A 57,049-nucleotide genomic window follows, 5' to 3' on the forward strand; every position below is an offset into this window, starting at 1 on the left:
TATCATCAATGAAATCAAGTTCATTTAAAAAATTTTCATTTTGACGAAAAATGTCGTGGTTTGGATTTTTCATATTTATTCCAAAAAGGGCATAAAAAGCGATAACCCCGTCATCGACACCTTCATACTCCAACTCACAAAAATCCGGAGATTTTACAACAAAGCCATTTTTCAACCTGAGAAATTCTTTATAATCTTCAGGTAAACTGATTTTGAATTTTCTCTCCAAAACCTTAATTTCATCTTTATTTGCAGGTTTACCATATGAAATAGGCATAAGCTCTCCTTGCTAAGGTCATGACCTAGTGATCTTAGATACTCCACCTCTATTATGGAAAAATCGATGGTAGTAATTAAAGCCGGAACTTAATGGTTTCCGGCATATTCCATTCATTTATCTAAATAAAAAAACATGTGCCCTAGCCATAAAAATAATCATAGAATGCATTAAAACTTTCATTACCGATAAGAGGCACAATTCTATTCCGCAACTCATCAATAAAGTCATCTTTCACTTCGTCATTATCATCTGCTATATCAAAGATATCGTATTGACCATATACCAAATCAATAAGCTCAGCTAATGAAAATATAAATCCAGAGAGACTGCCAGCTATTTTAAATGGTTCAATTACATCATAACTAGCATAGACAGAGGTATTCCCTTCATCGATAACCGCAATTATAGGTTTACCTCCACCTAAATCATCACCAAAAACAAGATAATTGTTTGGTAAGTATTCATAACCACTTTGAGCCTTCGAGAGCTCACTGACAGAATGAATTTTAATTGGCGTGAAGCCTGTTTCAATCTTTAACTTTTCAGGATTATAATTTTTATATAAGTAATCAACATCTGTTGAACGAGGTAAGCTGGACGGGAAAGCATTATCCAAGTCATTGATTGTATTAAAATTCCCTGACAGCGAAAATTTTTTGCAAACAGCAACAAGTTTTTTTAAAGACTCTTCAATTTCACTCATAACAATACCTCACATTCAGCATATTCATTGATATTATTGACAGCTCTTCAAATTCTTACGGGTAAGATTACGGTCTATCAATCGTCCTTTACCTGGAGTCTCATAGCTGCCACGGTGACCTTGTAGACCATGTAAATGCTCATCATAGCCGCTTGGATGATTAGCATTCTGGAGAAATACAATATTCCTTGGATCACCTTGCCATTTCCCTCCCAGAACACCATTACCTTTCACACTATTGATATGATGGCCTGTATAACCCATTTCGGACATAACCGACGATAATTGGCGATTATTTTTTGTGCTTAATATTACTTCGCGTTCAGCGGCCGTCCAGTCTCGGCTTCCACCACCAGCCGCAACTAGTTCCCTTTCTTCTCCCCATGCTCGGCTTATTGCTGTCGCCCTAGCTCCCGGTTGCGCGCTAAGGGTGGGATCTGGTTTATAACGAACTAAACCTTGCGCAGAGAGTCCCCACGGATCAATCCACCCCAACGGATTTGGCGCATACTGATAAAGGTTCCACCCACCATTCAACCCAATCGGGTCCTGCACAATAAACCGCCCGACCTGCGGGTCGTAGTAGCGGAACAGGTTATAGTGCAATCCCGTTTCACCGTCAGCGTACTGCCCGGCATAGCGAAGCGGCTGGTGTGGCATCGCCGTACGGTTCACAACCCGTGAGAACCCTTCGCTCTGGTGGCGTACCTCGCCAAAGCTGTCGAACTGGCCGCTCCAGCGCACCGCGCCGCACTCGTCTGTGACCTCCAGCGGCGCGCCGTTCAGGTCGGTGTTGAACCAGTAAATCTCACCGCTGCTCTGGTCACGGAGATGATCCACCCGCGCCAGCGGGCTCCAGGCTTCATTCGGGTCGTAAATATACGTGCTGCACAGCCCGCTCTCCTGCTGCTCCTGCAGCAGACGGTAGCCCTGCCACAGGAAGTGGGTGTTGGTAGTGCCGTGCGTCGTGGTGACGATTTTGCGGGTACGGCGGCCCAGCGCGTCGTAGTGATAGCGCGCCTCAAACCGTCCTTCCGGCCCGGTTCCCCGGGCTGACACCAGACGGTTCTCGGCGTCATACGCATAATGCTGTTCATACAGCCCGGTGCGGCGGCTGACCAGGTTGCCCCAGTGGTCGTATTTCATAAACAGCGCCTGCCAGTGCTGCAGGCGGTTATCCGTGACCGGTACCGCATCGTCATTGGCGGCGAGGTTATCCGCAGCGTCGTAGCTGAACTGCGCGCGGCTGTGCCCCTGTCGGGCCTCGTAGTGCTTCAGCAGACGCCCTTCGGCGTCGTAGCCGTAATCCACCTCACCGCGCAGGGTGTCGCTGACGCCAGAAAGCTCGCCGCGCGCGGTGTAGCGGTAAAGGCGTTCCAGTATCGCCTGCTCCGGCAGGGTAACGTCCGTGCTCAATTCGCTGCGCTGCAGGGTGCGTCTGCCGAGACTGTCATACTGGCGAATCTGCTCGCGCGCGCCCTGGGTGCGGCGCACCTCGCGGTGCAGGTGGTCGCGGGTGAACTCGGTCACCAGCTGCTTCCCGAAGCGGATGGCGCTGACGTGGCCGGAGCCGTAGTGCAGCCAGGCCAGCTTTTGCTCACCGGGCAGTGTCAGGCCGGTCAGGTTGCTCAGGGCATCCCATTCGTAACCCACCGCGCCGTTAATGCCGGACTCGCTCAGCATGCGCCCGGCGGCGTCGTGGCGGTAAGCGATCTCATCGCTTTCGATACCCAGGGCAACGCCTTCCGCCGTCGGCGTACGGCGGATGCGGGTAATCTGGCCGCTCAGGTCGCGGAAGTAGCGGTACTCCGCGTGGCGCTGAGTGCGCCCGATCAGCAGCCCGCTGTCGTCATAGCTGAACTGCTGGACGCGGCGGGCAATACCGCCGTCGGCGGCAGGTCGGCCGTTTTCTTCGAGCGCGCAGAGGAACCCTCGCGCATCCCATTCCATATGGCGCACGGTCTCGTCAGGGCGCGTTTCGCTGAGCGGGCGGCCCACGGCGTCGTAGGTGAAGCGGTATTCCGCCCCGTTGCCATTATCAAGGCGCAGCAGGTTACCGCGTGGGTCGTAGCGCCACTGGCGCACGCGGCCAATACGGTCGGTAAGGCTGACCGGGAGGCCGAGCGCGTTATAGGCCCAGCTCACCTCGCTTTCCAGCGGGTCGCGCCAGCCCGTGAGCTGGCCGCGTTCGTTCCACACCAGCGACTCGCGGCTGCCGTCCGGATGGATCACGGCGCTCAGCAGCCCGGCGTTGTTCCACTCCCGACGCGTGATATTCCCTTCCGCATCCTCGCTGGCAATCAGCTGCCCAAAGCGGTCGTAGGTGAAGCGGGTGACGCTGCCGGAGCAGTCGGTGCGCTGTGTCAGCAGCCCCTGGATGTTCCAGACCAGACGTACCACGCCGCCGAGGGCATCGGTGATGCTCTCCGGCAGGTTTTCTTCCTCATCGGGATAGTGATACGCGGTGGTGCTACCGGTCGGATCCGTTTCCGACAGCAGGCGACCGCGAAGGTCGTACATGGCCTGCGATGAGGTACCGTCCGGGTAGACCGTCCGGGTGATGCGGTCGGTCAGACGATACCAGTAATACTCTGTGCGGCGGCCCGCCGGGTCCGTCTCGCTGGTCATGCGGCCGTATTTGTCCCACGTGCTGCGGCGCATTGCGCCGCCCGGCAGAATGACGTCGCAGAGCTCGCCGTCGCGGTAAACAAACGTCGTCTGGCGGCCGTCGTAATCCGTGAAGCGCGCGACGTTGTCGTCGTCATCCACCAGCCAGTGCGCCTGCGCGCCGTCTTCGCGGGTCGCGCGGCGGGTGCCGTTATCAAAATCGTATTCGAACGTCAGCTGTTCGCCGCCGCTGTGGCGAAAACCGACCACACGCGGCAGGCCGTCAATCTCCCGCCAGCGGTATTCGCTCAGCAGGCCGTTGGCGTCCTCGTGGGCGCTCATCAGCCCGTCCTGCCAGCGGAAGCGTCGGCGCACGCTACCGCCCCGGCCGGTCACGGAGACCAGCTGGCGCTGTTCATCATAAGCGTAACTGACCAGGCAGATCTCGTCATCCAGCCAGGCGCCGGTGAGCCTGTCGCGGTCGTAGCGGCAGACCACGCGCTGGCCCGCGCTGTCGGTCAGGGCATGCAGGGTATTATCCGCGTTCCACTCGAAGAGGATATCGTTGCCGCAGGGTTCTGAGATGCGCTGGAGCAGCGACGGGGCATCCTCCCGCAGCGGCGCATAGTGCCAGCGCTCGCCGCTGACGTCATACACCGACCAGCTGTCGTCCTGGTGATGTTCAAGCCAGTTTTTTTCGCTTTCGCAGTAGCTGCGCAGACCTTTCGGGACCTTCGGGAAGGCGACGTAATCGCCGGACGGCGCGCGCCACACCAGGCCGTCCTGATACGGCTCCAGGCGGCTTTCCCAGAACAGGCTCCAGCCGCGGCCCAGCACGCTGTCGCCGGGGTTGCCGCTGCGCCAGTAGCGCTGCCAGCGCACCGGCAAGCGTGACGGCAGAACGAAATCGAGCTCATCATCCCCGCTGAGAAACTTCTGTCCGCTGACGATATCCACCGGACGGGCGATGATCCCCGCGGCCGCTACGCCGGTCATCAGCGTGCCGGCGCGGCAGGCGATACGGGCCAGCTTGTTGATACCGGGGATTTTGCCCAGCAGCTTAGAGAGCGCCCCGACTTTGCCAGCGGCGCCGCCCCAGCCGCCGAGAAGCCCGGCGAACAGCAGGGTAAGATCGGAGACTTTATAGAGCCACTCGGGCACTTCAGACTGAATGGGCAGGGTTTGCTGCGGATCGCCGCCGATGAAGACGTTGTCCGAGCCGGTCATCACCTTCGCGTCGCAGGTGGTGCGATCCCCGATGCGGGACGCAGGCTGGCTGTTAATGGAGACGCGCTTAGAGCCTTCGGCCATCTGCTGCGAGCCATCGTCAGAACAGTCGACGATGCTATCGGTGGCAAGCGCGGCGGGTTTACCGTTGATAAACACGTTCGGCGAGCCGGAGGTGATGACGCCTTTCTTCGTCATGCTGGATGCCCCGGCGTCCGCGATGCTGTCCCGGGCGGCGGTCGCCAGCTCCCCGGTATAATACCCCACGGCCAGGCTGGCGCCGACGAGCAGGACGCCCACGCCAAGACAGGATGCGCCGAGACCGGCAATAAACATGGCCCCTGCCAGAATGCCCCCGGCGGCGGCAATCAGGCCACCGACAATCGTTCCGGCAATCATCCCGGCCAGCGCACCGGAGTGGCCGATATCATCACCAACGCGTGCTGCTTCAAACATAACAACGGTCCCTGGTGTTAATGGTGGAAGCGGAAGCTCCTGAGAAGTTCGCCAAACAGCGCGCCGTCAGCATCGCCCGGCGCGCGGGTGCAGGTCATGGTGAAGACCAGGACTTTATCGCTGTTGGTATTAAAGACGGCCTGCTGCTGCCAGATGCGTTTCCCGTCGCGCAGGTAGCTGGCATGGACAATTTCACCCTGTGAAAGGTTGTCGCCAAGCGTAGCGGCGCTGCGCTCACCCTGCTTCCAGGCCTTGATGTGTTTTGCCATCAGGGCGAGCTGGCGATCGATATACGCGGCAAGCGCTTCGCCGGGATTGAGGGCATCGCGGGAGATGTTGAACGCCGGCGAATCCGCTGCAGGCGGCGCGAATACGTTGACGGTACGATCCTGATAACCCTCAGGAAAGGTGATCTGTCCTTCACTGAACAGGCACTGCGAATGTTGTTCTGACATTGAGCGGGTCCCACCACATTTTTTCAGAAGCGGTAAGTTTCGCATATGTGTTTAAGGCTGACTATCCCCAGATTATTGCCCCACCGCCACGCTCGCCGACAGCCCCGCCACCAGCTCAACGCCCTCCGGCAGCCTGTCGATATGAATGCGCACCGGTACGCGCTGCGCCAGCCGCACCCAGCTAAAGGTGGGCTCGACGTCGGGCAGGCCCAGCCCGCCCGCCTCATCGTTGCTGTCCCCGATCCCATGCCCGATGCTCTCCACGTGACCCGTGATGACCGGCTCGTAGCCCATCAGCACCACCTGCGCGGCATCCCCGACGCGAATATGGCGCAGCTTGGTCTCCTCAAAGTACCCCACCACCCAGAAGCTGTGCGCATCGACGATGGCGACCTTCGTCTCCCCCGCCGTCGCGTAGTCGCCGGGGCGAAGCCGCAGGTGCGTGACGTACCCCGAGACCGGCGCGCGCACTGTGGCGTGCGCCAGATTCAGCTCTGCCAGATCCAGCGCGGCCAGCGCGCCGTGATAATTGGCCGCCGCGACGTTCGCCGCGCTGCCGGTTTGCTGCAAATCCTCGCTCGAGATGGCGTTTTTAATCAGGGTGCGGCGATGGGCCGCGTCCTGGCGCATCAGCATCTCATGGCGTTTCGATTCCACATCAGCCTGCGCGCTGACCACCGCCAGCTTAAGCCAGCGCGGATCGATGACGTAAAGCACATCGCCCCGGTTCACCCACTGATTGTCCCGCACGGCCACGCTGATGACGGGCCCGGAGACGTCCGGCGCAATCTGCACCACGTCCGCCCGCACGCGGCCGTCGCGGGTCCACGGCGTTTGCGCGTAGTGTTTCCACATCATAAAGGCCAGAAGCGTGGCCGCCGCGACGACGCTCAACGTCAGCGCATAGCGAGCCAGTAAAGAGAGCAGTGATTTCATGACAATAACCCCAACGCGGTCAGGCCCTGCATCAGCAGGAAAAAGGTGACAATCCAGGTTGAAACATCCATCAGCGGGCGAAACGGCAAGCGCCGGTAGAGCCTGCTGAGAGAGAAAAGCGCGACGAGGCCCAGCGTGCAGACCAGCGCCGCGAGGGCGACCATCAGCAGCCCCGGAATAAAAACCCCGCCGAGATTGAGATCGTTAACCATGGTCTGGCCCCCGTAATGCACAGTGCAGATCCACCAGCCTGAAGACCAACTGGCGCGTATGCTCATCTGCCGCAGGCAGATTGCGCGCGATAAGGGCGGCAATGCGTTCGCGCAAGGCGTGGCGGTCCGCGGCGTTTATCCGATGAAAAAGCGCGTCAACCTCCCTGCCGGGCGGTGCGTCACTGCGGCGTAAATGCATGACAGACAGCCCCAGGCGCAGCGCGTGCAGCAGCCGATCGAGCGCCTGCTCCGGCGCGCGCGCGCTGCGCTGCAGGCGCGGCAGCAACAGGGCGGTTCGGTCCATCATCAGGTTGATCCAGTGCGTTTCATCAACCCGCAGCGTGCCCTTCACGCTGCGCCGAATGTCGCGCTGGCAGAGGTTCAGCAGACGCGTGATGGCGCCATCCGCCTGCACGGTTTGCAGCAGGCTCATGCTGATGACGGCAAAGCCGGTCGCGGCAAAGAGCGCAATGGCAGTGTTGGCCGCAACGGCGAAGTCTCCGCTGTAGTGCGCCCCCAGCTCGCACAGAATGGGCAGCGTCAGGGTGATCCCCATCGCCATAAACGTGGTGGGCGGGCGCGCCTGAAGCGACCCAGCCAGCAGATACGCCGGGGCAAGCACCGCCACCAGCACCGGGAAATCGCTTACCAGCGGCAGCAGCGCAAAGCTGTAGAACAGGCTAATGACCACGCCCCAGAACGAGCCAATGATGTATTTCACGATGTGCGGCGCCGGGGTATCGAAGCTGCCAAACAGCGTGCAGCAGACCCCCAGAATAGACACCGCCGTGCCGCCATCCGGCCACGCCGAGAAGATCCAGACCAGACAGCCGCTCAGGATGATGGCAAAAGCCCCCATCGCCGTGCGGGCGGCGGTAAGAGGATCGCGGTGGAAAACGTACCCTTTCGCCGCGCGGGTTTGCATCTCCCCAAATACGGGTTTTGCATGGTGGATGGCCCCGGAAAGACGTTCGCACTGCTGCAGAAGCGCGACCGCCTCCGAGAGGTAGCGGATAAAGCTGACCTGCAGCGCGTCGTCAAACGTCTGCGCCTGCGCGGCATACCGATCGATGAGAAGCGCACAGCGGAGCCGCAGCGACTCTGCCGTACTGCTGGCATCAGCGCCTTCAGCGGCCAGCCAGGCCTGAACGTCGCCCAGCAATGCCAGCACGTCGGCGGGCAGGGTTTCGATCGCTGGCAGGCGATCGTGCAGTTCACAGTTGACGATAACCAGCCGCGCCAGCCGGTCGTGAATCGCTTTTCTGGCCTGCCGCACCGGGGCTGAAAGGGCAAAATCATACGGAATATGGTGGCTGATGCCCTGCAGGAACTGCAGCGCCAGGGCCAGATGCAGGGGGCCGGAAGCCGCGTCGGGTTTGCCCGCTAAGGTATCCGCCACCCGCCCGCGCGCGGCCTGTAGCGTCTGGGATAATTTAGCGTTGAACTGGCCTGATACGCGCGCGGGCAGCACGTAGCGGTGGATCAGCGCCGCGCAGAAAATCCCAATCGCGATCTCCTGCACGCGGACAATGGCAACGTTAAAGATGCCGCCGGGATCGGACACCGCCGGAAAACCAATCAGGCTCGCGGTGTAGCCTGCCAGCACAAAGGCGTAAGCCCGGGGCGTGCGTTCCAGCAGGGAGAGCCACAGGCAGAATACGATCCAGCCCGTCAGCACCGCGCTGCACAGGACTGGCGTATTCGCGAAGGCAGGCACAATCACAACGGTCGCGCTGGCACCCGCCACGGTACCGGCCAGCCGGTAGAGGCTTCTGCTCAGCGATGCTCCGACCGACGTCTGCGACACGATGTAAACCGTAATAATGGCCCACGAGGGACGCTCAAGACCGATCGACAGCGCGAGGTAATAAGCCAGCATCGCCGCGGCAAAACTCTTCGCGGAATAGATCAGCGCGCCCGCATCGTTTCGCAGCGCGGCGGGGATGTGCACGTGAAGTGAGAAGATTTTATTCATGCCGGGATTATTACCGGCTTGCAGACCCGCTTAAATACTCTATTCTGTCAAAAAATACCTAAATGTTGCCATAATCGTGAAGCCTCAACCTGCTACTACGCTGTATGACCCCGACTCTACCGCCAGCCCGGCGGTGGCGCGTCATCTGGACTTCATGGACTACGCCGCGGAAGTGCCGGTGCATACCCACCGCAAGGGGCAGCTGATTATTGCCCGATACGGTGCGGTCAGCTGTTACGCGGAGAATGATATCTGGATTGTGCCGCCGGACTGCGCCGTCTGGATCCCCGGCGGGATCCCGCACAGCGCCAAAGCAACCTGGAACGCGCATCTCAACTATCTGTTTATTGAGCCCGGCGCGGCGGCGCTGCCGGAAAAATGCTGCACGCTGGCGATCTCGCCGCTGATTAAGGAGCTGGTCGATCGTCTGACGCGCGAAAGCGTGGATTATCCCGCCGACGGCCACGTCGCGAGGCTGACCCGGGTCACGCTTGACGAGCTCGCCAGCATGCCGCAGCAGAAGCTAAGCCTGCCGGTCTCAACCGATCCGAAAATTCGCGCCATGGCGGACGCGCTGGTCAGCCGCCCTGAGGACAGAGGCACCCTGAAGGAGTGGGCGAAACGGCTCGCCCTCAGCGAGCGCTCGTTTGCCCGCCTGATGCAGCGCGAAACCGGGCTGAGCTTCGGGCGATGGCGCCAGCAGCTGCATTTGATTATTGCCCTGCGGGAGCTGGCAAGCGGCGTGCCCGTCCAGAACGTGGCGACAACGCTCGGGTACGAATCGGTGAACGCGTTTATCACCATGTTCAGAAAAGCGATGGGCAGCACGCCCGCCCATTACTTTGCCGAACGGAAAAACAGTAACCGTTAACCCGGCCCCTCGCTCCCCGCCGCCAGCAGCGGTACCACCACGTCGCTGATGGGCACCGCAATGCCGTGTTTGCGGCCGTAGCGCTGGATGACGCCGTTGCGGATATCCCACTCCATCGGGCGATCCGCCTGACGGTCAGCCAGAATCGACGTACCCAGGTCCACGGGCGCGCGCTGAAAGTTCGCCAGAATCTCCTGCGCCACGTCATCGTTCAGCTTCGCCCCTTCGGCGCGGGCGACGGCCAGCCCCTCGCGCAGGTAGGCCAGCGAAAGTTCGCTAATATCCTCGCGCCTGAACATTCCGGCGCGGCGATTGGCGAGCACCATCAGCCCGGCGACCGCGTTTTGCAGCAGCTTGCGCCAGGCGACGGTAGGGAAATCTGCCGAGAGCTCAACTTCACAGCGCGTTCCGTGAAGCGCCTGCACCACCCGCTGCGCCTGCGGTACGTCCGGCAGCGTCAGGCGCGGTTTGGCGCGCAGCCACACTGAGGCATCCGGCTCGCGCTGCGCCGGGAACCAGACTACCGACGGCAGCACCGTTGCGCCACTGACCAAAGGCTCAAGCTGCGCTTTTTGCTCCACGCCGTTTTGCAGGGCGCAGACCACCGTATTTTCATCGCACAGGGCCCGCAGCCACCCGGCGCTGTCGGCATTTTGCGTCGTTTTTACCGCCACAAAAACGAGATCGACGGGGCGCGTGATGACGGCCTGATCGGTTAATACCGGACCGGGCACCACCGTTTCCCCCTCGTCATGGCGCAGGCGTAATTCCGGATGCGCGGTGCGCCCGCACAGCAGCGGCGTGCGCCCGGCGTCATGCAGCACCGCTGCGATGGTGGTCCCAATTGCGCCAGGCCCAATCAGCGCAATGGTTGGATTGTCAGACATGGTTAACTCCCCTTTTCGCTAAGCCTGCTAACAGTTATACCATCCTGAAAAGTGAGCGCCACGTCGTTGTCTATACTCAACACACAACAGACAACGGAGTGCGCCATGCCTTTACCCGATTTCAAGTCCTCTGAACCCTTCACCCTCGGCATCGAACTCGAACTGCAGGTGGTTAACCCGCCGGGCTATGATCTGAGCCAGGACTCCTCCGCGCTTATCGCCGCCGTCAAAGGCGACATCAAAGGCGGCGAGGTCAAACACGACATCACCGAAAGCATGCTCGAAATCGCCACCGGCGTATGCCAGAACATCGACCAGGCGGCGGCGCAGTTCTCGGTGATGCAGCAGAGCATCCTGCGCGCGGCGGCAGAGCAGCATATCCAGATCTGCGGCGGCGGGACGCACCCGTTCCAGAAGTGGCAGCGTCAGGAGGTGTGCGACGACGAGCGCTATAACGTCACGCTGGAGCGCTTTGGCTACCTGATTTTGCAGGCGACGGTATTCGGCCAGCACGTGCACGTCGGCTGCCGGACCGGGGACGACGCGATTTACCTGCTGCACGGCCTGTCGCGCTTCGTGCCGCACTTTATCGCCCTGGCGGCCGCCTCGCCGTATATGCAGGGCACGGACACGAAATTCGCCTCGTCGCGGCTCAACATCTTCTCGGGATTTCCTGATAACGGCCAGATGCCGTGGGTCAACAGCTGGCAGGAGTTCGAGGGGCTGTTCCGCCGCCTGAGTTCCACCAGCATGATCGACAGCATTAAGGATCTGCACTGGGACATCCGCCCCAGCCCGCACTTCGGCACCGTCGAGGTGCGGGTGATGGATACGCCGCTGACGCTCGGCCACGCCATTAACATCGCCGGGCTTATCCAGGCGACCTCGCACTGGCTGCTGACCGCGCGGCCCTATAAGCATCAGGAAAAAGATTTTCTGCTGTACCGCTTTAACCGTTTTCAGGCCTGTCGCTACGGGTTGGAAGGGATCCTGACGGACGTGCACACCGGCGAGCACAAAACCGTGGCGGAAGACATTGCGTGGCTGCTGGAGCAGGTTGCGCCGTCGGCCGAGAAGGTCGGCGCGACGAGCGCAGTCAATGAAATTGCCCTGCTGTTAAAGCAGGGTAAGAGCGAGGCGCAGCGCATGCGGGAGTTTATCGCCGACGGCGGCTCGCTGATTTCTCTGGTTCAGAAGCACTGCGAGCTGTGGGCGACGAGTCCGTAAGGCCGTGGCCCCACTCGCGCAGACGCTGGAACAGCACAAAAAGCGCCGGGATAAACAGGATCCCCACCACGGTCGCCACCAGCATGCCGCTGAACACCGTGGTGCCGATGATGCGGCGGCTCTGGGCACCCGCCCCGGTCGCCAGCATCATCGGCAATACGCCGATAATGAACGACACGGCGGTCATCATCACCGCGCGGAAGCGGCGCGATGCCCCTTCCCGCGCGGCGTCGACAATCGCCATTCCGTCCATGCGCCGCGCGCGGGCGAACTCCACGATCAGGATCGCGTTCTTGGCGGCAAGGGCTATCAATAGCACCAGACCAATCTGCACGTACACGTCGTTGGCGTAGCCCGCCAACCACAGCCAGACCAGCGCCCCGCCGATGGCGAAAAGCACCGAGAGCATCACGCTCGCCGGGAGCGTCCAGCTCTCGTACTGGGCAACGAGGAACAGCCACGCCATCACCACCGCCGCCAGCACAATCCATATCGCCTGATTGCCGGTCTGCTGCTCCTGATACGACATGCCGCTCCAGGCATAGTCGTACCCGGCCGGCAAGTTTTCCGCCAGAATCTCGCCCATCGCCGCCATCGCGGTGCTGCTGCTCACTCCTTCCGCCGCCGAGCCGCTCACCGACACGGACGGGAACTGGTTGTACTGCTGCAGGAAAGGCGCGCCGACGGTCGGCGTAATGGTGACGAGGTTGCTCAGGCGCACCCGCTCGCCGCTGTTGCTGCGCACGAACAGCTCGCCGATCTGCTCGGCGCGCTCGCGCCACTGCATCTCGTTCTGCATCACTACGTGGTAGACGCGGTTGTTGACGCTGAAATCCCCGGCGCGCGTGCCGCCAAAGGCGGTTTGCAGGCTGCTGAAGATGCGCGACACCGGCACGTCGAGGCGCGCGGCGCGCTCGCGGTCAACGGTCAGCGTCAGCTGCGGCACGTTGCTGCTCCAGGTGGTGAACACGCGGCTCAGCTGCGGATGCTGGTTGGCTTTCGCCAGCACTTCACGCGTCACGCGCTCCAGCTCTGCCGGGCTCTGCCCCGCCTGCGCCTGTATGCGCAGGTCGAAGCCGGAGGCGTTGCCCAGCCCCGGCAGCGTCGGCGGCGCGAAGGTCATGATGGTCGCTTCCGGCAGGGCCAGCAGCTGGCGCTGCAGGGTACCCATCACCTCATCCAGCGGCGGACGCTCGCTCCAGTCTTTGAGCATGATGGAGATAAACCCGCCGTTGGAGGCGCTGGTGCCGTTGAGAATGTTAAATCCGGAGACCTGAATCACGTCTTCAACCGCCGGATTTTTAGCGATGAGTTCGCGTGCCGTGTTCATCACCGCTTCGGTGCGCTCCAGCGAGGCCGCCTCTGGCAGCTGAACGCTGGCAAAGAAGTAGCCCTGATCCTCCTGCGGCAGGAAGCTTTTAGGCATCGACGTAAAGCTGAACGCCACCACGGCCGCCGCGCCTGCGGTGGCCAGCAGCGCCAGCCACGGGCGAAGGTTGAAGATAGTCACGATGCGGGTGTAGACGCCACGCGTGGCCTCCAGCCCCCGGTTGAACCCACGGAAAATCGCCGCGGGCTGCGCCGGGCGCTGACGCAGCAGCATCGCGCACAGGGCGGGCGTCAGGGTCAGCGCCACCAGGCTTGAGAGCGTCACGGCAGTCGAGAGCGTCACCGCAAACTGGCGGTACAGCTCGCCGACAATCCCCGGCAGGAGCGCTACCGGCACAAACACCGCCAGCAGCACCAGCGTCGTGGCGATGACCGGCCCGGCGATCTGGCGCAGCGCCAGCGCGGTCGCCGCCGTGCGGCTCTGCCCTTCCGCCATCAGCGTTTCGACGCTCTCCACCACCACGATGGCGTCATCCACCACCATGGTCAGCGCCAGAATAATGGCAAACAGGCTGAGGGTGTTGGCGGAGTAGCCGAGCGTGTAGAGCACAGCGAAGGTGCCCACCAGCGATACCGGAATGGCGAGCGCGACAATCAGCGTCGCGCGCCAGCTTTGCAGGAACAGGGAAACGACCACCACAACCGCCAGCAGGGTGAGCGCCAGCGAGACGCCGATCTCTTTAATCGTGGCCGCAACAAATGAGGTGGTGTCGAATTTCACCTCGTAGACCAGGTCGTCCGGGAAGCGCGTCGAGAGGCGTTCCAGCTCCGCGCGCACCGCGTCGGCCACGCGCAGGGCGTTGGCGGACGGCGTCGGGTAGATGCCGAGATAGGCGGAGTCGTGCCCGTTCAGCTGCGCGCCGGAGCTGTAGCTTCGCGAGCCGAGCTCGATGGTTGCGACGTCCTTCAGACGCACCAGCTGGCCCATCTCGCCCGCGCGGATGATGATATCGGCAAAGTCTTCGGCCTGGCTTAAGCGTCCCAGGCCGTTGATGGTCAAGGTCTGCTGCTGGCCGTTAAACACCGGCGGCGTACCGACCTGGCCTGCCGCCCCCTGCACGTTCTGCTCGCGCAGCGCCTGCGCCACGTCGTCGGTGGTGACGTTCAGGGCGTTCATGCGGTCCGGACGCAGCCAGATGCGCATACTGTAGTCGCGCGCGCCAAACATCTGAACCTGCCCGACGCCCGGCAGGCGGGACAGCGCCTCGCGCACCTGGGTGCTGGCGAAGTTGCTGACGAACAGCGGCGTATGGGTGTTGTTCGGTGAGTAAAGACTTACCCCCATCATCAGGTTGGTGGCGCGCTTGCGCACCTGCACGCCGTTTTGCTGTGCCTCGGTCGGGAGCTGCGCCACGGCCTGCGCCACGCGGTTCTGCACGTCGATGGCGGCGAGGTCCGGATCGGTGCCCGCCGCAAAGGTAATGTTCAGGCTGTAAGTGCCTTCGTCCGAGCTGGTGGACTCCATGTAGAGCATGTGATCCACGCCGTTCAGCTGGGTCTCCAGCGGCGTGGCGATAGCCTCCGCCACGTCAGCCGAGCTGGCGCCCGGCCAGCTGGCAGACACATTCACCACCGGCGGCGCGATCTGCGGGTACTGCTCCACCGGGATAATCCTCAGCGCAATGGCCCCCACCAGGGAGATGACCAGCGCAATCACCATCGCGAAGCGCGGGCGTTTGATGAAAAACGTCAGCATGATGGCTCCTTAATTCAGTATCTGGACGGCAGCGCCGGGCTGCACGCGCTGCGCGCCGTCAGTAATCGCTCGCTCACCGGACTTCACGCCGGAGGTGATCCGGAACTGCTGGCCGATCTGTCCGGCGATCTTCAGCGGCCGCATTTCGGCTTTTCCGTCGGCGTTAACCACCCAGGCAAAGAACCCGTCGCCGTTCTGCTGGACCGCCGCCGCGGGTAGGGTCAGAACCGACAGCTCGCTGGCCGGGCGCAGCGTCACGTTCACGCTGCCGCCGGGCAACAGCTGATGGCGCGGGTTGGCAAACTCGGCGCGCAGCATCACGCTGGCGGTGCGCGGATCGATGCGGTTGTCCACTGAGGTGAGCTCGCCGCTGACGCGCTGGCCGTTGCTGTCAATGAACGCCTGCCAGGCCTGCTTCATGGCGCTGATATCCGCATGCTGTCCGGCTTTAGTGGCAAATGCGCCCTCTTCCAGAGCAAAGGCGATGCGGATGGGATCGAGCTGCACCACCTCCACCAGCACGCCGCTGGCAGGGTTGACCAGGCTGCCGACGTGGAACCGGCTGTGCCCCACGCGACCGTCGATCGGCGAGGTGATGCGGGTGTAGTTCAGAGTGACATTACGGGTTTCGAGCCGGGCTTTGGCCTGCTCCAGCGCGGCGCTCGCCACGTCCCGCTGCATGCGGGCGTTGTCCACGTCGTGACGGCTGATGGCGTTGCTGCTGCCCAGGCTTTCAAAGCGGGAAAGCTGCTGCTGCGCCTGGCGCAGCGTGGCTTCGGCGCTTCTTACCTCGGCCTGCGCCAGGCGCAGGGCGGCGCGCGGCTCGGCGTCGTCCAGCTCGAACAGCAGGTCGCCTTTTTTCACGTACTGCCCGTCGCGGAAGTGGATTTTGGCGATCGCGCCTTCGGTACGCGCGCGCAGCTCAACGGTGTGGATGGCTTCGATGCGGCCAGGGATCTGGCGCTCGGCGGCGTGGGCGGTCTGCTCCACGGTGGCGACGCGAACGGGGATGGCGGCGGCGAATACGGGTTGCAGGGTGCAGGCGAGAAGTGCGAACAGGAGTGGGAGTTTCATGGGAGTACCTCAGCGTTGTTTCTCCCCTCACCCCGGCCCTCTCCCACAGGGAGAGGGAGGTCAGAGTCCCCTCTCCCTGTGGGAGAGGGTTAGGGTGAGGGCAAAAGGTTATGCAGCCTGACGGAACCTGCGGGTCAGTCGCTTCTCGACTTCGACGACGAAGAACATCACGCCCGCCACCGCCAGAGTCACAAACCAGTAGCGCAGCGGCAGCACTTCGGTGCCGAACAACATCTGCATCAACGGCAGGTAGATAATCGCCGCCTGGAGCAGGAACAGCACGCCCGTCACCAGCCAGATCCCTTTATTCGCCAGCAGGCCGCGGTTCAGGGAGAACCCTTCGGTGTTGCGGCAGTTAATCATGTACACCCACTGGGCGCAGACCAGCATCTGCAGCAGCACGGTGCGGATGAACTCCGCGCTGTGGCCGCGCGGGGCCAGCCAGGCTTCCAGCGCAAAGGCGGCAATGGCAATCATGGTGCCGACGAAGGCCACGCGCCACACGGCGTAGGCGTCCATCACGTGCTGCCCGGTCTGACGCGGCGGACGGCGCATGATGTTGCGCTCGGCGGCCTCAAAGGCCAGGCCGAAGGAGAGCGTGGCGGAGGTGGCCATGTTCATCCACAGAATCAGCACCGGCGTCAGCGGAATGATGTTCCCCGCCAGCAGCGCAATCACAATCAGCAGACCCTGCGCGAGGTTGGTCGGCATGATGAACAGGATGGTCTTCTTCAGGTTGTCGTAAACGCGACGCCCCTCTTTCACCGCGCTGGCGATGGTGGCGAAGTTATCGTCCGTCAGGACCATGTCCGCCGCCTCTTTGGTCACTTCCGTGCCCTTGATGCCCATCGCGATGCCGACGTCAGCCTGACGCAGCGCCGGGGCATCGTTCACGCCGTCACCGGTCATGCCGACGATTTCGCCTTTGTCCTGCAGCGCTTTCACCAGGCGCAGCTTATGCTCCGGGCTGGTACGGGCGAAGATGTCATACTTCACCGCCGCTTCCGCCAGCGCGGCGTCGTCCATTTTCTCCAGCTCGTAGCCGGTGACCGCCTGCTCGCTGTTGGTGATCCCCAGCATCTTGCCGATGCTCATCGCCGTCTGCGGGTGATCCCCGGTGATCATCTTCACGCGGATCCCCGCCTGCTGGCAGGCGTTAATCGCATCAATGGCTTCCGGACGCGGCGGATCCATCATCCCGGCGATACCGAGGAAGATCAGGCCGTGGCTCAGGTCGTCGTGCGTCAGTTCCTGCTCACCGTTCGCCGGCTTGAACGCCGCGGCGACCATGCGCAGCCCCTGACGCGCATAGCGCTCCATCTCGCTTTCCCAGTACGCGCGGTTGAAGGCTTCCACGCCGTTGCGGGTCTGCTGCTCGTTGCACAGGGCGAAAATCACGTCCGGCGCGCCGGTGATCAGGATCTGCTCCTCACCGCCAATCTGGTAGTGGGTGCTCATGTACTTGTACTGCGAGTCGAACGGGATCTTGTTAACCAGCGTGGTCATGACCGGCTCAAGGCTGGCCTTCGCCGCCAGCACCTTCAGCGCGCCCTCGGTCGGCCCACCGGTGATGCCCCACAGGCCGCGCTCGTCCTGGATCAGCTGGCTGTCGTTACACAGGTCGATGGTGCGCAGGTACTGCTCCAGCACGGCGCCCGGCTGGATGTGGACCGGCTCATCGCTGCCTTCCAGGTAGATATTGCCTACCGGCTCGTAGCTGTTGCCGTCCACGCGGTAGCAGGCGTCAGCGGTGATAATGGCTTTGACCGTCATCTCGTTCATGGTCAGGGTGCCGGTTTTATCCGAGCAGACCACGGTCATCGCGCCCAGGGTTTCCACCGTCGGCAGCTTGCGGATAATTGCCCGCTTGCGCGCCATCGCCTGCACGCCCAGGGAGAGGATGATGGAGATAATCGCCGGCAGGCCTTCCGGCACGGAGGCCACCGCCAGGCTAATCAGGGAGAGCAGCAGCTCGCCCATCGGGATCTCGCGGAACGCCAGGCTGAAGACAAACAGCGCGGCCATCATCGCCAGGATAATGGCGAAGATCGCTTTACCCAGCTTGTCCATCTGCACCAGCAGCGGCGTGCGGTGCTTTTCGATGCCCGCCATCATCTGGTTGATGTGGCCAAGCTCCGTATCCTTACCGGTCGCGGTGACCACGCCTACGCCGCCGCCCGCGCTTACGGTCGTCCCGGAGAAGACCATATTGGTCCGATCGCCCAGCGGCAGTTCACCGCTCAGCGGATTAACGTGTTTATCCACCACGGTGGATTCACCGGTCAGAATCGCCTCTTCCACGCGTAAATTATGCGCTTCGATTAAACGCATATCCGCCGGAATACGATCTCCCGCGCGTAATACAATAATATCGCCCGGGACTATTTCAGTTGTAGGTATCGTTTCGTGGTTGCCGTTACGAATAACACGCGCCTCGCTGGAGAGCATATTGCGAATACTCTTCAGGGATTTTTCCGCGTTGCTTTCCTGGATATGACCAATTAAAGCATTGATTACCGCCACGCCCAGAATAACCAGCGTATCAACCCAGTGGCCCATGATTGCCGTTAATACGGCGGCGGCCAGCAGGACATAAATCAGGACATCATTAAAATGGGCCAAAAAACGCAGCCAGGCAGGCTTGCCTTTTTTCTCCGGCAGCGCATTGGGGCCATGTTTTTGCAGACGCGCCTGCGCCTCTGCACGGTCCAGACCGCTGGCCTGGCTCTTCATGTGAGCAAGCACCTGCTCTGTGGTCTGCTGATATGCCAGCCCGCCGGAAGGCGGCACGTTTGGGGATAATTTTTTCTCGGTCATCGTATTTTTCCTTCAATATCCGGTGAAAAGAAGCCTGAATTCCTTTCGGGCATAAATAAATTCATTTTAAAGTCTTGCGGGTAAAATTGATCTACCGCAATATAATGACTTCTCGGTTATTCAAAACTGCTTAAAACTATTTTGATGAGCCAATTTTTACAAAATATTTCTAAACCAAATCTAAACGAGGAGGATCCATGTTTGGTATTTATCGCGGGCGTCGCCTGGCGTTATACATTATCGCAGCCATTGTTATTGCCACGTTAATTGGTTATAGCACTTATACATTTGTAAAATTATTTTCGTAACGCAGACATTTATTGACACAACACGATATTAATTTAATTGCCTGCAGAATATTATTTTATTTCTACGATTAACGCGCAGATAACGGCGTTTATTTTTCTGAATCGGATGGGCGGGTTTATATTGCTTTACGTTCCGGGATGCCGGACAATGACATTTTTAACTGACGATTAACATTACGATGAAACACCCGTTAGAATCGCTGCTTACGGCAGGCGGCATTTTATTGCTGGCCCTGCTCTCCTGCCTGCTGTTACCCGCGCCGTCGCTGGGTCTGGTGCTGGCGCAGAAGCTGGTTCAGACCTTTCATATGGTCGATCTGAACCAGCTTTACACCATTCTGTTCTGCGTGTGGTTTTTACTGCTGGGTGCCATCGAATTCTTCGTCCTGCGTTTCGTCTGGCGCCGCTGGTTTTCACTGGCGTCGTAAGCCAATAAAAAAGCCGGGTGGCGGCTTCGCCTGACCCGGCTTGTTTTGGTTTGCGTTCAATGCGTCCGACTGTGGTTCTCCTTGCGGTACGCACCAGGCGGCTGGTTGAACGTGCGGGTGAAGATTCGGGTAAACGTCTGCTGCGAGTCAAACCCGTAACGCAGGCAGATGTCGTACACCCGGGCGTCGGATTCACGCAGATCGCGCGCCGCCAGCAGCAGCTTGCGTTCACGGATATAGCGCCCCAGGCTCTCCCCTTTGTACTGCATAAACAGCCGCTGCAGGTGCCACTTCGAGTAGCCCGCGTGGCGGGCAATCTCTTCTATACGTAATGGCTGGTGCAGATTGTCGTCGATCCATTCGACGATAGTGTCGATGACTTGAGCGGAAATGGTCATACTGCTGTCCCCCTCTGCTTCTCGCTTAAACATTATTCCCACCACGCGCGAAAGGTTTGCGCGGTGTCACTCACCCGCACGGGCTCACCCAGTTCCGGCGTCAGCAGCCGATAATTTTTGTCCTTGCTGGCGCGCGCCAGCTGGATCAGCGGATCGTTCCAGGCGTGTTTCGCCAGCACGAAGCGTCCGTTATGCCCGGGCACCACGGCTTTCGCGTTCAGATCCACCGAGGCCTGCGCCGTTTCCTCCGGGAGCATGTGGATGTACTTCCAGTCCTGGTCGTACTGGCCGTTTTCCATGATGGCGACATCCACGCCATCAAACTGCTCGCCGATGGCCTTAAAGTGCGGGCCGTAGCCGGAATCCCCGCTGTAATAAACCTTCTGCTCTGGCGTGACGAACATAAAGCTGCCCCACAGGGTTCTATCGCGCTTGATGCCGCGCCCGGAGAAGTGGCGCGCCGGCAGAACATGCACCGTCAGTTCATCGCTGATGCGCACCGACTGGTTCCAGTCGCGCTCGGCAATAATCTCTGGCTTCATCCCCCAGTAGCGAAGATGGGATCCCACGCCCAGCGGCGTCACCACGCGCTTCACCTTCGGCAGTAGCGCCCGGATGGTGGCGTAATCCAGATGATCGTAGTGATCGTGCGAGATAATCAGCAGGTCGATTTCCGGCATGCTTTCAGCGCGCCACGGATACTCCCCGGCAAAGGCTTTATTCAGAAACGAGAACGGCGCGGCATAGTTGCTGAGCACCGGGTCAATCAGGATGCGTTTGCCCGCGAGCTGCAGGTACCACGAGGAGTGGCCGAGCCACACCAGGGTGTCCTGCTCCAGCGGCAGGCTCGCAAGATCGGTTTTCACCAGCGGCAGCGGCTGGGCCGGTCGCGCGTTTTCGGTTTTTTTGGTCAGAAAATCCCACGTCGCGACCAGCATATTTTTGTCGCCGTTATAGCCCGGCGTCGGCAGCGTATTGTGGAATTTCCCGTCGCGATACTGGGGAGAGGCCTCCACTTCAGTGAGCTGCTCACCCTGCGGTGGCTGGCCGAATCCGGCATTCAGAACAAACGGTAAACTCGCAGCTGAAGCTATGATCATGATTAACACCACGCAGATGAAGAGAGGTTTTTTCATATCCAGACCCGAAAACGCGCCCCATCCGATAGTTTGCGCGGGGTAAACTTGATTATGAGTGAGTAAGCACTCATTATAGATATGATGATAAAGTCGTCAAGACGTTTTCGATCTTTGACATTCCGCGTTGCAGCGTGTCAAAGCACGTGTTTCAATCAGGGTTTTTATAATTGACAGGGGGAAAAATTTAGTGGCACGTCCGAAGAGTGAAGATAAAAAAACAGGCCTTACTGGAAGCCGCAACGGTGGCGTTTGCACAGTCAGGTATTGCCGCCTCAACGGCGTTAATTGCCCGCAAGGCGGGTGTCGCCGAAGGCACCCTGTTCCGCTACTTTGCTACCAAAGACGATCTGCTGAATGCCCTCTATCTGCACCTGAAGCAGGATCTCTGCCAGGCCATGCTGGCAAACCTCGATCGCACCATTACGCTGCCAAAAGAACATACCCGCAATATCTGGAACAGCTATGTGGACTGGGGTATTCGTAACCCCGTGGCCCATGCTGCTATCCGCCAGATTGGCGTCAGTGAAAAGCTGAGCGCCGAAACGGAACAGGCGGTGAAAGAGATGTTCCCGGAGCTGCATGAGCTCTGCCGCCGCTCGGTGCGTCAGGTGTTTATGTCTGATGAATTTAAAACGTTTGGCGATGCGCTTTTCTTATCGCTGGCCGAAAGCACGATGGAATTTGCCACCCGCGATCCGTCCCGCGCCGTTGAGTTTAAAGCGCTCGGCTTTGAGGTGATGTGGCGCGGGCTTGCCCAGGAAGAGAACGATGGACAGTAAAGCATTGCAGGAGCATGCAAAACGCGTGGCGCTGGAGCTGCCGTTCACCGAACACTGCTGGCCGTTCGGCCCCGAGTACGACGTGTTTAAGGTGGGTGGGAAAATTTTTATGCTGATGGCCACCGTACGCGGACGACCGCACGTCAGCCTCAAGTCAGACCCAGAAAAATCCTTGTTAAATCAGCAAATTTACCGCGGCGTTGAGCCGGGCTATCACCTCAATAAAAAACACTGGATTTCGCTTTACGGCACTGACGACATCACACCTGAACTGGTCGCCGACCTGATAGCGGATTCGTGGAATCTGGTGGTCGATAAGCTGCCGAAAAAAGACCAGAAGTGGATCCGGCCGGTCTGATTGTTCGTCTGAGACGAACAGATTAAGCGCTCGAATTGCACTTATCTTTTTCCGCGTCCCGCTGTAATCTGCTTTCCTTTCGCGCCCGCGAGCGGGCGAATTTCATTACCAGGAGTTGTTATGGATATCATTTCTGTCGCCCTGAAACGCCACTCTACCAAGGCGTTCGACCCAGCCAAAAAACTGACCGCAGAAGAAGCGGAGAAAATCAAAACCCTGCTGCAGTACAGCCCGTCCAGCACCAACTCCCAGCCGTGGCACTTCATTGTAGCCAGTACCGAGGAAGGAAAAGCGCGCGTGGCAAAATCCGCCGCGGGCACCTATGTATTCAACGAACGTAAAATGCTGGATGCTTCCCACGTGGTAGTGTTCTGCGCGAAAACCGCGCTGGATGACGCCTGGCTGGAGCGCGTCGTGGATCAGGAAGAGGCCGATGGCCGTTTCAACACGCCGGAAGCCAAAGCCGCAAACCACAAGGGCCGCACCTATTTCGCCGACATGCACCGCGTGGATCTGAAAGATGACGACCAGTGGATGGCGAAGCAGGTTTACCTGAACGTCGGTAATTTCCTGCTGGGCGTAGGCGCGATGGGTCTGGACGCGGTACCGATTGAAGGTTTCGACGCCGCCATTCTCGACGAAGAATTTGGCCTGAAAGAGAAAGGCTTCACCAGCCTGGTGGTGGTGCCGGTTGGGCATCACAGCGTTGAAGATTTCAACGCAACGCTGCCGAAGTCTCGCCTGCCGCTGAGCACGATTCTGACCGAGTGCTGATCTCCTCTGGCACGCTGGGCTTCGGCGTGCCTGCTTTCAATACAGCATACTCTCAGGATTCTGAACCCTTTTCGCTTTGAGTTTGAGCACGCGTCAGACCATCATGCTATTGCCATAACGCCGCCTCTCTTTGAAGCGTATCACTCAGCGTGGAACATCAATGTCCGCTACCTAAGTTAGTCTTTATGTATAGATTCACCCCGTTACAAGTCAAATAATTTGTAACACTACAGAAATACTTATATCAGAATTTTTTCATATAATTTTATAATCATAAAATGTTTCCTTCCAGTTCAGAACAATCAGTTATTAACTCACACCATCCTAATTTATAAGCCTCATAAATATATCCGCTTATTTTCCCTCGTGCTTACGCTAATTATTTCACTCTTACACATCATTAAGTAATACGCACTTTACATGAATTGTTACATGTCTATTTCTGGAAGCGAGATTCTGCATGTTTTTATGTGTGCCCATTTCGCATGAAAGGGAATGGGAAAAATTTTTCAAGGAATTACAAGGATAGATATATGAAAAAAAAAGATGCAGTGAGCACTCATTCTAATTCAAAGGTATTGCACGCCAAACTGGCACCAACCTGCTTTGCGACTATGTTTGCACTTGGCATGATCATGCCTGCTCAGGCAGCCATCGTGGCAGGTAATACCGATAAACCGCTTATCCATACGGATGCAAGCGGCGCAACCATCGTAGATATCAACAAGGCGAGCGCTGGTGGGGTTTCCCATAACGTTTATTCCGAATTTAACGTCGACAGCAAAGGCGTGATCCTTAACAACAGCGGCACAGTAACCAACACCCAATTAGCTGGTCAGATCGATGGCAACGCTAATATGGCCAGCGGCAGCGCTAAGGTGATCCTAAACGAAGTGCGCTCATCCGATCCGAGCCAGCTGAACGGCATGGTCGAAGTGGCAGGCCAATCCGCCCAGGTGATTATCGCCAACCCATCAGGCATCACCTGTGACGGTTGCGGATTTATCAATACCAACCACGCTACACTGACTACCGGTACTGCCACATACGATAACAAGGGTAATGTTAACGGTCTTGATGTAAGCAAAGGTCAGGTGACCATCACCGGTAAAGGGATGGATACCCGCTCTACACAGTACACCGACATTATTGCCCGTTCAGTGAAAGTCAATGCGAAACTTCAGGCTAACGAACTGAACATCATAACGGGTAACAACCGCATCGATAAAAATGGTCATGTGCAGAAGAAGTATGACAGCAGCAATACCCCTGACGTAGCGCTGGATGTCTCTGCTCTGGGCTCCATGTATGCGAATAAAATTTTTATGGAAGGCACAGATACCGGCGTTGGCGTACATATCGATCATGCTGACCTGACGGCATCCGACGCGTTGTCAATTAACGTTGATGGTGTGGTCGAAAACAACGGTGGACATATCAGCGGTAAAAATGCAGCTACCGTAATGGGTGGTGATGTCCTGAACCATAATGGTCAAATTACCTCAGAGGGTATGGTGTCCGTTGCCGCAGACCACACGCTGGACAACACTACCGGTGTCATTAAAGCTGCAAAGGTCAATCTATCCGGCAAAGATACCGTTAACAACCATGGCTCCATCCAGGGCAGCCAGAATACCTTTATTATCGCTGACTCGCTGGACAATAGCGACGGTGAAATTATCAGCAATGGTGATTTGACTATCAGCCGCGCCTCCTGGAATTACAACGCGCAGGGCGTGAATAATACCCATGGCCGCATTAATGCTAAGGGGGCCCTCAATATTGACGCTGCCAGCCTTAACAACTCCACTGGCCGCGTAGAAACCGATGGTGCGATGACAATCAATGTCGACACGCTGACGAACGATAATGGTCTTATCTCCGCAGGGGACGGCTGGAACATGATCAGCGCCTCCATGCTGAATAACGATAACGGCGTGATTCAGGCTGTGGGATCTGACAGCCAGATTCAGGTGAGCGGCAACAACATGCTCTCTAACCGCAATGGATTAATCCACAGCAACGGCTATGTTTCAATTAATGGTGCGCTGGATAATATGTCCGGAACCATCACTGCCGATAAAGACCTCTTTATGTACGGCACGTCCTACTATTCTGACCTTGCCAGTAAGATGGAAGCTGCCGGCAATATCGACATGACCGTGACCGGCACGTTCCAGAACGCCGGAACCGTTAAGGCGGGTCAGAATATGATGTTAAACATCGGTTCTACTGGCTGGTATAGCTATGGCGGTCCCGCGCAGAACAGCGGTTCCATCTCGGCTGAGGGTCGCCTGGCGCTGCAGATGAACAGCAGTCTGTTCGACAACAGCGGCGACATTACCGCTAATCAGATGGATCTTCAACTGGCAGACCTGTCTAACAGCGGTTCGATCGCCAGCAAGAATGATATCAATCTGAACACCACGAGCCTGGAAAACCGGGGTAAGGGCGTGATGAGCGCCGACCATAACATCAGCGTCACCACCTCTTATCTAATGACTGATGCAGGTAGCCAGATCAACGCTGGTTCTGATGCCACGCTGTTCGTGATGAACAACCTGGACAACAATGGTGATATCCGTGCGGCACATGACATTAATCTCAACGTAATGGGCAGCTACGGCTGGTCTCAAGGTACCGCGTATAACTTCGGAACGATGAAGGCGGGTAATAAACTGAACGCACAGATGGAGCGGGTAACACTCATCAACGGGGGAACGCTGTCCGCTGATAACGGTATTACTCTGATCAGTAACTACCTGACTAACAGTGGTAACATCACTAGCACAAGTGATATTACGTTGAATACAGCCAACGGCGTTAACAACGAAGCCAGCGGTAATATTACCGGCAATCGCGTGTACACCACAGGCTACGTCAATAATATGGGCGTTATTAACGAGACCGGTGCAGCAAATCAAGGTACAGATAATAACACTGCTGATGACATCAATACCAACCCAGGTTCGAATGCCACTGCGAATAATAGTGGAAATACCACAATTAAGCCAAATGGTACCCCTGAAGGTAATGGTGTTTGGGAAAACGGAGTTGTCTATCAACCTGGTGATAAGTATTACGGCCATGTTGTTCAGGACATTATTTATTATCCTGGCGGCTATTTCATCACTATCGCAGCGTAATTCCATTTAAATAATAAAGCCTCACACTTTCGTGAGGCTTTATTCCCAAACTATGTTTCTGTGATGGGTATTTCCGGAAATTTTAAATTATAATGAAAATTTATCAAGCGGCTCTCAGCTTCCTTTTTTTGTCCTTATGCTTAATGCAATCCTCTCTACTTCATGCCGAACCAGCAACAATACAGCAGCAGGACCAAGCCCGACACGAACAACTCGCCCCTCCGGGTAAGCTGCTGCTTACAGCTGAAAGTACATCTCATGGCGACGCTCTTGTTCTTCCGAAAGAGTCTGTTTGCTACGACATTCTCCATGTGAGGATCGACAATACGGAGTCGCTTCCAAACTGGCTCACCTTTCGCGATTTTATTCGTCAGGCTGAGAATAACTGTATCGGCGTGAAAGGAATTAAAGCCATATATACAGCCGTGCAGAATCGATTAATATCCCACGGATTTATTACTACCCGTGTATTAATACCGGAGCAAAATTTGCTTAAGGGAACGTTAACCCTGCGAATTCTGCCTGGACGTGTCAGTGATGTCATTATTCAGGATCAAAGTGGGCTCCCCGTTCATAGCTGGAATAACATCCCGCAAGGGGCGGGCGACCTCCTCGATTTACGCGGTCTGGAACAGGGGCTGGAAAACCTGCAGCGTATTCCCGGTTCGCAGGCGAGTATTCGTCTGGTGCCGGGGGAAAATCCCGGCGATAGCCGCGTAGAGATCAAGCGCGACCAGCGTAAAGTCTGGCGACTGGGCAGCTGGTTTGATGATTCTGGTAGTAAATATACCGGACGGTATCAGGGCGGACTGGTACTGTATTTGGATAACCCCACCTCGCTCAACGATATGTTTTATGTAGCGTATGGCGGCGGTTTCAAAAATGAAAACGGCAAGCGTAACGATAATACCTCGGCGTTTTACTCCGTTCCCTGGGGATACTGGGCGCTGGAACTTTATGCCAGCCAGTACAGAACGACGCAGACTATCCATAGCGGTGATTTTGATTACCGGTACAGTAGCGATCAAAAGTTAATGACCGCCGCGCTTAACCGCGTGGTTTACCGCAGCGCGAGCCAGAAAACCACGCTGGGCTTTAAAGGGATCAAGCGTGATACCCGCTACGATCTTAACGACATGGAAGTGGAGGTTCAGCACCGGGACACCAGCAGTTGGCTGCTTAGCCTGGAACACTTAGCCTATCTTCCATTTGGTCAACTTACGGCAAGCTTAGGTTATCAACATGCCGCACCGTGGTTTGGTGAAGAAGCCGATGCTGAAGAGGTAGTGGGCAATGCCGACGCGCAGGCGCGCATCATTACGCTGAGCGCAGACGGTAGTTTCCCTTTCAAACTGGGCAAGTTCGCCCTCAGCTATGAACCGCATTTCAAACAACAGACCACTCCGGACAGGCTTACCCAGCCCGATAAGTTCACCATCGGCAACCGCTGGACGGTACGCGGCTTTGACGGAGAGTCCTCATTGTATGCCGACAAAGGCTGGTATCTACGTAATGATATCAATCTGAATCTGCCGGTATGGGGAATGCAGCCGTATATTGGCGCAGACTACGGCGAAGTCAGCGGCTCAGAAAATGATTACTGGAGCGGGGCCCACATTCTCGGTGCGGCCGCAGGCGTGCGCGGGGTGAAAGGACACGTGGGATATGACCTTTTTGCAGGTGTGCCATTGGTAAAACCGGATGAGATGCATACCAGTCCCGTCACGCTTGGGTTTTCGGTACAATGGCAGTACTAAGAGCACAGTGAAATAGTCCCCCTCGGGCGATGAGTATTATGACCGACTTTTCTCTGCCAGCCACGCCATCGCCCGCTCCCCCGCTTCATCCACCGGGAGATACACCAGCAGCCGCGAGCCGTTTCGCGGCGCGGAATACCAGTACATCTGCTGCAGCGTAAAATCCCCCAGCTCGGGATGAGTAAACAGCTTGAGCTGGTTTTCCACGCCGCGCACGTCGTTGCGCTGGTGCCACAGGGTTTTAAACTCTTCGGATACCGCAAAGAAGCGCGCCAGTTTGGCCTCCCACAGCGGGTCGCCCCGGTGTTCGGCCATCGCCGCCCGGAAATAGGAGACAAAGATGGGCAGCACGTCGTCGCGCCTGCCGAGGCGCGCGCGCCACGCAGGATGCGTGAGGAACAAATAAATACAGTTGCGGTCTTCGGGAGGAATGTCATTGAAATCGACGCCCATCAGATGCCCGAAGCTGTCGTTCCAGGCCACGATATCGAAGTTCGGTTTCTGAATGCTGGCGGGTTTCGGCATCAGCGTATCCAGCAGGCGGCGCGTGCCTTCGCTGATGCCCTCGCAGCAGACCGCCTGCGGCGCTTCGCCCGGCGGTAACCCCGCTAACAGAAACAGGTGTCGGGCCTCGGTAGGGGTGCACTGCAGCGCTTTTGCCACAGCGGCCATCACCGCGCTGGACGGATTGACGTCCCTGCCCTGCTCCAGCCAGGTGTACCAGGTCACGCCCACGTCCGCGAGCATCGCCACCTCTTCCCGGCGCAGACCCGGCGTGCGGCGGCGACCGCTGCGCGGCAGGCCGAGACGCTGCGGATCGAGGCTTTCACGTCGTGCGCGCAAAAATGCCCCCAGCTGTTTTCGGGTGTCATCCTGAAGTGAGACGACGGGTTCAGACATCAAGGCCATAAATCCCCCTGCATGGTAGTGCCAGTACCAGTATAAGCAAGAACTGGTACCCGTTTATCAGATGGTTGATGCTACGACCATCTGTTGAATGACGCAATGGAGTTACCATGAACACGTCAGTTGTTTCACCGGGCCGCGCTGGCCTGATATTGCTGCTAACCGGCCAGATGCTGCCGATGATTGATACCTCAATCACCAACGTCGCGCTGGACGCCATCACCCATTCGCTGCACGCTACCGCTACCGAACTGGAGCTCATCGTCGCGCTTTATGGCGTGGCCTTCGCCGTCTGCCTCGCGCTCGGCAGCAAGCTGGGGGACAACTTTGGCCGCCGGCGTTTGTTCATGTGGGGCGTCGCGAGCTTTGGCCAGGCCTCGCTGCTCTGCGGGATGGCGGGGAACATTGAACAACTGCTGGCCGCGCGCATCGTTCAGGGGGCGGGAGCCGCACTGATCGTGCCGCAGATTCTTGCCACCCTGCACGTGACGCTGAAAGGTACGGCGCACGCTAAGGCCATCAGCCTGTTTGGCGGCATCGGCGGGATTGCGTTTATCGTCGGCCAGATGGGCGGCGGCTGGCTGGTGTCGGCGGATATCGCCGGGCTGGGCTGGCGTAACGCCTTCTTTATCAACGTGCCGATCTGTCTGGTGGTGCTGGCGCTAAGTCGCCATTTCGTACCCGAAACCCGTCGCGAGACGCCGTCACGCATCGACTGGACCGGAACCGTGCTGCTGGCGATCATTCTTTGCTGCCTGCTGTTCCCGATGGCGCTCGGCCCACAGTGGCACTGGTCGTGGCCGCTGAAGGTTATGCTTCTCGCCATTATTCCGCTGGGCTGGCTGACGGCGCTGAATGCGCGCAAAAAGGAGCGTGAGAATGCCCATCCGCTGATCCCGCCGCGCCTGCTGCAGCTTCGCAGCGTTCGCTTTGGCATTCTGATTGCGATGCTCTTTTTCAGCGTCTGGTCCGGGTTTATGTTCTGTATGGCGCTGACCATGCAAACCGGTCTGGGGATGGCACCGTGGCAGTCCGGAAACAGTTTTATCGCGCTGGGCGTAACTTACTTTATTTCGGCGTGGTTCGCGCCGAGGCTGATTGCTCGCTACAGCACCAGTACCATTCTGCTGACGGGTCTGGCGATCCAGATTGCCGGCCTGCTGGCGCTGATCGCCACGTTCCGCGTCTGGGGAATGGAGAATACCGCCCTGACGCTGGCGCCCGCGACCGGGCTGGTCGGCTACGGGCAGGCGCTGATTGTGAACAGCTTCTACCGCATCGGGATGCGCGATATTCAGCCTGACGACGCGGGGGCCGCGAGCGCCATTCTCAGCACGCTGCAGCAGGCCGCGCTGGGGCTTGGCCCGGCCATTTTCGGCGCGATTTTGCTCCACGCGCTGCAGAACCATCACGGGGATTACACCCAGGCGGTGAACGTCTTCCTGATGGTGGAAACGGCGATGATGGTGGTGCTCGCCCTGGCGACGCTGTGCATCCGCCACCGCCTGTGCCTGCCGGTGGTAAAGGTCTGCCAGGCCACCAAATAAGCCAGTGAATTTGCATAATAGATCCGCAGCCGCCATTATGGGGCTGCATCAATACAGGAGACGTTATGCAGGAATTAATTGCTCAGGTTGAAGAGTTAGGCATTGAAATTAATCACACCACCTCTTTAGTGATTATCTTTGGTATTATTTTTCTTACCGCCATCATCGTTCATTTTATTCTGCACAAAGTGGTGCTTCGCGCTTTCGAAAAACGCGCGCAGGCCAGCAGCCATTTGTGGCTGCAGATCATTACCCAGAATAAATTATTTCACCGTCTGGCCTTCACCCTTCAGGGGATAATCGTCAACGTCCAGGCGGTACTGTGGCTGCAAAAAGGCAGCGAAGCGGCGGAAATTCTCACAACTTGCGCAAAGCTGTGGGTCATGGTGTATGCCCTGCTCTCCTTCTTCTCGCTGCTGGACGTGATTTTTAATCTGTCGCAGAAAATGGCCACCGCATCACAGCTGCCGCTGAAGGGGATCTTCCAGGGCATCAAGCTGGTGAGCGCCATCCTGGTGGGAATACTGATTATCTCTCTGCTGATCGGCCAGTCCCCGGCGATTCTGATCAGCGGTCTGGGCGCCATGGCCGCCGTTCTGATGCTGGTGTTTAAAGACCCGATACTCGGTCTTGTGGCAGGGATTCAGCTTTCCGCCAACGATATGCTCAAGCTCGGCGACTGGCTGGAGATGCCGAAATACGGTGCCAACGGCACGGTGACGGACATCGGTCTGACCACCGTTAAAGTACGCAATTTCGATAATACGATTACAACCATTCCGACGTGGGCCCTGGTCTCCGACGCCTTTATCAACTGGAGCGGCATGTCGGCCTCCGGCGGGCGACGCATTAAGCGCAGCCTGAATATTGATACCACCAGCATTCATTTTCTCGACGAGCAGGAACAGCAGAAACTCATTCAGGCGAAGCTGCTGAAGCCCTATCTGGCCGCGCGACATGAGGAAATTAGTCTGTGGAATCAGAAGAACGGTGAAGGGGAGTCGGTATTAAACCTGCGTAAGATGACCAATATTGGTACCTTCCGCGCCTACCTGAATGAATATCTGCGCAACCATCCGCGTATTCGCAAAGATATGACGCTGATGGTGCGCCAGCTAGCGCCTGATGCGAATGGTTTGCCGATTGAAATATACGCCTTCACCAACACGGTGGTCTGGGCAGAATATGAGGAGATTCAGGCCGACATCTTCGACCATATTTTCGCGGTGGTGGATGAATTTGGGCTGCGTATTCACCAGTCCCCGACCGGGAACGATATTCGCTCGTTGACCCTACAGCATCGGTAAGGTGGGTTGCCGGGCGTGAAGGCAGGTGCAGTCTGGTGCCCTCACCCCGGTCCTCTCCCACAGGGAGAGGGAGAAAACCGCGCTACTTTTTGCGGGAAAGCTTAAACGCCACAAAGAGGAAGATAACCCACACCGGCAGCAGCATCGCCGAAAGGCGCATCTCATCCATGGTGCACATCAGCACCAGAATCAGCCCCAGGAAAGCGATACAGATATAGTTCCCCGCCGGATAGAGCAGCGCTTTGAACTGCGTATCGCGTCCCTTGCGGCGCATCGCGGCGCGAAAGCGCAGGTGCGCCAGGCAAATCATGATCCAGTTCAGCAGCAGCGTAGCGACAACCAGCGCCATCAGCAGGCCAAAGGCCTCTTTCGGCAGCAGATAGTTAATCAGCACCACCAGCGAGGTGATAGCACCAGAAAGGAACAAGGAATTCACCGGTACGCCGCGACGGCTGACGCGGGTGAGGAACTTCGGCGCGTTGCCCTGCACGGAGAGGCCGAACAGCATGCGGCTGTTGGAGTAAACGCCGCTGTTATAGACCGACAGAGACGCCACCAGAATGACGAAGTTCAGCGCCGAGGCCACCACGTTGCTGTTCAGATCGTGGAAAATCATCACGAACGGGCTGCTGTCGGACTTCACTTCCACCCACGGATAGAGCGCCAGCAGCACCACCAGCGAGCCGATGTAGAACAGCAGAATACGGTATACCACCTGGTTGACCGCTTTTGGAATGCTTTTATGCGGGTCGCGCGCTTCCGCGGCGGTAATGCCAATCAGCTCTAATCCTCCGAAGGAGAACATGATCACCGCCAGGGAGAGAATCAGCCCTTTCCAGCCGGTGGCGAGGAAGCCGCCGTGCTGCCACAGGTTGTCGATCGTGGCGCGCTCGCCGCCGTGGCCGGAGAACAGCAGCCACAGGCCAAAGCCGATCATCCCGATAATCGCCAGCACCTTGATCAGCGCAAACCAGAACTCGGTTTCGCCATACAGGCGCACGTTGACGAGGTTAACGGCGTTAATAATGATGAAGAAGGCCGCCGCCCAGATCCACGTCGGGACGTCCGGCAGCCAGTACTGCATGTAAATGCCTGCGGCGGTCAGCTCTGCCATCCCCACCAGCACGAACATCACCCAGTAGTTCCAGCCGGAGAGGAATCCTGCAAACGGGCCCCAGTATTTATAAGCAAAGTGCGCGAAGGAGCCTGAAACCGGCTCTTCAACAACCATCTCGCCAAGCTGGCGCATGATCAGGAAGGCGATAACCCCGGCGATACCGTAACCCAGCAGCACCGCCGGGCCAGCCATCTGAATAGCGGGGCCGATGCCGAGAAACAGCCCGGTACCGATCGCGCCGCCAAGGGCAATTAACTGAATATGTCGATTTTGCAAACCACGTTGCAGCGTCGGATTCTGATCCGACGAGGCTTCAGCGCTACCATGGCCTGAAGCGGATGACGCGTCTTTCACGTCCTACCCCTGTCTCTTTTTTAGAAGGGGCACGTTTTAACACTTCATGCTGGAGGTAGCAAGGGATTGGGGCATCCCTGCCCCGGATAACGAGATGGAACGCTTAAAACGCGTAGCCAACCGAGACCTTAAAGGTGCGCGGTTCGCCCTGCGTAATATAGGTACCGGAATCGTCCACGCTGGCCCAGTAGTTTTCATTGGTGACGTTGTCGATGCCCGCGCGAACCGTCATCTGGTTTTCATTGCGGTTCACCGCGAAGCGATAGCGCACTCCCAGATCCAGCGTGGTGTAGCTGTCCAGCTTTTTGGTGTTTGCCAGGTCAGCGTACTGCGCGCCGGAATGGTTCACGCGGGCGGTGGCGGTCAGGCCGTCAACCGGCTTGATATCGTACTCTGCACCCAGCACGGCGTAAAAGTTCGGAATCCCGATCGCATCGTTACCCTGATTCACGCCATTTTTGGTTTTGGTCAGCTCGGCCTGCAGCCAGGTGGCGCTGGCGTTCAGGCGCATCCCCAGCGCGGGCTCGCCGAAGACGTTCAGCTCCACGCCACGGTTTCGCTGCTCGGCATCCAGGCCGTAATGGCCGCTGTCGTCGAGGATCGCCGACGGCATTTTGATCTCAAACAGCGCAAGCGATCCGCCCACGCGGCCGAAGTCCGCCTTCACGCCCACTTCGTTCTGCTTAGAGTGAATGATACCGGTGCTCTGGCCGTAGTTGGTGGCGGTGTTAGGTGCAGTTTTGCCCGGCTGCAGCGCTTCGGTGTGGTTTGCATAGAGGGAAATCTCCTCCCACGGCTTGTAGACCACGCCGTAGGTGGGCATCCAGCGGCTGCCGTCGAAGCCGTCCGCCGCGTTTTCCGCACCGGTAACTTTGTTATATCCGCGAACGACCACTTTCTGATGGCGGGCGCCTGCGGTGAACAGCAGCTTGTCGTCCAGCACGCCCAGCGTATCGCTAAGCAGCCAGCCCTGGGTACGCGTGCGTCCGCTGGTCAGCGGATCGCTGTACTTCCCGCCAGAGCCGTTCAGGTTGGTGCTGTCCGGCATATCGACGCCGGTGTTGTGGTAGATGTTGGTGGTCGGATTATCCTTCGCCGCCGACATTTTCCACGCGATTTTTTCGTTTTTGGTCATCGCCGAATAGCCAACGTTGACCTTGTGCGAGACGAAGCCCGTAGTGAAGTTACCGCGAACGCCCGCCATGCCGCTGACGGAATCGCTGATGCGGTTGGTATCAAGACGGCTGACCGTTGCCTTGCCGCTTTTATCCACCAGCTTCGGCGCGCTGTAGATGCCTTCCTCGTGCGCGTGCTGCGCGCCAAGACCGGTATAGGCCGTCCAGCCGTCGGTGATGTCGTACTCGCTGCGCCACATCCCAAATTCGTTTTCGATATTGCTGTAGGCCCACTTCTGCGAGAAGTTACGATCGTTTTTCGGCGGCTCGGGAACGAAATCCACCGCGGAAATATTGACGCTGGTCGGGCTGCCGTGGAAGGTTTTCTTCTGATAGCCCAGATCCAGCGAGGTGCGGAAGCGGTCGCCAGCGTAATCCAGGCCCGTAGAGAGCAGCGTGGTGCGGCGGCGGTCATTCGGTATGCCGGTTTCCCCTTCGCGATGAACCAGGTTCACCCGCGCGCCGAACTGGTCGCTGTCGCCGTAGCGACGGCCCGCATCAAGCGTAGTTCCAATCTGGGAATCCGAGGTGTAGTCCATGCCGACTTTGGCCTGCGGGAGTTCGCCCGCGTGTTTTGGCTCAAGGTTGATCATCCCGCCCACGCCGGAGCTTGCCGCGCCGTTCATCAGCGAGTTGGCCCCTTTGAAGATCTCGATGCGGTCAACCATCTGGGTATCCACCACCTGGCGCGGCAGCACGCCGGACAGACCGCCAAATGTCATGTCGTCGCCGTCGAACTTCAGGCCGCGGATGCGGTAGGTCTCCGCGCTGTTGCCGTATCCCTGAACGAACTGCACGCCCGCGTCGTTCGCGACGACATCCGCAATGGTTTTCGCCTGCTGATCTTCCACCAGCTTCGAGGTGTAGCTGATGATGTTGAACGGCACGTCCATGGCGTTCTGCTGGCCCAGCATCCCCATGCGCCCGCCGTTCGCCACCTGTCCGTCAAGGAAGGCCGGTACCAGCTGGTCGCCGCCGGGTTTGAAATCGCTGGCTGGTGCAGCCTGGACAACGAGGGTGTCCTCTTTTTGATCGTCCGCCGCAATGGCGGAATGTGTCGCCGCGCCAACGGCGAGCGCCAGCAGCGTTTTGTGCATGATGGTGTTGTTCATCGTTAACTCATTTTAAAGTGCGCGCAAAAATGACCCGTTGTCGGGCCTTAGAATATGTTGAATGCAATGCAAATGAGAACTATACGCATTATCCATGCATTAGCAAGTGTAACCGCGTTCATGAGGAGAATTGGCGAGATAAGAGGGGGAACGGCCACCCCGCTTCGGGGGTGGCTGCAATGACGTTATTTTTTCTTGTAGATATTGGCCGTGCCGTGAATTTTATTGTTGGTGTTCCCTGACGTGAGCACCAGAACATCCGCGCCTTTCTTATCGGCTTTCTCAATCAGTTCTTTTTTCGCATCATCCACCGAAACTTCATTCGAGGTGTTTACCGTACCGATTTTTTTATATTGAGATGCAACTTTTTTGAACTCGCTTTTAGTAAGTAGCTGTGCAGCAAAAGCATTGGTCGTAAACAGTAACGCCGTTCCCAACAAAATAGCAGTCGTCTTTTTCATAACCTTTTTCCTTGAGATTAATCAGCAATTACGAAAAACCTCACGCAGTGTGGTGAGGTTTTATGAGCATGGTAGAGAATCTCAGGAATTGCCATACGTTCGGGAAAAATCTTTTATAACAACCCGTTGCATGAAATTACTAACGAATATTAAGAATATTCGAATACCCGCGCGGTGCCAGCAATATCAACGCGTACCGCCGTGCCCGGGTTCCATCCTGGCTGGCTTACGGTCTTCAGAATCACCGGCTGCTGCTGTCCGGCCAATCCCAGGGTGAGCGTCGACAGCTGGCCGGTGAAGTCCACGTCGAGAATCGAGATCGGACTTTCATGCGCTGCACATGCCGTCACGCGTAATTGTTCAGGGCGCATCATTACCCTGCCCTTTCCTGTCGCATGCGCGTTGTCCGTCGGCACTTCACCCAGCGCGCACACGGCATACCCGGCAGCGAGCTGAGCAGGCAGGATCACGGCATCGCCAAGAAACAGCGCCGTCTCTTCGTCAACGGGACGGGTGTAAACGTCATAAGGCGTACCGACCTGCGTGAAGCGCCCGGAGCGCATGACGGCAACCTGCGTGGCAAAGGACAACGCTTCGTTCTGATCGTGGGTGACCAGAATCGAGGCCACGCCCGCTTCGGCCAGCAGATCGGCCGTTGCCTTACGCGTCGTGGCGCGCAGGCCGGTATCCAGAGCCGAGAACGGTTCATCCAGCAGCATCAGTGAAGGCCGCTGGGCCAGCGCACGGGCAAGGGACACGCGCTGCTGCTGTCCGCCGGAAATCTCGTGGGGCCAGTGCGTTGCGAGCTGCCTGTCCAGAGAAACCATCTCCATCAGCGCCTCAACGCGCTGGCGTTTCTCGTGCCGGGTGCCGTCCAGCCCCCAGGCGATGTTGTCTGCCACATTGAGGTGCGGGAACAGCGCACCCTCCTGAGGCACAAAACCAATCCGGCGCAGGTGGGCGGGAACAAAACTGTTTTCATCGAACAGCGTTCTCCCCTGCATGACAATGCGCCCGGTGTCAGGCGTTTCGAACCCGGCAAGAATACGCAGCAGCGTGGTTTTCCCCGACCCGGACGGCCCGACAATCGCCGTCCTGCTCCCCGGCGCCACGCTCAGGTTTAAGCTGTCGAGCACCTGCACATCAGAAAACGATTTAGAAATGGCGGTTAATTCAAGCATGTCATAGCCCTGCAATTTTTTTCGACTGCATATAGAGAATGGCGGTCAGCGGGAGTGAAATTAGGATCATCAGCATCGCGTAAGGCGCGGCGGCAACATAGTCAATTTCACTGGTCAGCGCCCAGAATCCAGTGGAGAGCGTGCGCGTGCCCAGCGGAGAGAGCAGCAGCGTGGCGGTCAACTCGTTGCTGACGCCGAGGAAAACCAGCGCGGCACCCGCCGCCGCGCCCGGCGCGGCCAGCCGCATCGTCACGCTCCAGAGCGCCTTCGCGGGCGTGCTGCCCAGGCTGCGCGCCACGTTTTCCAGCTCAACCGGCGCCTGCGCAATCCCCGCCCGCAGGTTGATGAGCGCGCGGGGCATAAACATCAGCAGGTAGGCAAGGAACAGGGTAATTTCCGTCTGGTAAATGGGACGGGCGTAATGAATGGTGACGGTGACCAGCGCCAGCGCCGTGACGATGCCCGGCAGCGAGCTGGTGATATAGATGCACCCTTCAAGCATCCGGAAGATGCGATGCGGATAGCGGATACCCAGCCACGCGATGGGGATCACGCACGCGGTCGTCAGAAGCGCACCGCCCACGCCGAGCATCAGCGTCTGGCGCAGGGAGTGCCAGAGATCGGCACTCATCCAGTTTTGCACGCCGCCGAGCCAAATCCAGCGACACAGGACAACTAGCGGCACGCCCAGCGCCAGAACGATCAGCACGATGAAAAACAGCTGGCCCAGCGCGGCAGCCGGAGGCTTCAGCGGCCAGCGTTTCTGCTCGCGCGCGGCCCCGGCGCCAATGCGCGCGTAGCGTGCTTTTCCGCGCGTCACGCCCTCCAGCATTAATATAGCCAGACAGCACAAGGCCAGCACGCCCGCCAGCATGTTCGCCGCCGGGCCGCTGAAGGTAGACTGGAACTGGTCATAAATTGCCGTGGTGAAGGTATCAAAGCGGATCATCACGTACAGGCCATATTCCGCCAGCAGGTGCAGCGCCACCAGCAGCGCGCCTCCGCAGATAGCCAGCTTGAGCTGGGGCAGCACCACGCGGAAAAAGACCCGCCACGGCGGCGTACCCAGCGAAGCGGCGACATCTTCAAGCGTCGGGTCAAGGCGACGCAGCACCGCCGCAACCGGCATATAGATAAACGGATAGTAGGCAAGTACGGAGAGGAAAATGCCCGCGGAGAGCCCGTGCATGGACGGGACAGCGCTCACCCAGGCATAGCTTTGCACAAACGCGGGGATCGCCAGCGGGGCGACCGCCAGTGCGGACCAGATCCCTCGCCCGGCAAGCTGCGTGCGCTCCGTGAGCCAGGCGATTGCCACGCCCGTCACGATACACAGCGGAACCGCTAAAGCCGTCAGCCACAGCGTGTTGCTGAGCAGCTCAGCAACACGCGGGCGAAACACCAGCGCCTTAATGGTTTCCCAGCCGGTCTCAATGCCAATGGCAATGATAAAACCCAGAGGCAGAAGCGCCATTAATGAAAACAACACAGCTAACGCCACCATCGGCAGTGCAGGACGCCTGCGGGCAGGCTCCTGCACTCTGTTTTTTCCGATGTCGAGACTCATACCAGACATAAGACGTTCACTTTACTCTCAGGATCACAGCAGGCCGGCTTGCGTCATCAGCTCGATAACTTTTTTACTGTTAAGCGTCGAAGGTTCAACTTTCGGTGCATCAAGATCTTTCAGCGGGACCAGTTTCGGGTTTGAGGCCGCGTTCACGCCCACCGCATACTCAAAGGCGTTGTTGGTACGCAGGCTTTCCTGACCTTCTTTACCGGTAATGTATTTGATGAAGGCCTGCGCCTGCGCTTTATGCTTGCTGGATGCCAGCACGCCGCCGCCGGAGAGGCTCACAAACGCGCCCGGATCCTGGTGTTTGAAGTAGTAGAGCTGGGTGTTTTTGCTGTTTTCACCGGTTTTGGACTGATCGACAAAACGGTAGTAGTGATAAATCACGCCGCCATCAATCTGACCGGCATTGACCGCTTTCATCACGGTGCTGTTGCCTTTATAGGCAACGGAATTGGCTTTCATCGCCTTGAGCCATTCCAGTGTGGCCTTCTCGCCTTTCAGCGCCAGCATCGCGCTCACGATGGCCTGGAAATCCGCGCCTGACGGTGATGCCGCCCAGCGGCCTTTCCACTCGGGCTTTGCCAGATCCATCAGCGATTCAGGCAGCTGCTGTTCGTTCAGTTTTTCCGGGTTATACACAAACACCGTGCTGCGGGCCGCGATGCCAATCCAGCGGCCGTGCGCCGGACGATATTCTGCCGGTACCTGCTTCAGGGTGTCTGCATCCAGCGGCGCAAACAGGTTGGCATTATCCACCAGCACCATTGAAGGCGAGTTCTCCGTCAGGAACACGTCTGCCGGTGACGCGCTGCCTTCCTGAACCAGCTGGTTACCCAGCTCGCTGTCATCGCCATTACGCAGAGTGACTTTAATGCCGGTTTCTTTAGTAAAACCGTCCACCCACGACTTCACCAGGTTTTCGTGCTGCGCGTTATAAACAACGATACCTTCGTTGTTATCGGCGGCAACCGCTTGTGTGGAAAGGAAAAGGGATGAAGACAACAAGACAAGCGAGAAGCAGGACAGCAGGCGAGAATTCATGAACACATCCTTAATAGACCAACGGGATTAACGACTCATAGCTTTGTGGGACAGGATTAAAGCATACAACAACGCTAATGATAATTAGTATCAATCCAGTTTAGGCGTAAAAGTGTAAAATTTCTTTTTAGAAGATTTTAGAATGATAAAAATCCAAATTTTAATGAGAGATAATTTTTAGATTAAGAAAACCTTAAGCCTGCCTGTAATGAAATTCATTAGCCTTCTATTCATTATGACGCGAAGGTAAATCAGTTATTCATGCGCCCGTTATATATAAAAAGCCCCAGTATTTCGGGGCTTTTTATGCTTATCCGGAAGTAGCCCAATTTATAAGGCTACTATTTTAAAACGCATCACATCGCTGCGTGAGAGGCATACATCGGATAGGTGAAGAACAATAAATGCACGCAGTTCAGCCCAAAATGGAATAACGTTGCAACCCAGAGCCTGCCGCTCCACATCCACGCCAGGCCGTAAATAATGCCGGAGAGGCTGGCAAAAATAATCAGTAGTAAACCGCCGCTATAATGCATCAGCCCAAAGATGACTGAGGCAATCAACAGCGCGACAACAGGATGAATAATCCGGGACAAGCGTTGCTGCAGGTAGCCTCTGAACAAGGCTTCCTCGGCCAAAGAGACGAAGAAAATATTCGCAAGGGCAAATTGAGCGAACCATTCTGGCGCATGCGGCTCAATTCTCAGCCCACCTAATGCAACAGCCAGAAGTAACAGCGCGGGTATCGCAAGAATCAATATTCCCCATCCAACCTTGCCCGCTTTATAGAGGGGTTTTGCTACGAATAACGTTGGCATGCACGTGATTAAAAAGAACGGCACCACTGCCTTGTCCATATTAAAGTACATACTGAACGGTATGCTTTGCGGACCAACGACGACAGCATCCAGCACCCTGGGGTTATGAAAACCCGGGATCACATGTAAAACCAGCGCAACGGCGATGGCCACGCACAGGCCTTCGACCAGATATGTATATTTATTATTTTTATTCCGTAGCCATTCAACAGCAGACCAGCCAACAACGATGGTTGCAATAACCAGCAGCGCCGGGGCGTCAAGAATACTCTGTTTCCAGCCGAGAAATGCCGTTAATCCCAGCATCAGGTAAGCCAGGCTTTTATTAAGAGAGAGTGCGGCAAGCGAAGTTGCGAGTAGATACCACATAAATGTCCTTCATGACCGGTAAATTTTAGGGGTGATGTCCCAAATATGTCCCACAATGGAAATCAGGAGGATGTGAAGGAGGCATAACTCTATGAAATTAAATGGCCCTGTAGGATTCAATATTACTGAATAACTAGCTGATAATACTAATCAATAGACAATTCAACAAAAACACATACCCCCTAAAGTACCCCCATGTTTGTTTGCATGGGTACCGCGCCGGGTTTGCTTGTGTGCAATCCTTCGGTTTTCCTTTCGTGTCAATGTTAGCTTTTCCGAGAAGGCGTACATTTATCATTCAATGAGGAGAGCATAATTTGAACATATATTTGATGGATCTGAAAGAGGTATGCAGCACTGTTGGCTTCAAAAAGACGTCTATTTACAAGTGGATGAACACGGGTGAGTTCCCAAACGCTAGCAAGATAAGTAGTTCCGTAAGGTGGGTATCAACAGAAGTGGAAGCGTGGATCACTGAAAAAGTTCGAGCATCGAGGGAGTATAAGTAGCGGTAAGGTTAATTTTTAACTTCGCACATTTTCAACAAGTCCACGATTAAAGGAAATATATGCATGATGCCCAATGCAAGAACTAACCTTTCTGATGATTCATTCATTGACCTGAAGTACATAACTAACGATTCAGGGTTCACAGCTAAATACTTCTATTCACTAATAAAGAGGGCCGAATTCCCTGCCCCGATAAAGCTCGGCAGAAGTTCGAGATGGTTACTGAAGGATTATTTTGAATGGAAAGCCAGACATATTGAGAGAAGAGACGCGAGGCAGTGTCTCTAGTAAACTATAGCCCGGAAGCTTGGCATGAACACTGAGTAACCAGCCGCCACCGGTTCTTACATACGACAGGTGGCGGTCTATTACTCATTTCGGCTGTTCGGGCCAAGCAATGCTTGGCGCTGTTGACGTATCCACGTCCTCCAGCGCATCCAGATAATCCAGCCACAAATTGTATTGCGCCAGCTCATCACCTTTGAGCCGCCCGATAGCCGCCTTTCCCGGCCATTGTTTAATATTAATACTGGCGTTTGCCTGCCCGATAAGACGCATCTTTTCTGCATCAGCAGTAGCGATGAGCTGTTCCTTTATTGGGTCTGGTACTGCATCCCATGCGGGAAGTCCATCCTCACCAGCAACACGGTATTTGTCGGCATGGGTGACTGACGTAAATTCAAGGAAGCACTCTTCACTCACCTCCTTGCCATCATCCGGCCAGGAACCGGCCTCAACATAATCTTCCTTCATATCGACTGGATAGAAAGCATTGCTTTTTGCACTGTAGATATATTCTGACATTTCTATGCTCCGATGGCTTCCCAGGCAACAGTAACGGCCATTCCCTGCGTAATAGTTTTATTGGACAAATCAATTGCAATTGCCTTAAGCCTGATTTGTGTCGTTGAGATAGCTTCCGCTGTTGCAAAGCAAGGTGTGTTAGTTGTTGTTGCCGTGCCATTCGCTCGACAATTAAGAACGCCGTTAGGGAATGGGATAGCGAAGGTATCTAAAGCGAAATCTGTGCTCGCATTTGCGGCTGGGATGCTAATCGTTCCCCATTGGCGAATTTGACCCGATGGCAGCTTTTCATACCCTTTTGCTACTGCTGAAAACTGAAATGAACCCATATCAGGTATTTGACCGCTAGCCACACCTACATCACGAGTAGCTGCCGTTTTAAGCCCCAGATTTGTTCTTGCTGTTGTTGCATCTGTCGCTCCGGTGCCCCCGCGAGAAACAGCAAGAGGTATTATCTGACCACTGTTGTTGCTCGCCCCCCAGTCCCCTGAGTTTGTGATGAAGGTATAGGCGGCTGCGTTTGGTGAAGATGCTGTCGAGCGGGTGCTATCGGAACCGAATGCTGAAACTCCGAGGTTTACCCGCGCTCCCAAAAGCGTATTGGCACCCGTACCACCTCCGGCAACAGGTAACGGCAGAGGATTTCCTGCCGAGTCCTGTACTCCCCAGTTCCCACTATTTTCGACGTACAAAAACACGCCGGATGTAGGCGCTGAAACGGTCGTAATGGTGCTAGAAATATTAAACGCCTGCAAACCCAGATTAATTTTCGCAGCATTGACTGCCCCATCAGCCTTGATATCACCGAATGGGTTGTTTCGTGATAAATACTGCTTTGCAAACGCGCTTTTTAGCTTACTGGTAAACCCGGCAATATCACCATCATCGAGAACATTAAGGTTGGCGTTATCACTTACAAACTGAGCAAGAGCAGAGGCAATGAATGATGCCTGACGGATTGCTTTATTTACCTGAGCACTGCTCGCCTTTCCGCTGCTAAATCCTGTCAGTAACGCAGGGAGTGTCTCCCACTCATTCTGTGGGGTAACATTAGCGCCAGATCCGGTTGCAAACGGTTTAAATTCATTAGTAGCCATTAGAGTTTCATCTCCCATGCGCCGTCATTAAATCCGGCGATATATTCATTGTCTAAGTCGAAGCCAAAAAAACGATTTCCCACTGAGGGGGTTTCCACAGATAGTGTTTGAATATCACCAGCCCAAACCCCGGCCGCTTTTACCGTCAGATATCCCTGCTTTATTGCGGCAATCAGTTCCAGAGAAACATCCGAAATATCGGTTTCAGGAAACACCCACACAGAAACGGTCATGTCCTGGTTATCCACGATCTGCATCTTCAGGCCTGAGCCAGCAGTCGCAGCATCAAGGATGGGGGGCAGCGAATCATTGCGGCCGTCCCAGTTGTTGATGGCGATTTTTGCCTTCAGAACGATGCGGTAGGTGTCATCGCTCAGCGTCGTATAGCCTGCGTCAGGGTCATAAGGTCCTTGCCATACGCCCTGGTCATATCCGAGCCCTTCAGTGTCCCAGCTGAAATAAACACCGCTAATCGGCTGGCTGACTATGCGACTGCGACCAATCCAGAGGCCGAGCGTATCGAGCTGAACGCCTACGGCAGTATCAATGTCGAAAGCGCTTACCATCCCCCGGGTTGCACCGGTGATATCAATCAGTGGCCGCGTGCTCAGGTCGACGTGATCAAAAAACTTTGGCTTAGTGGCGTTATAGTTGGTGATTAAGTCCGTGTACTTGCTCATGACGTCACCGTTAGAACAATGTTTTCAGGCTTACACGACGCGGATTCGTTGTAGGCGATGATGATGTTTGCCGCCGCGACGCTACCAGCTGATTTGCCAATCAGCAGCTCCTGTATGTCGTAGTAGCGCGCGTTGCCACCACTCACTACACCTAGGCTCGCCGGAGAATAAATCCTGCTCAGCAGCACATCGTCGCCGATCGTCAGCCCGTTGATGTAATCTGCGACGGCCTGCTGAATCTGTACGCCAATTTGCGACGTATAGCCGGTGAATGCCTTCAGTGTGATATGCCCATAAATCGGGACGTCAGTAGACCGCGAGAAGCGAATCACGTGCGGGTTGCCGTAGGTGTCCGGTACCGTTACAGAAGTTGTCCCGTAAGTTGCCGTTCCCTGCCCTTTGTTCCCCCGGATTGTCTGGGCTATCTCGGTAACATCACCTCCATCAACGATGGCGGAAATGGAGTGAGGCGGCAGCCCGTTGCTGTCGGTTGTGCCAGTATCATTCTCGTAGAGCTTGTGACGTGTCACGCCATCAATATTCGCGATTGCGCCGTCGACGCCTTCAAACGGTGTGATCGATGGTAGCGCAACGCTTTGCCCCTGCCTAATGCGCAGCTCTGCGTCGGTTTCAGCTGGTGAACCGACAGTAGCCGCAGCCGGGTTGGTTACCGACACCCAGCCGCGAGTCGGAGTGTTGATAGTGGTAATAGTCCCGGCCATCGCCGCAACAGAACCGCTATTTGCACATGTGGCCGTCACCAGCACAGTACCGTCAACGCCGATCGCTACACTCGCTGGAAAATTCCAGATAATGCCGTTTTTATCCCGTGCGGAGCCATTCGTGATAGTCGTGCCCGCCGTACCGGTTAACAGAAGGTCAGCAGTAGAGTTTGTCGCTACTTTTCGCGTGATCCCGTTAATTTTCACATTACTGCTAAGCGCTGCGTCCTGCGCTGTCATAGGTGAAAACGAGTTGTAGATCTCAATAGCGGTATTGTTAGCGTCATGCACAGCAAGAGCCACAAGTGCGACCATTTGCCCGTCTTTGCTGTCTGGTTCGAGGTAGGCATCACTACCGTAAATCCGCCTGAAATAGCTGGTGAGTGTATCGATGATTGTCTGGTAATCAGGCGCACTAATCCCCTGGGCGGTTACCGTTGCCGATAGCCCCAGCGTGTCGAGGTTCAAAGCCATTTATGCCTCGCTTGTTACAGTCGTCTGGCCGTAGATTGTGTCAATGGATGAAGTGAAGGTGACGCGGCGGCTGGCGCCGTCATAATTGGTGTCGAAGGAAAGAATCGACAGAACGCCCGGCGTGTCCTGAATGCGTTCGCGTATAGCAAGGATGTAGACGTCTGATCGCTGCTTCCCAAGCACTGACTGAACATACGGCGTGCCTTCCGTCATATCGAGAAACCACTGACCGCGCCACAGCTCGAAACGGGTTTTTACGGCCTGGGCGACACACTCCGGGCTGTCTATAAGGAAGGTATCGTCACCTTGCCCGAAAGAGTAATCGCCGTCAGCATCTTCGCGACGGTATCGCATTATTGCGGCCCCCCAGTAGTTCCCCCGCCAGTCTGTACTCCGCCATGTTTATGCGTGGCGACACTGATACCAGAAGCTGTTACGTCATTCGTTACCGTCACCGGTCCGAGCATCGTCGCAGTACCACCGCTTTCGCCCATTCCCTGAAACAGGTTTCCGTTAATCGTTACGTTGCCGTTCAGCGTGATAGTTGGGGATGTGATTGTCGTTCCACCTTCAGCCGTAGCCGTAAGCTGGCCTGACGTTTTAATGGTGATGTTATGTCCTGCGGCTACCTCTACGAACGCCGCACCATCATCGGTTCGTAGCTGCGCGGCGCTGGTACTGATACCGCTGATTTTCTGCGCTTGCGACTGCGGTCCAACGATGGCAAACGCATCAGACAAGTCATGCTGGCGCGGGTCGACGGTCTCCTGAACGCCGCCGCTCTGCCACCAGAAATCGATGCAACGGTCGGCAAAAATCAGCAGGCACTCATCGCCTTCTTTTACCGGAAAGGTCAGCGTGCAACCGCCGCCGCGCGGAAAAATAACTGGCACATCCACCAGCGGTTTTAACTCAGTGGATCCATCGCCAACAATTCCGCAAAGCGCCACCTCTACTGTGCAGGTAACGCTGTCAGGATCGAACGACTGAATGATGGCTGGCATCGCTACGCGCATCTGGGTAGACACCGAATCGGCAATGGCCTGCGCGGTCTGCTGCTCACCGCCGATCTGTGATTGAGTTGGAATTGGCATAAAAACCCCATAAAAAAACCCGCCGAAGCGGGTTACTTATCTTTCTTAGAACCGTCACTAGTTTTACCTTCGGTAACGACTTTTCCAGGCGGCATTCGACCACTTATATCGAACGGAGGATTTTCATCATTTGCGGTTACTTTCCCGCTACGCCTGGATACATGAGATCCATCTTTCCTGTCATTCTTATTGGAGTCTTTTTTTTGCCACGACATACAAATCCTTATTTTTAGAGCTTAATAATAAACACCATCAAAATAAACACTGCGAATGATATGGCTGCAAAAAGAATCGCCTCATTCCCATTATGAATCATTCTGACCTTTTCTTTATGGAACTCATCAACTACAGCAGTAAAATCAGAATAGGAATTTGCAGCCCAGGTCAATGAAATATGTCTCGGATTGTTTATGAAATGCGTAGTCATATCCTCACCTGAAGAGGGCTTGATGAAATCTTTGGGAATCATAGCGCTAAATGCAAATCCCCATGAGCACATTGCAAAAATGAGGAATAAAATTATAGCCACCCAACAAATGCATTTCCATGGTGTTATTTCTCCAACAAAAATATCATTCCACCAATATCTCACTACTAAAAGTGAAACGGTAATGATGAAACTAAGAATACCAAGCATTTTTGTTGATTTGTCTTCGAGTCTGCGAATCGAGTCAACAGCCAATTCATATTGATCTTTTTGATAATCATATAGTAATTCAGCGCGCTCGATATACTCGTCCAAGACATCTTGATCGTTGGTAGTTACGGCCATTACATCACCTTCACGCAGTCGTATGTTGCATACTGACGCGGCGCGTCCATACTGGTTTGCAACCACTGGGCATTGAGAATTACCTTGCCATTTCGATTAATGTACTCAAGACCAACCCATCTTCCAGGCTGATCGGTAGCCATACGCCAATCCATCTTGATATTGTTATAATCGTCTTTGTTTTTCAGGAAGGTGATTTTTTGCATTTCTGGCTTTGCGCCATTGATTCTGGCTAAGCCATCATCGGCCCAATGGATTTTAAAATCACCACACTGCTGATCCGCAAAAGCAGGCACTGATATAAGCACCGCGAACACGGTAACAGTGCAAAGTAAATGTCTCACGGCCCCACCTCACTAATTAGTCGTCCCTTGCATAGCTTTCGGGCTATAAAGATCACGAGCGCCACGCGCAAAACACATCAAATCCATGTACCACGCCTGACCTCTGGTGTCGCCAGTATAGTCGATAGCTTTGACGATATAAACGCCATCCGTCGCAATGCTGGCAGCCTGTGACGTTGTACCGGTCAGCACGCGGTTGCCGTTCTCTTCTGTTTCGGTGATACGCCCGGGCGACTGTGCTATTTCGCTATTGCCAAGCGCGGCGCGGTACACCGAAGCCTGATCGAGCTGGATAAGACCATTAATACGGATGTTTGGGTTTATCAGGCACCGCACGTTTACTCCGCCGCCCATCGTTTGTTGCGGCATACCGATCAGGCCAGTATCGGCATTCAACACAATGGCTTCGTGAATATATTTATCCTCCGGCACCATCTGGACCTGACCATCCACCAGCTGCCATGTCGCTTTGCACTGCGCAGCAATATTATCCATCACGTTGCGGCTGGATGAGTAAATCGCGCGGCCACGAGGAAACACGGTATCAGGAAAATCACCGGTAATGCCCTGTGTCACGCCGAACGCGTTGAAATCCTGCATCGTCGCCCGGTGCAGATCCGCAACGGTATAACCAGCGGCAAGCGTGGTGATGGTGGTCGCATAGAGGAACGCTTCGTGATCACCAATAGCCTGAATCAACACCCAGGAATCGGTAATGTTGTCCTTCCCGGTGACGGTAAAGCGAATATCACCGTCAAAAATCAGGCCGTAGTTCTGACCGTTCACCTGCCCTATCAAGTCTGGTGAAATCTCCCGGGCGACGCCGACCTGGCTCGCATCAACATCCGGCGCTATACCGTCATACCCGGCAATGATGCGAATTTTGGCAAACTCCTGCCCCAGTATCTTGTTCGTGGTATCGGTCGAAAGGTTGTAAATTTTCACGTTTGCCACGCGCGGCCAGCGTGTATCTGCCCACTCGATCTGGAACGTGACCTTAAAATCTGACAGGGAAACGCCCTGCCCGTTCTGGTCCAACAGTTGCAGATCAAAATGGCGCATCCAGTTAAGAGACATTTCTACTCCTGTACGAAAATGAGATGGCTGTATGTGCCGAGGTTGGTTTTGGTGGGCTCGTCTGGTGCGCCCTTATAGGTCGCCACCACCAGCGCGCCATCAATGCCGAGCTGTGGATATTGCCGCAATAGGTTCACGCCGGTCAGGAGAGGTACGCCAGAAAGAAGCGCAGCACCGCCGCTATCCATCACGTCCATAATCCAGCCTGCCGCATCACGCCAGATGATCCTGAGCGTATACGTGGTATTGCCCAGCAAAACGCGAAACTGCTGGTTGTCAGGAGAAAGCGGTATTTCGTTAAACTGCATATCATCCCCCGAATGCTGATGTAACGCTTCCGCCCAGCTGGCTCAGCAAGGACTCGTTTGGAGGTGTCGTGGATTTCGTTCCAGAATTCTGCACCGCCGATGTGCTGACGCCATCCTGCATATCGGACTTATCAGCAACGTTAACGCTCTGCGTTTGCGACATAATCACTTCACGCAGGGTAAGCGTGCAGTTCAGCACGTTCTCGCTGGTTTTGTCCGTTGTCACCTCGATGGCGCGCACCAGCATATTGCTGTACACCCGCTTGCCAGTCACCACGTCGAACGGCACCAGAGAGGACTGGAGATCCAGCAGTTGCTGATAGGTCTCTTTGGGGCTCAGTCCGGCGCTGAGGCCGATTGAAGATGTATCAATGAAGTCCAGCAACGAACCGCCACCAGCGAAACCACATTCCATTGTGACTTCGCTGGGACGCTTATACGCATGATCGGCGATAAAACCCGAGGCGCTATTCGTTGTTGGCTTCTCCACCGGGTGCTCAGTAATTTCGAGCGCATCAGAATGCTTTTCGGAAACGACCACGCTGGGGAGCAGCAGGCCAATTCGCCGGGATTGCTGGCGAAAAATCGCTGATAAAATATCCATTATCTCGGTCCTGCGGGGAGTTGCTGGGTTAACTGTGAGTTCACACCCTTTTGACGGTCAACAGTCAAACGGGCAGCCTCGCGCGGATCGGAAACGCCGTGGATGTTAATGTTCGTTTCCTGCTGAATGACCGGGGCGCTGGTGGGCATATTGCTCATTACTTTCGGAATGTAGTTACGCGTTTCCTGCGGCATCAACCCCATGCCATAGCGCTGAACGTTGCCGATCCCCCAGTTATATGAAGCCAGCGCTTTGCTAAGGTCTCCGCCGTTCTGCCGTAACAACTGGCTAAGGTATTTAGCGGCTGCCTGTGCTGACTTCTCCGGGTCGAAAACATCATTCCCGCGCAGCCCCATGTCGCGCGCCGTCCCGTCCATGAACTGAAACAGACCTTTAGCGCCAGCACCTGAAACAGCGAACTGATTACCACCCGATTCGGTGATGGCCACACTACGCAGCAAACCCTCTGGAAGCCGGTAAAGCTGTTCCAGGTTGGTAAGCATCGGTTGCATCCATCCCAGCAGCTCAGAGCCCGCTTTGGTTGGCTGTGGCCGCTTTACTGACTGGCCGAGCTGTTCAGGGTCATCCTCACCAAACCAGCCGCGCACCGTTCGGCCTACGATGCGAGGATCGAATCCCCAGTGCTCTTTAATCCAGTCGGCGGTACCGTTGGCGCTGTCTGTTACCATCGGCATCGCTGAAGGATTTTCGCTGCCCTGATTAAGCATCTGTTTGCCGATGCTGGCGGCATCAGCCCAGCGGCCATCTTTAATGGCGTTAAGCAGGTCAGCGATCATGTTCAGCATTTTGCTGAACTCGCCCATCTGGTCGATAAAGTTACTGAAGTCCCACTTCAGGGACCATGATTTAGGGTCAATGTTGAGCAGCTTCGCCAGCGCTTTCGCCAGGTCGTTAACGGTCGTTTTAAGGTCACGAACCATCTTCAGCGCGGCGTCGACTTCCGGCTTCCACTTGCCCCAGTCAATCAGGCTGTCTCCGCCTTCCTTCCAGGTCTGATAGTCCTCCCACAGAAGGGCAATCCCCGCCGCCAGCGCGGTAATGAGGCCAATCGGTGACATCCAGAACGTACTGTTCAGAATGCGCAGCGCAATCGTCAGCGCGCCAAACAGCGAGATCAGCTCCCGCGTTTGCTTGTCGAGTGATTTCCACCAGGTAATAAGGTCTGATGTCCCTTCGATGAGCCGGAAGAACAGCCGCCCGATAATGTCCCCGAGCGCCAGAATGCCTTTTATGGCTTTCGTCAAGGTCTGCTCGATACGCGGGAAGTTTTCCAGGATATGACGGCGCAGCGTGTCCAGCGAACCCGCCAGGCCATCAGCAAGATTAGAGCCGATTTTGTCACGGGCCATGCCTGCCATCGCGCCGAACTCGCGCAGGGAGGTCATGAATTTGTTGGAGCTTCTGGCCGCCTCGTCAGCATTGAAGCCGATAGCCTTCGCCATCGCGCTGTACTGCCCGGAGAAACCACCGACACCCCGGCGCATCGCCATGAGGGTATTTTCGTCAATGCCCAGCATCTGCGCATACTGGTTAGCCCGGTAATACGGCATGCTGCTGAGCTTCTGGCCGACACCCGTAAAGATAGCGGCCATGTCGCGCATGTTACCGCTGGCGTCACGGGTCTGTACGCCCAGGCGATTCAGGAAGCCTTCCGCGCCGGGATTGTTACGCACAAACCGGGAGAGGCTTTCCAGAGAGGAGCGCGCCGCGTCCACGCTGCCGCCCACCTGCGAAACCGCATAGCCAATAGACTGAATCCCCTGAACCGTCGCGCCGGTGCGCTGTGACGCCCAGTAGAGGTTATCGAGCCCGGAAGCGATCTTAGCCGTAAAGGCCACCACGGTAAGCGCGGCACCTTCGACGGCCAGCCCCATTTTGATGGCGTTTGCGGTCGTGCCGGCGAGGACTGAATCGAACTTTTCCGCGCCTGCTTCGTCGATATCAAAACCGAGCGAGACGAGGAAATCTTTAATAGTCTCAGCGTTCATTATCCTCTCTCCATTTCTCTATACGGCGCTGGTTGTCAGCCTTAACGGCCAGGTGGTCATTCATCAGCGCGATATCGCACAGATCGACAGATCCATCCTTCAGCGCGTAATAAGGGATTAACCCGGCGTCAACCGGGTCAAGGAGATAAGACAGCCCGTCAGGCAGGCTGTTGAGGGTTAGCCCTGAGGCTGGTCCGCCGTCGCGCTGGTAGGGCTCACGGGCAAAAAATTTCCCAGCGAATCGGCGACCACCCGCGCCACCAGCTGCAGCATGGTCAGCAGGTCGATATCATCGAACATCAGCTGACCGCTGTTAAATACCAGCGTCCATCCGTCCATGTGCTTACGTGATACTACGGCCAGGCAAGGATGAATAATCGCGTTGGTGTCTTCTTCGGTCAGGGAAGACAGTTCCTCAGCGATACGCGGGAGCAGGGTTTCAAACACCGGTTTCAACTGATCGCATTTCACGGTGTCGATTTTGCCATCAGCAGGCAACAGGGAGCGAATGCTCCCGAAATCTGACATCATGCCCGCCAGCACCGGCAGCAGCTTACGGGTAACTTTCAGCTGGTCAAAAACGCTGAGTTTTGCCACGCGGTAATCGTGGCCTTTGATTGAGCATTCCATCTGTTAAAACTCTCCGAGTACCTGGTCGATTTTGCCGCAGTCAAACACCCAGGGCATCGTATTACCGGCCTTAGCGTTGGCGTTATCCGGCTGTTTCTGGAACGCCACGCTGCGCGCCGTGATGATGTCTCCGCTCACCTTGTTTCGGATCACAATGACGTTGTTTCCCCAGGTGCCAGAGGACTGACTCTGCGCGTTGTACGCCAGCGACAGCTTTTTGTTTGTCGGCGAGGTTTTCAGCAGGATGACGGTTACCGTGCCGCTTTTGTCCGCGTGCAGGCTGTGCATCACTTCGCCGTCAGCACCGATAGTCATGGTGTTTTTGGGGCCGCCCATTGCAACGGTGATCCCCTCCTCTGAACTTGCGGAACCGTAGCCCAGATCAATCTCGCCGGTCGGGCCGGAGAGGGACGCCGTAACGTCCATAAAAGAATAAGTAGCCATTCATGTTCTCCTTAGCGAACGACGTTGATCTGAACATCAGCGAAATGAACCGCACCCGCCAGCTTACAGGCCACCTGAATAACCGGTGCCTTACGCGCTTCGCGGTCTGCCTGCGCCTGCTCGGAAATCGGCTGCGCGTAGACGTAATAGCCTTTTGTCAACGTATCGCCGGAATCCAGTTGCCCGATCGGGCCGCCGTTCCATACACCGGCAGCCACCAGCCCGTTTGTGACAGACTGATCCATCGACTGTTCGACATTGGAAAGGAGGCGCGTAACGCCAGCATCGGTCTGTGGGACTTTGGTTGTGCTGGTGTAGAGCAGGTTATACAGGTTGGTCTGAACGTAGTTCTGCAGCCAGTCGAGCCCGTGGCGTTCATCGAAGAAATCACCGCTGGACATGACGCCCTGCTGCAGGATTGCCGTATCGTTCTGGTAGTACACAAACACGTTGCAGTTCTTGGCATCCAGCGCCGCCGCCTGATTGGTGGTCAGGGTTTCATACGTGATCCCCAGCTCCTGTTTGAACTTCAGGGTAATGGTGGTGTTGCTGCCGTTGAAATTCACGGTAAACGCGCGGCCAAACGCCGACAGCGCGGCGTACTTGCTGCTGGTGGAATACTGCACAAACGTGCGAGCGTATTTTGCAGCCTTCAGCTTGTAAGCCAGATCGGTAGTCGATGTCGCATCAACTGAGGCCGGGTCTGCAGTGGTAATCGCCAGAATGCGGCTGAGACTGGAAGCCTCGATCGCTGCGGCCACACTCAGCCAGTCGGCATCGTCGATATCTTCATCGTCAGCCACGGCCAGGCCATACCAGTTCGTGTAATTCAGTAGGGCGTTCACGGCCTGCAGCAGCGTTTCCGTCGAACCGCTTTCAGCCGATGCCAGCGTTTTCGCCCAGCGGCCGACATATACCTGCTGAGGCTTCGGTGATTGCGAGAAATACACCGTAGCGGCTTCATATTCCGGGCTATCAACACCGAAATCTGTGCCGATATCTTCGGGGGATGAGTAAAGGCGAATACGCTCAGTAACCGGGATAACCGTTGAGCTCCCGAGAATGAGCAGCGAACCAAAGTTTCGACCAGTAGCCGCACGCGGCCCAATGATCACGTCGACATTAACGACGTTTGATACAGGTAATCCCTGCGGCATAATTTAGTCTCCGAAAAATGAGACGGGCGCATCTTGCAGCGTCCGGACGTTATAGGTACGAATGTTTTTGCGAGAAAGCGTAATGGTGAGGTCGTATCGCCTCACCCACTGGTTGTTAATGAGCTCTGGCAGGTTGTAGATAGTCCCGGCATCCACCAGCGAAAGCCCCGAGCGATTCAGCTCGGCGTTGTTCTGCTCGACGAATATCCCCGCGCGGAAAGTTGATGCAATGTTGGCCCCCAGAGGGCCGCAAAAGCAGCAAATCACCGTGACCTGCTCCCATGTCCATTGCTCGGACTGTTCTTCCGAAACCTGAACATCGGACTGACTTAACGGCTGGGGAACAGTAGTGATACCGAAGGCGCACCACGTCGCCCCGTTGTTGGGGATCTGCGGCTGCGGGTCAGTCCATCGGGGGAAAACAAGCGCAGCCGGCAGGCCAGAAACACCACGAATCCACCGGCTGATTTCACGCTCCAGCGCCTCGTCGTATTGGGGGAGATCCCCAACAGGCGTCAGATAACCGCGCGCGGTGCTGTCGTTACTCAACTGGCGTCCCTCCGTTAAAGTCCACCAGCTCACAATGTGCCTGGACGAATCCGGCACCGTAACGGGTGTACGGGTCGACGAACGTCACGCGATAGTCGCGTCCGCTATAGGTCACGATATCTGCATCAAGTCGCGGGGAACTGTCTGAACCGGGCTGGCCCTGGGTTAATCTGAACTGCGTCACGATGAGGATCGCGCCGCTTATGTTCTGGCCTGCTTCCATTCGCCTGGCTTCCAGGGAACGGTCAACCGTCACCACGCCAGAGAATGGAATATCCTGAGCGGTGTTTTTCGTGAAATTGTCCTCATCCACCGTCTGAACCTGCCGGTGACACACCAGACTGGTGTCCATGAAGTCGGGATCGAGAAGAACATCGCTCACATCGAGAAGAGGCATTATTTTTTCCTCACGACGTAGTTAATTGAGCGCAGCAGGTAACCGTGGGCATACAGCGGCTTGTCGCCGGGAATGCCTTCGGCGCGTCTGCGTTCGAGGGTTTTCTCAGAAAGAGGATGCAGTCGGTCGCCAGCACCGATAACAGCTTTTGCAGCATCACGGGCAATCTGCCCGGCGCTCTCCAGCTCACGCACTGCTGCTTCAGTCTGCCCCTCCAGCGCGGCGGTTGCCGCTGCCTTCAGGTGCGCAGTGGTTCGGGGTTTTGAATCCTCGATCCCCATATCCAGAAAAGGACGCGGAGGAAGCGTGACCGTCGTACCGTCGATTTCCACCGTTGCGCCCGTCGAGTGGAGGTAACCCAATTCCGCGTTATTAATCGGGGAGCCATCTTCACGCCCTGCCTTGTCCTCAGGTATTCCCACCAGCACATCCATTCCGGATAGCTGCCGGAGGGATTCCAGAACAGCCACGGCGTTATCAGCACGAACCGTTAACCCGCTTTTCATAGCAACTGCCTGCCACCAGCACCGAACATCGACCACCACCAGTAGAACTCGCGCCCGTAGGCGGTGCTGTTCCAGAAACCGGCATCCGGATCGATTACCCCGGACACGTCATAACTCACTGAAACCTTATCCACTGATTTAGAGGACACGACACCTGCTGCGCCGTTGCTGTTCACACCACCAGCGGCAGCGGCGGCCAGCGTGCGGCCGCGCAGCTCCGTATAGTGAGCCGTGAATAGTTCGGCCAGATAGACGAACTGATCGCCCTGTACGTCCTGATTCAGAAGCGAATCGGCCTGCCCCAGATAGAAATTCACTGAGGGGTCAGGGTAGCGTGTTTTGTCGGCGAACTCGGGAAAGTCGGTGCGGAACTGCTCGTTAGTCGGAAGCCTGCTGTTTTTTGGCATTTTTCGCGTCCCCGCCGGTGTTATCGGTTTTGTCTGTGCTGTCGGTAGGTTTACCTCCTGCTGGTGCCTGAGCGGCTGCCAGCTGCGCTTTCAGGGTGTTATTTTCTTCTGCCAGGAGAACAAGGCTCGCGGAAAGGTCTTCATTGCTCTGCTCGTTCGCCAGGTCGGCTTCGTCAATCGGGCGCGCATAGGCTTTAAAGGCCCAGTGGTCCTTAACTTCTTTCGGGAAAGAGGAACTGTCGTGGATGCCCTGAGACAGCTCAAATTTAGAACCGTCGGCAAAGCTGAGAGTCGCGTCACCGGAAACAACGTATTTCATGTTTTTGCTCCATAAAAAAAGGCGGTTTTCCCCGCCTGTTTCAGGTTAAGACGCCGGAACGTCCAGGTAAGAGATCGTATTGGAATACGGGGTTTCCACCTGGCCCAGCTTGCCGTAGTAAGTGGTCAACTGCTGCAGTCCGCGATACTCCAACGGCGTGTTCAGCAGAGGAACCATAGGGAAGCGAACGTATTTTTCGTCCTGGGTGTAAGCAACGATACGATGCGCGCCGCCAGCGCCACGCTTGGAGGCCCACTTCATGGAGACGATCTCCAGTGGTGTGCCGTTTTCCTGAAACGCGATGGTGTTAATCTTCACGTATTCCAGCACGGAGATATTCCCTGCAGAGGAAACCTTTTTGCTCGCCAGCAGGCCGAACAGCTCCGGCGCAAGGCCGATTTTTGCCGGGCAGACCGCATAACCAGAACGAACCCAGCCATCAGACAGCACCAGGTTGATATCCTGAACAATCACATCCGGATCGGTGGTTGCGGTCCACGCTGCAGCTGCAGCAACAGGAGTAACATCCGGCAGATTCAGCAGACCAGCAACGCCGAGCTCGTTATCACCGATATAAACCTGTTCGTCGGTGTCCATGTTCCACTTCAGCTTCATGCCTTCGTATTTCTGGACATCAACCGGACGGCCCAGTTTCTGGGCAGAAGCCAGTTCCGGCACCGTCCAGCTGATTTCCTGCCCCCACAAGGTGAGGTTGTTACGGGTAGGCTGAATATCTAGCTCGATACCAGGAATTGCAGTGGCTTTTTTACCGATCCAGTTTTTACCGTTAGGGTTTGGACCACCAACGCCGACGAAATCGGTATTAGTGAAGGATGACACTTCATCAGCGATAGAAATATCGCTGCGCAGCGGCATGTCGCGTGACCATTTGTAGGACACTAAAGGCATGTTCAGCGTCTGATCCATGCGCTCCAGTTCGCCGACCAAAAACGCGCCGGTGGAGTCGATGGTCGCTCTGTCAATTGTAAACATTAATTATTCCCTCAGATGTTATAAGCGATTTCAATACGGCCGTCGGCTTCACCCGGCCCCATGACCTCTGCATTTGGCAGCTGAGGTGTATTTGATGCGGTAGAGTCCGGAGACAGCACAAAGGAGCCAACCGGGCTTTGAGTGGTGCCACCAGCCACGCGAACGTAAACCGGATCGCCTTTTTTCGCGGTCGCCGCGTTGCCTGCGGTAGCAGTTACGCAGATGTAACCGCGTTTCAGGTTGTCACCAACCTGATTAGCCGTCACACCAATGTAAGCAAGGTCCAGAGC

54 protein-coding genes and 2 pseudogenes (2 of these 56 cut by a window edge) are annotated in these 57,049 nt (G+C 56.4%); 11 read left to right on the forward strand and 45 right to left on the reverse strand.

The genetic code is table 11. The features are described 5' to 3' along the window. The 7 genes from ACOTZC_RS18060 to ACOTZC_RS18090 form a co-directional block, all read right to left on the reverse strand. Positions 1-277, reverse strand: partial view of an SMI1/KNR4 family protein gene (locus ACOTZC_RS18060; protein WP_239632060.1) — the 5' portion only. Its footprint begins 245 nt before the window's first position; the window shows 277 of its 522 coding nt (coding positions 1-277); the start codon lies at positions 275-277; its stop codon lies beyond the left edge, outside the window. Positions 278-419: 142 nt separating this feature from the next. Further along, complete coding sequence (locus tag ACOTZC_RS18065; protein WP_421635907.1) at positions 420-983, reverse strand: hypothetical protein; 564 nt, start codon at positions 981-983, stop codon at positions 420-422. A gap of 33 nt (positions 984-1,016) precedes the next feature. Then, the gene (locus ACOTZC_RS18070) at positions 1,017-5,273 is read right to left on the reverse strand and encodes an RHS repeat-associated core domain-containing protein (RefSeq protein WP_239632058.1); all 4,257 of its coding nucleotides are present in this window, start codon (positions 5,271-5,273) and stop codon (positions 1,017-1,019) included. Between the two features lie 17 nt (positions 5,274-5,290). Beyond that, positions 5,291-5,728, reverse strand: coding sequence for a DcrB-related protein (locus tag ACOTZC_RS18075; RefSeq protein ID WP_023619098.1), 438 nt, complete (start codon positions 5,726-5,728; stop codon positions 5,291-5,293). A gap of 72 nt (positions 5,729-5,800) precedes the next feature. Further along, positions 5,801-6,664 carry an HlyD family secretion protein gene (locus tag ACOTZC_RS18080; protein WP_126302923.1) on the reverse strand — a complete coding sequence of 288 codons (864 nt, stop codon included), beginning with the start codon at positions 6,662-6,664 and terminating at the stop codon, positions 5,801-5,803. Next, on the reverse strand, positions 6,661-6,876 hold the full coding sequence (locus tag ACOTZC_RS18085) for a DUF1656 domain-containing protein (RefSeq protein WP_045401979.1): 216 nt from the start codon (positions 6,874-6,876) through the stop codon (positions 6,661-6,663). The genes ACOTZC_RS18080 and ACOTZC_RS18085 overlap by 4 nt, the downstream gene beginning before the upstream one ends. Then, positions 6,869-8,851, reverse strand: coding sequence for an FUSC family protein (locus tag ACOTZC_RS18090; protein WP_163353537.1), 1,983 nt, complete (start codon positions 8,849-8,851; stop codon positions 6,869-6,871). Before ACOTZC_RS18090 ends, ACOTZC_RS18085 begins: the two co-directional genes overlap by 8 nt. A 76-nt stretch (positions 8,852-8,927) precedes the next feature. On the opposite strand from ACOTZC_RS18090, the gene ACOTZC_RS18095 reads away from it, so the two are divergent. Then, complete coding sequence (locus tag ACOTZC_RS18095) at positions 8,928-9,722, forward strand: AraC family transcriptional regulator (protein WP_047174634.1); 795 nt, start codon at positions 8,928-8,930, stop codon at positions 9,720-9,722. Here the strand turns inward: ACOTZC_RS18095 and ACOTZC_RS18100 are convergent. Then, a complete protein-coding gene (locus ACOTZC_RS18100) occupies positions 9,719-10,609 on the reverse strand; it encodes an oxidoreductase (protein ID WP_421635908.1) in 891 nt (296 codons plus the stop codon). The two genes, ACOTZC_RS18095 and ACOTZC_RS18100, sit on opposite strands and share 4 nt — an antisense overlap. A gap of 105 nt (positions 10,610-10,714) precedes the next feature. Here ACOTZC_RS18100 and ACOTZC_RS18105 point away from each other — a divergent pair, with 105 nt between their 5' ends. After that, positions 10,715-11,836, forward strand: a complete 1,122-nt coding sequence (locus tag ACOTZC_RS18105; protein WP_421635909.1) for a YbdK family carboxylate-amine ligase — start codon at positions 10,715-10,717, stop codon at positions 11,834-11,836. Here the strand turns inward: ACOTZC_RS18105 and ACOTZC_RS18110 are convergent. The 3 genes from ACOTZC_RS18110 to ACOTZC_RS18120 all read right to left on the reverse strand — a co-directional run bounded on the left by ACOTZC_RS18110 (position 11,766) and on the right by ACOTZC_RS18120 (position 18,812). Continuing rightward, positions 11,766-14,921 carry an efflux RND transporter permease subunit gene (locus ACOTZC_RS18110; RefSeq protein ID WP_421635910.1) on the reverse strand — a complete coding sequence of 1,052 codons (3,156 nt, stop codon included), beginning with the start codon at positions 14,919-14,921 and terminating at the stop codon, positions 11,766-11,768. The genes ACOTZC_RS18105 and ACOTZC_RS18110 overlap by 71 nt on opposite strands. 9 nt (positions 14,922-14,930) lie before the next feature. Next, positions 14,931-15,995, reverse strand: coding sequence for an efflux RND transporter periplasmic adaptor subunit (locus ACOTZC_RS18115; protein ID WP_063408944.1), 1,065 nt, complete (start codon positions 15,993-15,995; stop codon positions 14,931-14,933). 108 nt (positions 15,996-16,103) lie between these two features. Beyond that, positions 16,104-18,812: a cation-transporting P-type ATPase gene (locus tag ACOTZC_RS18120; RefSeq protein ID WP_421635911.1), complete on the reverse strand. Its 2,709-nt coding sequence runs from the start codon at positions 18,810-18,812 to the stop codon at positions 16,104-16,106. Positions 18,813-19,299: 487 nt separating this feature from the next. Between ACOTZC_RS18120 and ACOTZC_RS18125 the strand changes: the two genes are divergently transcribed. Beyond that, on the forward strand, positions 19,300-19,548 hold the full coding sequence (locus tag ACOTZC_RS18125; RefSeq protein ID WP_013097677.1) for a DUF1158 domain-containing protein: 249 nt from the start codon (positions 19,300-19,302) through the stop codon (positions 19,546-19,548). A gap of 56 nt (positions 19,549-19,604) precedes the next feature. Here ACOTZC_RS18125 and ACOTZC_RS18130 read toward each other — a convergent pair whose 3' ends face one another. Together ACOTZC_RS18130 and ACOTZC_RS18135 are read right to left on the reverse strand one after the other, a co-directional pair. Further along, positions 19,605-19,946, reverse strand: a complete 342-nt coding sequence (locus ACOTZC_RS18130; RefSeq protein ID WP_047650664.1) for a RamA family antibiotic efflux transcriptional regulator — start codon at positions 19,944-19,946, stop codon at positions 19,605-19,607. Between the two features lie 32 nt (positions 19,947-19,978). Then, a complete protein-coding gene (locus ACOTZC_RS18135; RefSeq protein WP_322407849.1) occupies positions 19,979-21,082 on the reverse strand; it encodes an MBL fold metallo-hydrolase in 1,104 nt (367 codons plus the stop codon). 190 nt (positions 21,083-21,272) lie between these two features. Between ACOTZC_RS18135 and ACOTZC_RS18140 the strand changes: the two are divergent. The 5 genes and pseudogenes from ACOTZC_RS18140 (at position 21,273) to ACOTZC_RS18160 (ending at position 27,899) form a co-directional block, all read left to right on the forward strand. Next, a pseudogene (locus tag ACOTZC_RS18140) lies at positions 21,273-21,864 on the forward strand (TetR/AcrR family transcriptional regulator). Next, entirely contained in the window at positions 21,854-22,222 is a 369-nt protein-coding gene (locus tag ACOTZC_RS18145; RefSeq protein ID WP_023310662.1) for an MmcQ/YjbR family DNA-binding protein, read from the forward strand. Before ACOTZC_RS18140 ends, ACOTZC_RS18145 begins: the two are co-directional and overlap by 11 nt. 120 nt (positions 22,223-22,342) lie before the next feature. Next, positions 22,343-22,996, forward strand: coding sequence for an oxygen-insensitive NAD(P)H nitroreductase (gene nfsB / locus ACOTZC_RS18150; protein WP_045620355.1), 654 nt, complete (start codon positions 22,343-22,345; stop codon positions 22,994-22,996). A gap of 533 nt (positions 22,997-23,529) precedes the next feature. Continuing rightward, positions 23,530-26,142: a filamentous hemagglutinin N-terminal domain-containing protein gene (locus tag ACOTZC_RS18155; RefSeq protein WP_248168821.1), complete on the forward strand. Its 2,613-nt coding sequence runs from the start codon at positions 23,530-23,532 to the stop codon at positions 26,140-26,142. Positions 26,143-26,285: 143 nt separating this feature from the next. Next, complete coding sequence (locus ACOTZC_RS18160) at positions 26,286-27,899, forward strand: ShlB/FhaC/HecB family hemolysin secretion/activation protein (protein ID WP_274621480.1); 1,614 nt, start codon at positions 26,286-26,288, stop codon at positions 27,897-27,899. Positions 27,900-27,935: 36 nt separating this feature from the next. Here the strand turns inward: ACOTZC_RS18160 and ACOTZC_RS18165 are convergent, their stop codons facing one another. Next, positions 27,936-28,808 (reverse strand): helix-turn-helix transcriptional regulator, encoded by an 873-nt coding sequence (locus ACOTZC_RS18165; protein ID WP_045400818.1) that lies wholly within the window; start codon positions 28,806-28,808, stop codon positions 27,936-27,938. 107 nt (positions 28,809-28,915) lie between these two features. Between ACOTZC_RS18165 and ACOTZC_RS18170 the strand changes: the two genes are divergently transcribed. Both ACOTZC_RS18170 and ACOTZC_RS18175 read left to right on the forward strand, forming a co-directional pair. Further along, the gene (locus ACOTZC_RS18170) at positions 28,916-30,352 is read left to right on the forward strand and encodes an MFS transporter (RefSeq protein WP_421635912.1); all 1,437 of its coding nucleotides are present in this window, start codon (positions 28,916-28,918) and stop codon (positions 30,350-30,352) included. A 65-nt stretch (positions 30,353-30,417) separates the two neighbouring features. Continuing rightward, complete coding sequence (locus tag ACOTZC_RS18175; protein ID WP_033144837.1) at positions 30,418-31,659, forward strand: mechanosensitive ion channel family protein; 1,242 nt, start codon at positions 30,418-30,420, stop codon at positions 31,657-31,659. Positions 31,660-31,741: 82 nt separating this feature from the next. Here the strand turns inward: ACOTZC_RS18175 and pheP are convergent, their stop codons facing one another. From pheP to ACOTZC_RS18210, 7 genes are all read right to left on the reverse strand, one after another. Continuing rightward, the gene (gene pheP, locus ACOTZC_RS18180; RefSeq protein WP_322407846.1) at positions 31,742-33,130 is read right to left on the reverse strand and encodes a phenylalanine transporter; all 1,389 of its coding nucleotides are present in this window, start codon (positions 33,128-33,130) and stop codon (positions 31,742-31,744) included. Between the two features lie 103 nt (positions 33,131-33,233). Further along, positions 33,234-35,417, reverse strand: a complete 2,184-nt coding sequence (locus ACOTZC_RS18185) for a TonB-dependent siderophore receptor (protein WP_322407845.1) — start codon at positions 35,415-35,417, stop codon at positions 33,234-33,236. 185 nt (positions 35,418-35,602) lie between these two features. Continuing rightward, on the reverse strand, positions 35,603-35,878 hold the full coding sequence (yahO, locus tag ACOTZC_RS18190; RefSeq protein WP_023310654.1) for a DUF1471 family periplasmic protein YahO: 276 nt from the start codon (positions 35,876-35,878) through the stop codon (positions 35,603-35,605). A gap of 149 nt (positions 35,879-36,027) precedes the next feature. Continuing rightward, a complete protein-coding gene (locus tag ACOTZC_RS18195; protein WP_126302934.1) occupies positions 36,028-37,059 on the reverse strand; it encodes an ABC transporter ATP-binding protein in 1,032 nt (343 codons plus the stop codon). Position 37,060: 1 nt separating this feature from the next. Beyond that, a complete protein-coding gene (locus tag ACOTZC_RS18200; protein ID WP_163353530.1) occupies positions 37,061-38,635 on the reverse strand; it encodes an ABC transporter permease in 1,575 nt (524 codons plus the stop codon). A 24-nt stretch (positions 38,636-38,659) separates the two neighbouring features. Continuing rightward, a complete protein-coding gene (locus ACOTZC_RS18205; RefSeq protein ID WP_126302935.1) occupies positions 38,660-39,676 on the reverse strand; it encodes an iron ABC transporter substrate-binding protein in 1,017 nt (338 codons plus the stop codon). Between the two features lie 356 nt (positions 39,677-40,032). Continuing rightward, positions 40,033-40,863 (reverse strand): CPBP family intramembrane glutamic endopeptidase, encoded by an 831-nt coding sequence (locus tag ACOTZC_RS18210; protein WP_047173836.1) that lies wholly within the window; start codon positions 40,861-40,863, stop codon positions 40,033-40,035. Positions 40,864-41,195: 332 nt separating this feature from the next. On the opposite strand from ACOTZC_RS18210, the gene ACOTZC_RS18215 reads away from it, so the two are divergent. Then, positions 41,196-41,372 carry a helix-turn-helix transcriptional regulator gene (locus ACOTZC_RS18215; RefSeq protein ID WP_421635938.1) on the forward strand — a complete coding sequence of 59 codons (177 nt, stop codon included), beginning with the start codon at positions 41,196-41,198 and terminating at the stop codon, positions 41,370-41,372. Between the two features lie 372 nt (positions 41,373-41,744). Here ACOTZC_RS18215 and ACOTZC_RS18220 read toward each other — a convergent pair whose 3' ends face one another. The 24 genes and pseudogenes from ACOTZC_RS18220 to ACOTZC_RS18335 all read right to left on the reverse strand — a co-directional run. Next, entirely contained in the window at positions 41,745-42,176 is a 432-nt protein-coding gene (locus tag ACOTZC_RS18220; RefSeq protein WP_421635913.1) for a tail fiber assembly protein, read from the reverse strand. A 2-nt stretch (positions 42,177-42,178) separates the two neighbouring features. Further along, a complete protein-coding gene (locus ACOTZC_RS18225) occupies positions 42,179-42,505 on the reverse strand; it encodes a gp53-like domain-containing protein (protein WP_421635939.1) in 327 nt (108 codons plus the stop codon). A gap of 423 nt (positions 42,506-42,928) precedes the next feature. After that, a pseudogene (locus tag ACOTZC_RS18230) lies at positions 42,929-43,273 on the reverse strand (hypothetical protein); the annotation flags it as partial. Then, complete coding sequence (locus tag ACOTZC_RS18235; RefSeq protein ID WP_421635914.1) at positions 43,273-43,953, reverse strand: DUF2612 domain-containing protein; 681 nt, start codon at positions 43,951-43,953, stop codon at positions 43,273-43,275. The pseudogene ACOTZC_RS18230 and the gene ACOTZC_RS18235, both read right to left, overlap by 1 nt. Next, the gene (locus ACOTZC_RS18240; protein WP_421635915.1) at positions 43,950-45,149 is read right to left on the reverse strand and encodes a baseplate J/gp47 family protein; all 1,200 of its coding nucleotides are present in this window, start codon (positions 45,147-45,149) and stop codon (positions 43,950-43,952) included. Before ACOTZC_RS18240 ends, ACOTZC_RS18235 begins: the two co-directional genes overlap by 4 nt. After that, positions 45,150-45,503 carry a hypothetical protein gene (locus ACOTZC_RS18245; protein WP_421635916.1) on the reverse strand — a complete coding sequence of 118 codons (354 nt, stop codon included), beginning with the start codon at positions 45,501-45,503 and terminating at the stop codon, positions 45,150-45,152. Next, entirely contained in the window at positions 45,503-46,243 is a 741-nt protein-coding gene (locus tag ACOTZC_RS18250) for a phage baseplate assembly protein V (protein ID WP_421635917.1), read from the reverse strand. Before ACOTZC_RS18250 ends, ACOTZC_RS18245 begins: the two co-directional genes overlap by 1 nt. Before the next feature lie 229 nt (positions 46,244-46,472). Next, positions 46,473-47,015: a hypothetical protein gene (locus tag ACOTZC_RS18255; RefSeq protein ID WP_421635918.1), complete on the reverse strand. Its 543-nt coding sequence runs from the start codon at positions 47,013-47,015 to the stop codon at positions 46,473-46,475. Then, positions 47,015-47,359: a hypothetical protein gene (locus ACOTZC_RS18260; RefSeq protein WP_421635919.1), complete on the reverse strand. Its 345-nt coding sequence runs from the start codon at positions 47,357-47,359 to the stop codon at positions 47,015-47,017. The genes ACOTZC_RS18255 and ACOTZC_RS18260 overlap by 1 nt, the downstream gene beginning before the upstream one ends. Before the next feature lie 12 nt (positions 47,360-47,371). Beyond that, entirely contained in the window at positions 47,372-48,436 is a 1,065-nt protein-coding gene (locus ACOTZC_RS18265) for a hypothetical protein (protein ID WP_421635920.1), read from the reverse strand. 2 nt (positions 48,437-48,438) lie between these two features. Next, positions 48,439-48,744, reverse strand: a complete 306-nt coding sequence (locus ACOTZC_RS18270; RefSeq protein ID WP_421635921.1) for a phage baseplate plug family protein — start codon at positions 48,742-48,744, stop codon at positions 48,439-48,441. 1 nt (position 48,745) lies between these two features. Continuing rightward, positions 48,746-49,348, reverse strand: a complete 603-nt coding sequence (locus ACOTZC_RS18275; RefSeq protein WP_421635922.1) for a phage baseplate protein — start codon at positions 49,346-49,348, stop codon at positions 48,746-48,748. Beyond that, positions 49,348-51,357: a transglycosylase SLT domain-containing protein gene (locus ACOTZC_RS18280; RefSeq protein WP_421635923.1), complete on the reverse strand. Its 2,010-nt coding sequence runs from the start codon at positions 51,355-51,357 to the stop codon at positions 49,348-49,350. Before ACOTZC_RS18280 ends, ACOTZC_RS18275 begins: the two co-directional genes overlap by 1 nt. After that, complete coding sequence (locus tag ACOTZC_RS18285) at positions 51,347-51,511, reverse strand: DUF6889 family protein (RefSeq protein ID WP_023229521.1); 165 nt, start codon at positions 51,509-51,511, stop codon at positions 51,347-51,349. Before ACOTZC_RS18285 ends, ACOTZC_RS18280 begins: the two co-directional genes overlap by 11 nt. Positions 51,512-51,534: 23 nt before the next feature. Next, positions 51,535-51,987, reverse strand: coding sequence for a phage tail assembly chaperone (locus ACOTZC_RS18290; RefSeq protein WP_421635924.1), 453 nt, complete (start codon positions 51,985-51,987; stop codon positions 51,535-51,537). Between the two features lie 3 nt (positions 51,988-51,990). Then, a complete protein-coding gene (locus ACOTZC_RS18295; RefSeq protein WP_421635925.1) occupies positions 51,991-52,431 on the reverse strand; it encodes a DUF3277 family protein in 441 nt (146 codons plus the stop codon). 11 nt (positions 52,432-52,442) lie between these two features. Then, positions 52,443-53,588 carry a DUF3383 family protein gene (locus tag ACOTZC_RS18300; RefSeq protein WP_421635926.1) on the reverse strand — a complete coding sequence of 382 codons (1,146 nt, stop codon included), beginning with the start codon at positions 53,586-53,588 and terminating at the stop codon, positions 52,443-52,445. Between the two features lie 3 nt (positions 53,589-53,591). Beyond that, the gene (locus tag ACOTZC_RS18305) at positions 53,592-54,137 is read right to left on the reverse strand and encodes a phage neck terminator protein (RefSeq protein WP_421635927.1); all 546 of its coding nucleotides are present in this window, start codon (positions 54,135-54,137) and stop codon (positions 53,592-53,594) included. Continuing rightward, complete coding sequence (locus ACOTZC_RS18310) at positions 54,130-54,534, reverse strand: hypothetical protein (RefSeq protein WP_032666025.1); 405 nt, start codon at positions 54,532-54,534, stop codon at positions 54,130-54,132. The genes ACOTZC_RS18305 and ACOTZC_RS18310 overlap by 8 nt, the downstream gene beginning before the upstream one ends. Continuing rightward, positions 54,534-55,040: a hypothetical protein gene (locus ACOTZC_RS18315; protein ID WP_023150226.1), complete on the reverse strand. Its 507-nt coding sequence runs from the start codon at positions 55,038-55,040 to the stop codon at positions 54,534-54,536. Before ACOTZC_RS18315 ends, ACOTZC_RS18310 begins: the two co-directional genes overlap by 1 nt. Then, positions 55,037-55,447: a DUF4054 domain-containing protein gene (locus ACOTZC_RS18320; protein ID WP_421635928.1), complete on the reverse strand. Its 411-nt coding sequence runs from the start codon at positions 55,445-55,447 to the stop codon at positions 55,037-55,039. The genes ACOTZC_RS18315 and ACOTZC_RS18320 overlap by 4 nt, the downstream gene beginning before the upstream one ends. Then, positions 55,419-55,766 (reverse strand): STY1053 family phage-associated protein, encoded by a 348-nt coding sequence (locus ACOTZC_RS18325; RefSeq protein WP_421635929.1) that lies wholly within the window; start codon positions 55,764-55,766, stop codon positions 55,419-55,421. Before ACOTZC_RS18325 ends, ACOTZC_RS18320 begins: the two co-directional genes overlap by 29 nt. A 45-nt stretch (positions 55,767-55,811) precedes the next feature. Next, positions 55,812-56,759, reverse strand: a complete 948-nt coding sequence (locus tag ACOTZC_RS18330; RefSeq protein ID WP_016247459.1) for a DUF2184 domain-containing protein — start codon at positions 56,757-56,759, stop codon at positions 55,812-55,814. An 11-nt stretch (positions 56,760-56,770) separates the two neighbouring features. Then, a protein-coding gene (locus tag ACOTZC_RS18335) for a structural cement protein Gp24 (protein WP_047345209.1) crosses the window boundary here: on the reverse strand, positions 56,771-57,049 show its 3' portion. Its footprint extends 225 nt past the window's final position; only the last 279 of its 504 coding nucleotides appear in the window; the start codon falls outside the window, past its right edge; its stop codon occupies positions 56,771-56,773.

Origin of the sequence: Enterobacter cloacae complex sp. SHL009 (genome assembly GCF_049237205.1) — a bacterium.
Classification (GTDB): Bacteria; Pseudomonadota; Gammaproteobacteria; order Enterobacterales; family Enterobacteriaceae; genus Enterobacter; species Enterobacter cloacae_M.

Excerpts from the sequence above, each read along its gene's own strand:
- ACOTZC_RS18065 (WP_421635907.1), bottom strand. The coding sequence starts at position 983 with ATGAGTGAAATTGAAGAGTCTTTAAAAAAACTTGTTGCTGTTTGCAAA.
- ACOTZC_RS18070 (WP_239632058.1), bottom strand. The coding sequence starts at position 5,273 with ATGTTTGAAGCAGCACGCGTTGGTGATGATATCGGCCACTCCGGTGCG.
- ACOTZC_RS18075 (WP_023619098.1), bottom strand. The coding sequence starts at position 5,728 with ATGTCAGAACAACATTCGCAGTGCCTGTTCAGTGAAGGACAGATCACC.
- ACOTZC_RS18080 (WP_126302923.1), bottom strand. The coding sequence starts at position 6,664 with ATGAAATCACTGCTCTCTTTACTGGCTCGCTATGCGCTGACGTTGAGC.
- ACOTZC_RS18085 (WP_045401979.1), bottom strand. The coding sequence starts at position 6,876 with ATGGTTAACGATCTCAATCTCGGCGGGGTTTTTATTCCGGGGCTGCTG.
- ACOTZC_RS18090 (WP_163353537.1), bottom strand. The coding sequence starts at position 8,851 with ATGAATAAAATCTTCTCACTTCACGTGCACATCCCCGCCGCGCTGCGA.
- ACOTZC_RS18100 (WP_421635908.1), bottom strand. The coding sequence starts at position 10,609 with ATGTCTGACAATCCAACCATTGCGCTGATTGGGCCTGGCGCAATTGGG.
- ACOTZC_RS18105 (WP_421635909.1), top strand. The coding sequence starts at position 10,715 with ATGCCTTTACCCGATTTCAAGTCCTCTGAACCCTTCACCCTCGGCATC.
- ACOTZC_RS18110 (WP_421635910.1), bottom strand. The coding sequence starts at position 14,921 with ATGCTGACGTTTTTCATCAAACGCCCGCGCTTCGCGATGGTGATTGCG.
- ACOTZC_RS18115 (WP_063408944.1), bottom strand. The coding sequence starts at position 15,995 with ATGAAACTCCCACTCCTGTTCGCACTTCTCGCCTGCACCCTGCAACCC.
- ACOTZC_RS18120 (WP_421635911.1), bottom strand. The coding sequence starts at position 18,812 with ATGACCGAGAAAAAATTATCCCCAAACGTGCCGCCTTCCGGCGGGCTG.
- ACOTZC_RS18125 (WP_013097677.1), top strand. The coding sequence starts at position 19,300 with ATGAAACACCCGTTAGAATCGCTGCTTACGGCAGGCGGCATTTTATTG.
- ACOTZC_RS18130 (WP_047650664.1), bottom strand. The coding sequence starts at position 19,946 with ATGACCATTTCCGCTCAAGTCATCGACACTATCGTCGAATGGATCGAC.
- ACOTZC_RS18135 (WP_322407849.1), bottom strand. The coding sequence starts at position 21,082 with ATGAAAAAACCTCTCTTCATCTGCGTGGTGTTAATCATGATCATAGCT.
- ACOTZC_RS18145 (WP_023310662.1), top strand. The coding sequence starts at position 21,854 with ATGGACAGTAAAGCATTGCAGGAGCATGCAAAACGCGTGGCGCTGGAG.
- nfsB (WP_045620355.1), top strand. The coding sequence starts at position 22,343 with ATGGATATCATTTCTGTCGCCCTGAAACGCCACTCTACCAAGGCGTTC.
- ACOTZC_RS18155 (WP_248168821.1), top strand. The coding sequence starts at position 23,530 with ATGAAAAAAAAAGATGCAGTGAGCACTCATTCTAATTCAAAGGTATTG.
- ACOTZC_RS18160 (WP_274621480.1), top strand. The coding sequence starts at position 26,286 with ATGCAATCCTCTCTACTTCATGCCGAACCAGCAACAATACAGCAGCAG.
- ACOTZC_RS18165 (WP_045400818.1), bottom strand. The coding sequence starts at position 28,808 with ATGGCCTTGATGTCTGAACCCGTCGTCTCACTTCAGGATGACACCCGA.
- ACOTZC_RS18170 (WP_421635912.1), top strand. The coding sequence starts at position 28,916 with ATGAACACGTCAGTTGTTTCACCGGGCCGCGCTGGCCTGATATTGCTG.
- ACOTZC_RS18175 (WP_033144837.1), top strand. The coding sequence starts at position 30,418 with ATGCAGGAATTAATTGCTCAGGTTGAAGAGTTAGGCATTGAAATTAAT.
- ACOTZC_RS18185 (WP_322407845.1), bottom strand. The coding sequence starts at position 35,417 with ATGAACAACACCATCATGCACAAAACGCTGCTGGCGCTCGCCGTTGGC.
- yahO (WP_023310654.1), bottom strand. The coding sequence starts at position 35,878 with ATGAAAAAGACGACTGCTATTTTGTTGGGAACGGCGTTACTGTTTACG.
- ACOTZC_RS18195 (WP_126302934.1), bottom strand. The coding sequence starts at position 37,059 with ATGCTTGAATTAACCGCCATTTCTAAATCGTTTTCTGATGTGCAGGTG.
- ACOTZC_RS18200 (WP_163353530.1), bottom strand. The coding sequence starts at position 38,635 with ATGTCTGGTATGAGTCTCGACATCGGAAAAAACAGAGTGCAGGAGCCT.
- ACOTZC_RS18205 (WP_126302935.1), bottom strand. The coding sequence starts at position 39,676 with ATGAATTCTCGCCTGCTGTCCTGCTTCTCGCTTGTCTTGTTGTCTTCA.
- ACOTZC_RS18210 (WP_047173836.1), bottom strand. The coding sequence starts at position 40,863 with ATGTGGTATCTACTCGCAACTTCGCTTGCCGCACTCTCTCTTAATAAA.
- ACOTZC_RS18215 (WP_421635938.1), top strand. The coding sequence starts at position 41,196 with ATGGATCTGAAAGAGGTATGCAGCACTGTTGGCTTCAAAAAGACGTCT.
- ACOTZC_RS18220 (WP_421635913.1), bottom strand. The coding sequence starts at position 42,176 with ATGTCAGAATATATCTACAGTGCAAAAAGCAATGCTTTCTATCCAGTC.
- ACOTZC_RS18225 (WP_421635939.1), bottom strand. The coding sequence starts at position 42,505 with ATGGGTTCATTTCAGTTTTCAGCAGTAGCAAAAGGGTATGAAAAGCTG.
- ACOTZC_RS18235 (WP_421635914.1), bottom strand. The coding sequence starts at position 43,953 with ATGAGCAAGTACACGGACTTAATCACCAACTATAACGCCACTAAGCCA.
- ACOTZC_RS18240 (WP_421635915.1), bottom strand. The coding sequence starts at position 45,149 with ATGGCTTTGAACCTCGACACGCTGGGGCTATCGGCAACGGTAACCGCC.
- ACOTZC_RS18245 (WP_421635916.1), bottom strand. The coding sequence starts at position 45,503 with ATGCGATACCGTCGCGAAGATGCTGACGGCGATTACTCTTTCGGGCAA.
- ACOTZC_RS18250 (WP_421635917.1), bottom strand. The coding sequence starts at position 46,243 with ATGCCAATTCCAACTCAATCACAGATCGGCGGTGAGCAGCAGACCGCG.
- ACOTZC_RS18255 (WP_421635918.1), bottom strand. The coding sequence starts at position 47,015 with ATGGCCGTAACTACCAACGATCAAGATGTCTTGGACGAGTATATCGAG.
- ACOTZC_RS18265 (WP_421635920.1), bottom strand. The coding sequence starts at position 48,436 with ATGTCTCTTAACTGGATGCGCCATTTTGATCTGCAACTGTTGGACCAG.
- ACOTZC_RS18270 (WP_421635921.1), bottom strand. The coding sequence starts at position 48,744 with ATGCAGTTTAACGAAATACCGCTTTCTCCTGACAACCAGCAGTTTCGC.
- ACOTZC_RS18275 (WP_421635922.1), bottom strand. The coding sequence starts at position 49,348 with ATGGATATTTTATCAGCGATTTTTCGCCAGCAATCCCGGCGAATTGGC.
- ACOTZC_RS18280 (WP_421635923.1), bottom strand. The coding sequence starts at position 51,357 with ATGAACGCTGAGACTATTAAAGATTTCCTCGTCTCGCTCGGTTTTGAT.
- ACOTZC_RS18290 (WP_421635924.1), bottom strand. The coding sequence starts at position 51,987 with ATGGAATGCTCAATCAAAGGCCACGATTACCGCGTGGCAAAACTCAGC.
- ACOTZC_RS18295 (WP_421635925.1), bottom strand. The coding sequence starts at position 52,431 with ATGGCTACTTATTCTTTTATGGACGTTACGGCGTCCCTCTCCGGCCCG.
- ACOTZC_RS18300 (WP_421635926.1), bottom strand. The coding sequence starts at position 53,588 with ATGCCGCAGGGATTACCTGTATCAAACGTCGTTAATGTCGACGTGATC.
- ACOTZC_RS18310 (WP_032666025.1), bottom strand. The coding sequence starts at position 54,534 with ATGCCTCTTCTCGATGTGAGCGATGTTCTTCTCGATCCCGACTTCATG.
- ACOTZC_RS18315 (WP_023150226.1), bottom strand. The coding sequence starts at position 55,040 with ATGAAAAGCGGGTTAACGGTTCGTGCTGATAACGCCGTGGCTGTTCTG.
- ACOTZC_RS18320 (WP_421635928.1), bottom strand. The coding sequence starts at position 55,447 with ATGCCAAAAAACAGCAGGCTTCCGACTAACGAGCAGTTCCGCACCGAC.
- ACOTZC_RS18325 (WP_421635929.1), bottom strand. The coding sequence starts at position 55,766 with ATGAAATACGTTGTTTCCGGTGACGCGACTCTCAGCTTTGCCGACGGT.
- ACOTZC_RS18330 (WP_016247459.1), bottom strand. The coding sequence starts at position 56,759 with ATGTTTACAATTGACAGAGCGACCATCGACTCCACCGGCGCGTTTTTG.